This window comes from Deinococcus maricopensis DSM 21211 (assembly GCF_000186385.1).
GTDB lineage: Bacteria > Deinococcota > Deinococci > Deinococcales > Deinococcaceae > Deinococcus_B > Deinococcus_B maricopensis.
Map to the genome: position 1 here is coordinate 3,061,093 of NC_014958.1, position 52,445 is coordinate 3,113,537.

Genomic DNA, 52,445 nt, shown 5'->3' on the forward strand with positions numbered 1-52,445 from the left:
TTCGGCAGGCCGTTCACGAGGTCGCGGCCACGCACTTCCGCGCTGAGGTTGTCCGCTTCGGTGAGGATCATGGCCGCGCCGATCTTCACCTTGATTTCCTCGGCGGTGCGCTCCCCGATCATGACGTTGTGCTTGCGGCGCACGTACCGGATGATGCTCTCGTCGAACTCGTTCCCGGCGACGCGCAGCGACTCGCTCACGACGATGCCGCCCAGTGAGATCACCGCGACGTCCGTGCTGCCGCCGCCGATGTCGACGATCATGCTGCCAACCGGTTCGGCGATTTTCAGGCCCGCGCCGATGGCCGCCGCGAGCGGCTCCTCGATCAGGAACGCGCGCTTGGCGTTCGCGTTCAGGGCGGCGCGCAGCACCGCGCGTTTCTCGACGTCGGTGACGTTGCTGGGGACGCCCACCATCAGTTGCGGTTTGAAGCCGAACAGGCGCCCGGCGCCGCCCTGCACCTTGCGCAGGAACATGGTGATCATCTTCTCGGTGAGGGCGTCGTCCGCGATGACGCCGTCCTTGATGGGTCGCACCGCGACAATGTTGCCGGGCGTGCGGCCCAGCATCCGGTACGCTTCCTCACCGACCGCCATGACTTCCTTGCTGTCGCGGGTCATGGCGATCACGGACGGCTCCTGGAGCACCAGGCCGCGCGTCTTGCTGTAGATCAGGAACGTTGCCGTTCCCAGGTCAATTCCGATGTCTTCCGATAGCCTCAACGTCGCCACTCCCCACTCAATGTCCCCCCAGGGGGGCAAACCAAATCATCCTAACACGCGCCCTGTGTGAGAAATGCACGTTGCGCGTCGTGTCAGCGCGGCTTGATGTACGCCGCCATCCACATGCAGACGCCCGCCAGCACGACCTCGGCGGCGCCCCGCCAGAACGCCTCGAGCGGCAGGTGCGCCCCCGAGGCGAGCGTGCCCTCGACGGCACTGAGCAGCCGCAACGCGCTCGGCGACGCCGGGTTCAGGCCCGCGAACGCGCCGAGGGACAATGCCGCACACCCGAACGCCAGCACTGCCAGGATCACCGTCAACGTGCCCAGCAGCACCCTCAAGATTCACTCACCCCACGCGACTTCACGGAGCGCATTGTAGAGCGCCGGTTGATGGGCACCATGAAGGTGCCGGGCGAGACAGCGGCACAGCGCCGCAGGCGTGCGGTGAATCCCCGGTGACGCCAGGCCGTTCAGCGCCCTTCGGGCAGTTCCCGGAGCCGTCCGACTTCGGGACGAACGCTCCACCGTCGGCTCCGAACACCGCGGCGTCATCTGGCCGGCGGTGACCGCGCGCAGCATGCTCCGCTCCCGCAGACAGGGCGGCCAACGAAGACGCTGGCCTCAGGCGTTCTTGAAGGGCACCTCTCGGGACTCCGGCGGCGCCTTAGGCTTCTGGGGATGGAGCCGCACACGACTGCCATCGGCCCGGTTCACGCCTTGATCTTCCTCGGGCTGCTGGCCTTCAGCGTGTTCCTGAGCCGAATGATGGGCGTCTGGCGTCAGCGTGACGGCGTGAACGCTCGGGGGCAGCTCAGCCTCCCCTTCCAGGATGCGCGCCTGATGTCCTTCTGGATGATTCTGCTGTTCGCGGGTGCGGTGTTCCTCCTGGTGGATCTGGGGAGCGGGGCGCCGTCCATCTCGGTGCTGGCGCTTTCCTTGCTCGCTTTTCAGGCGTCCAGCTGGCTGTCTTCCCGTCAGCGCACCCTGGGGTCTCCGCCTGAAGGGCCGCCTGGGCGGGCGATCTCCAATCCGCCTCGGCGCCCGAGCCCCAGGCCGTTGTTCGCGGAGAGAACCATCCTCCGCGAGGTGGTTTCGCAGGAGTACCGCCGCGTCAGGAAGGCCGGGGCGAACACGCCGAAAGACCAGGCGCGTCAGGCGGGCGGCGCGTTCATCGCTGCGCTGGTCAGCGAGCCAAGTCAGCCCTGTTTGAGGCGCTGGAAGAGGAGCTCCAGGCCCTGAACTGAACAACGGCGCCACCGCGGCGTCCATGGGTTCCGCCGCGCGCAGGGCGCCGGTCGACCGTTTCGTTGTGGAGGCCAGGGCCGTGTGGGCTCGTGACCGCTCAGGCCGTGCTGTTCCGCTCCGCCCATGGGTGGGCGGGCGGGTGCCGGGCTGGCCTCCCCCGCGCCTGCGCTTGACGTTCAGGCGATACATTGGGCGGCGTGTCTGCTCTGCCTGCCCGTGTCCGCGTGAGTCGCCTGCCCGCCCCGCCCAGCGCCGCCGTCAGTGGGGCGCTGCATCGCCTCGCGCCGGACGCGACCCTGCCGGGCCGGCTCGGGCAGCTCGGGCCGGACGTGGCCTGCTGGGTGGCCGTGGCGGGCGGCCGCGTGATCGGCTGCCTGCTCGCGGAGCGTGATGGGGGCGGCGCGTGGGCCCGCACCCTGGTGCTCGACGCTGGGTGGCGCGGCAAGGGGATCGAGGGGGCGTTCGCGCAGGCGGCCGACGAGGCGCTCGGCCCGTGACCGCTCCCGCCACGGACGGCCTGTTCAGCCCGGAGCGCCGCGCCCTGACGGGCGGGCTGCTGCTGGGGGTGTTGCTCATCGCGTTCGAGAGCATGGCGGTGGCGACGGTCCTGCCGAGCGTCGCGCGGGACCTGCAGGGGCTGCGCCTGTACGGGTGGTCGTTCAGCGCGTTCTTCATGGGGTTCATGCTGGGTACGCTCGCGCTGGGCGGGGCGGGGGACCGGTACGGCCCGAGGGCGCCGCTCCTCGCGGCGCTCACGCTGTTCGCCCTGGGACTGCTGGTGGCGGGGTGCGCGCCGAACATGCCGGCGTTCATTGCGGGACGCGCGCTGCAGGGCCTGGGTGGGGGTGGGGTGGTCGCCGTGGCGTACCTCGCCATCAACCGGGCGCTGCCGGACGCGCTGCGGGCGCGCATGCTCGCGATGCTGTCGAGCGCGTGGGTGCTGCCGGCCCTGATCGGGCCGTTCGTGGGCGCGGTGCTGGCGGAGCAGGTGTCGTGGCGGGCGGTGTTTCTCGGGTTGCTGCCGCTCGCGGCGCTCGTGGCGCTGCTGACGGCCCGCCCGATGGGGCAGGTGGGCGCGGCGGGCACGCCACTGGACCGCGCGCGGCTCGGCTGGGCACTGCTCGCGGCGCTGGGGGTGACGTTGACCCTGGCGGGCTTCACGGCGGGCGCGTGGGCTGCGCGGCTCGCGCTGGCGCTCCCGGGCGTGGCCCTGGCGGTGCCGGCGCTGCGGGCGTTGTTCCCGCCGGGGGTGCTGCGGACGCGGACGCCGCTGAGCGCGGGGTACGTCACGCGGTTCCTGCTGACGTTCGGGTTTTTCGGCGCGGAGGCGTTCGTGCCGCTCGCGCTGCAGAGCCTGAAGCTGCTGACGCCCACGGCGGCCGGGCTGGCGTTGACGGGGTCGGCGTTGTCGTGGAGCGCCTGCTCGATGCTGCAGGCGCGGTTCGATGAGCGGACCGCGGGCGTGCACCGGGCGCTCGTCGCGCGCGTGGGGGTGAGCGCGGTGCTGCTGAGCCTTACGCTGACGGCGCTGGCGCTCACGCTGACGGCGCCCGCGTGGGTGGCGGGCGCCGCGTGGGCGCTGGGGGGCGCCGGCATGGGCCTGGCGTTCCAGGCGCACACGCTGGTGGTGTTCCGGCACGCGCCGGACGGACAGGAGGGGCAGGTGAGCGGCACGCTGCAGACCGCGGACGTGCTGGGCAGCGCCATCGGCGCGGGGCTGGGCGGCGCGTTCGTCGCGGCGCTCGGCGTGCATGTGGGCGTGGCGGTGCTGTTCGCGGTGTGCGCGTGCGCGGCGGCGCTGGGCGTGGCGGTCACGGGTCGTCTGCGCGCGCCCGCCAGCACGGTGAGCGCATGAAGGTGGACGCGGCGGCCTCGGGTGGGGCCGCCGCGTCCTGGTGCGGGGTTACTCGTAGCGGAACAGGATGCTGGGCTGCCCGAACGCGCCCTTGAGGATCACGCCGTCCGCCTGGATGACGTACGCGGTGCGGTTGCTTTTGGCGTGGTAGTACACCTGCGTGTCGCCGGGTTGCCGGTAGGTGTCGGCCCGCATCCAGGTGTAGCCTCGCGCGAGCAGTTCGGTGCGCAGCGCGGCGGCGTCGCCGTTGAGGGCGCGGCGGGTGGGCTCGGGGGTGTCGAGGCCGCTGAGGAACGCGTTCACTTCGCTGACCGTGACGGGGCGCGGCGCGGATTCGGTGGCCTGGGCGTGGGCGGCAGGGAGGGCGAGCAGGGCGGCAAGGGTGAGGGTCAGGGCGGTGCGCATGTTGAACTCCTTTTCCGGCCCGCGCGGGTTCGCGCGGGACTCGACAGGAGCTTAGGCGGGCGCGCGTGGCGCCCAAACCGCCGAAAGTCGCTCATCCGAAGGGAGGACGGCCCGGCCGCTCGGGGTGTGGTTCGCTGGGCGGTTCCGGCGTCTGCGCGGCCTGACCAGGGGCCGGGCCGCGCAGGGCCGGTTACTGGAACTGCTGCTTGGGCGGTTCGGGCAGGCGGTGCGCGAGGTACGCGCTGGGCACCAGCAGGCTCAGGCTGGCGAGCGCGGCCGTGACGGGCGTGGTCGCGTCCGCGAGGAGCCCCACGAGGAACACCAGCAGGCCCGCGAAGCCCCACGAGAAGCCCATCATGATGCTGCTCGCCACGGCCACGTGGTTCGGCGCGTACTCCTGCGCGGCGACCACGCCGACCGGGATGCTGGCGTTGACGGTGGCGCCCACCAGGAACGTGAGCGGGTAGAACCACCAGTTCGCGGGCGTGGACAGGATCAGCAGCGCGAACAGCGGGATGGTGCCGAGGATCGCGCCGCGCAGGATGGGCGTGCGGCCGCGTTTGTCGCTGAGGCGCCCGCCGACGATGCCGCCCACTGCGGACGCGACGCTGAAGATCGCGAGGGTGATGGCGACTTCGGGCTTCCCGAAGCCGCGCGCGACCAGGATGAACGGCAGCATGGCGTTGTAGCCCATGCTGGCGAGGGACCGCAGGACCGCCATGGCCCACAGCGTGACCATCGGGCCGCGGAAGATCGCGGCGTACTCGCGGGCGCTGGGGCGTTTGCTGCTGGGCGGGTCGCTGGGCGCGATCATGTACGTGGCCACCGCGATGATGAGGCCGAGCGGCGCGAAGATCGGGAGGTGCGCGAGACCGACGCTGGCGAACACCGGCCCGAGGGCCATGCCGGCCGTGCCGCCCGCGCTGAACAGGCTGGCCCACAGCCCGCGTTTCTGCACGGGGCTGTAGCGGGCGATGTACGCGGCGCCGGCAGGGTGGAAGAAGCCGCTGCCGAACCCGGCGGCGCCGACGAGCAGGATCAGCAGCGCGAAGGCGGGCGCGTACCCGACGAGGGTGAGGCCGAGGCCGGTGAGGGCGGGTCCGGCGGCGGCCATGATGCGCCGGTCGAAGCGTTCGCCGATGATGCCGAGCAGCGGCTGGAGGACGCTGCTGGTCAGCGAGAAGACGCTGGCGAGCAGCGTGACGGACGCGATGGTCACGCCGTACTGCGCCTGCAGGTCCGGCCCGAGGGGGGTGAGCAGGGCGCCGTAGGCGTCGTTCATGAAGTGCCCGGCGGTGACGGTCAGGGCGATGGCGGCGGCGCTGTGCGCGGTTCGGGCGACCTGCATACCCGCGCACCGTAACACGCGTCTACCACCCATCATGGTGGTGCGCCGCACGCGCGGGTTTGTGGGTAAGCTGACGTATGGACCTGCATGCGTGGCTCGGCGAGGCGCTTCCTTCGGACGAAGCGATGCTCGACGCCCTGTACGCCGCGCCCGCCGTTGTGTGGGCGGATGCGGCGGACGAGGTGGCGGCGCGCGTGAGCGCGCACGATGTGGTGGTGGCGCTGCCGGACGCGCGGGCGTTCGCGCAGGCGCTCGCGGCGCGCTGGGGCGTGCCGGCGTTCGCGGCGGAAGTGGACGCGCGCGGGGAGTGGCGCCTGCCGGAAATCCGGGGGGTGCGTGCGGACGCGCGCGTGACCGTGGCGAGCGCGTACCTGACGGACGCGGCCGAGGAGTTCGCGTTGGCGGTGGCGCTGTTCCGGGCGGGGTTCACGTCGGTGCGGGTGGCGGCGGCGGTGGACGTCACCACGGCGGGCGGGCGGGCCCGGCTGGCGTTGCAGGGCGTGTCGGTGGTGGCGTTGGAGCAGCTGGCGGTGACGCCCGCCGGGTTGATTTTCGAACGGCGTTTCCCGCAGGACGGGCAGGCGTAACCCCGGCAGGAGCGCGCGCCGGTAACCCCGGGGCGCGCTCTACCGGCGCGGGTTCAGGGGGTGCGGTACGCCTGCAGGGCGCGCTCCTCGGCAGGCAGGCGCACGAGCAGCAGCAGCGCGGCGTTCAGGACGCTGAAGGCGAGGGCGGTGCGCCACGCGCCCACCGCGAGGGGCGCGCTGGCCATTTCGAGCGCGACGACGGTGTAGTTCGGGTGCTTCAGGTACCGGAATGGCCCGCTCGTCACGCGGTGCCCGCCGGGAATGATCAGGATGCGGGTGTTCCAGAAGCGCCCGAGCGTGCGGATCACCCAGTACCGCAGGGGCTGCGCGAGCAGCAGGAGCAGCAGCGGAAGGACCTGCACGGGCCCGCGGGCGCGGCGCCCTTCGAGCAGGAGACTGAGCAGCCACGCGGGGTGTAGCACGAAGAACAGGGGGTAGTGCTCGGCGCCGTGCTCGACGGCGCCGTTCGCGCGGGCCCACGCTTCGTTCGCGCGGGCGACGCGCAGTTCCGCGAGGCGCTGCAGGATGAGGGCGGCGACGAGCAGGGGAGCGAGGGTGCGGGCGCGCATGCCGCCCAGTGTACGGCCCGCCGCCGCGCCCTTCAGGGCAACTCGATCAGGACGTGTTCGGCGCTGAAGCCGGGCCCCATGGCGCTCAGGAGGCCGCGGCCGTGCGCGCCGCGCCGCAGCGTTTCCTGCAGGACGAACAGGACGGTGGCGCTGCTCATGTTGCCGTAGCCGCGCAGCGTCTCGCGGCTCGCGTCGAGCGCGCCCGGCGGGAGGCTCAGGGCGTCCTCGTACGCGGCGATGACTTTGGTGCCGCCGGGGTGCACGACGAACACGGCCGCGTCGTCGCGCGTCCAGCCGGCGGCGCGCAGGGCCTCGTCGGCGTTGTCGCGCATCATGCGGCGCACCAGCGTGGGAATGTCGCGGCTGAAGCGGACCTTGAGGCCGTCGCCGACGACGTCCCAGCCCATGATGTCCTCGCTGTCGGGAATCAGAGTGCTGCGCGCGCCGTGCAGGCGCGCGAGGCCGCCCGCGCCGTCGTCTGGCGTGAGCAGCAGCGCGGCGCCGCCGTCCGCGAACAGGCCGGTGCCGACGAAGTTGCTTTTGCTCTCGTCGTTGCGGACGAGCGTGAGGCTACACAGTTCCACGGCGAGCAGCAGGACGCGCTGGAAGCCGGCGCGGACGAGGTCGGCGGCGCGCGCGAGGCCGGCGGCGCCGCCGGCACACCCGAGGCCCCACAGGGGAAGCCGCACGGCGTGCGGGTTCAGGCCGAGGCGGTTCATGAGGGTCGCGTCGAGGCTGGGCGTGCTGATGCCGGTGCTGCTGACGAACACGACGGCGTCCACGTCGGCGGGGGCGACGTTCGCCTGTTGCAGCGCGCCGAGGGTGAGGCGCTCGCTGAGCGCGAGGGTTTCCTGCACGTACACGGCGTTCTTGTCCGCGAAGTCGTGCGGCTCCAGGTACCAATCGAGGGGCCGCGCGAGGAAGCGCGTGTCGATGTTCGCGTTCGTGAACACGTCTAGCATCTGCTGCCGCTGGCTCATGCGGGGGAACAGGGTGCGGGCGGCCTCGCGGATGGCCGTCTGGGGCGTGCGGTGCGGCGGGGTGCCGGTCACGAGCGCGCGAACGATGGGCGTGCGCCCGGCGGGGGTCGTCATGACGGGCATTCTATGGAGCGGGGCCGCGCGGAACCGTGCGGGAAGCAGCGGAGCGGCCGGTCAGGACACGCGCAGGTGCGGGTGGCGTTCCACTTCGGCGCGGTCGCGGCCGTTCTGTTTGGCGCGGTACAGGTGGGTGTCGGCGCGGCACGTCCAGGTGGTGGGGGTGTCGCCGGGCGCGGCGAGGGCCACGCCGATGCTGATGGTCAGGGGGGGAACGTCGTCGGCGCGGGCGTCGCGGACGGCGCGGCACAGGCGGTGCGCGGCGTCCGCGGCGTCTGCGGCGTTCATGCCGGGCAGCAGGATCAGGAATTCCTCGCCGCCCCAGCGAGCCACCACGTCCTGCGGGCGGACGTGGTCCGCGAGGACGCGCGCGACGTGCTGCAGCGCGAGGTCGCCGGTGTGGTGGCCGTACTCGTCGTTCACGCGTTTGAAGTGGTCGAGGTCGAGGAGCAGCAGCGCGCACGGGGCGCTGCCCGTCAGGTGCGCGTCGAGGTGCGGGTAGACGGCGCGGCGGTTGTGCAGGCCGGTGAGCGGGTCGGTGTGCGCGAGGTCCCACAGGGTGCGCGCCTCGGCGCGGGTGCGCGCGAGGCGTTCGCTGTACACGCCGAGTGTGGCGACGAGCGTGAGGATGCCGCCGGTCTGCATGGGGAGCGTGAGGTTGCCGGGCGGGTGCGCGGCGAGCGCCACGAGCACGGCGGTGTACAGCGCGGCGGCGTACAGCGCCGCGTGCCGGGCGCGGAGCGTCACGAACGCCGTGACGCTGAGGCTGATGACGGCGAAGTGCAGCGTGGCGTCGGGCGGGGCGGCGTGCCGCACGGCGTGCAGCACCTGCAGGGCGAACGCGGACGTCGCGATGACCAGCAGGGTCCGCTCAATCAGGCGCAGCGGCACGCGGTGGATGTTCACCAGCAGCAGCAGGGCGGCGCACGCCGCGAGCGAGAACGCGGGCGAGGACCCGCCGGGGGGCGTGGCGAGCCGCTCGGGGCCTTGCAGCACGGCGGGCAAGGCGGTGGCGATGAGGCCCGCGATGATCGCCACCGTGTACACGCGGCGCTTGAGCGCGTCCACGGGCACGGCGCGGTCGGGGGGTACCGCGAGGTTCATGCTTCACGGTACCCGATTCGGTCGGGGGGGCGCGTACCCCCGGAAGGGTGGGTGGGACGTGGTGCGCGCGCAGCCGTTACACTGTGGAGGTTGCGCTCTGGAGCTGCGGCTCGGGCGGAAGGAGAAGGCACATGGGGAACTTGCAGATTGGGATTGTCGGCCTCCCGAACGTCGGGAAGTCCACGCTCTTTAACGCCATCACGCGCGCGGGCGCGCTCGCGGCGAACTACCCGTTCGCGACCATCGAACCGAACACCGGGCGCGTGACCGTCCCGGACGAGCGCCTCGAAGCGCTAAGCCGCGTGTTCACGAAGGGGGAGCGCGTGCCGCCCATCATCCCGACGTACGTGGAGTTCGTGGACATCGCGGGCCTGGTGCGCGGCGCGAGCAAGGGTGAAGGCCTCGGCAACCAGTTCCTCGCGAACATCCGCGAGGTGGACGCCATCGCGCACGTGGTGCGCGCGTTCCAGGACCCGAACGTCGTGCACGTGGCCGGCAAGGTCGACCCGGTGAGCGACATCGAGACGATCAACACGGAGCTGATCCTGTCGGACCTCGCGACGGTGGAGCGCCGAGCGGACCGCCTCAAGAAGAGCGCGAAGGGCAACAAGGACGACGCGGAACTGCTGAAGCTCGCCGAGGAGCTCATCGCGATTCTCGGTGAGGGCCGCCCTGCCCGCGAGTACCAGGGCGAGATGGCCATCCCGAAGGACTTCGGGCTGCTCACGAACAAGCCGGTGATCTACGTCGCGAACGTCGGTGAGGACGACCTGACCGACGACAACGACCTGGTGCAGGCCATTCGCGCGCACGCGGCGACGGAGGGCGCGCAGGTCGTGAAGATCAGCGCGCAGATCGAAGGGGAACTCGCGGAGATGCCCGAGGAGGACGCGGCGGCGTTCCTCGCGGACCTTGGCATCGAGGAGAGCGGCCTGAACAAGCTGGTGCGCGTCGGGTACGCAACGCTGGGCCTGATCACGTTCATCACGAGCGGCGAGAAGGAGGTGCGCGCGTGGACGGTCCGTCAGGGCGCGAAGGCGCCGCAGGCGGCCGGCGAGATTCACAGCGACCTGGAGCGTGGGTTCATCCGCGCGGAAGTGATCGACTGGGACAAGATGGTCGAGGCGGGCGGCTGGACCGGCGCGAAGGCGAAAGGCTGGGTGCGCACCGAAGGCAAGGAGTACGTGATGAAGGACGGCGACATCATGAACGTCCTGTTCAACGTCTAACGAAGGTCACGAGGAAGGCCGGAGCACGAGCGCTCCGGCCTTCCTGCTTGATCAGGTCACTCTGTCTGGCGCCGCGTGAACCGCGCGCCGGACGCGCCCGGTTCGGGTGGCTGGTGCGCACGGGCGGCGTGCACTTCGGCTGGGGGGAGCGCCTCGGCGCGCATGAGGGCGTCGGCGGCGTCGAGCAGGCCCGCGAGTTCACCCGCGAGGGCGCCGGGCTCGGCGCGCTGCACCTCACGCGCGGCCTGCACGAGCTTCTCGCGCAGGACCGCGCGGTCCGCGTCCTCACCGGAGGTTTCCGCGTTCGCCGGCACGCCCTGCGCGCCCCGCTCGGCGGCCGGGTGGTGCACGCGGCTGTTCAGGACGCCGCGGACGTTCGCGGGCGTCCAGCCTTCGGGTTTGAGCTGCTTGCCGTCCGCGCGTTTCGGGCCGGTGGTCTTGTGCATGTTCGCGCGGTGCACCTCCGCGAACACGGCGTCGGCGTTCACGCCGAGCGCGTCGAGGGCGCCGTACGTGACGTACAGCAGGTCCGCGAGTTCATGCGCGAGCGGCGCGAGGTCCGCGCTCTCCCCTGCCCGCACGTGGGCGTCCACGCGGTCGAGTTCCGCCTGCACTTCCGCGAATTCTTCCTGAATCAGGGTACGCCGCAGCGCGAGCCGCGCGGCGTCCGGCGTGGTCGGCTGCTGGGGGTGGTGCGCGTTCACGGCGACGTGGAAGGCGCGGACGCGTTCGAAGTTGCTCACGTCCTTCAAGCTACCGCGCCCCAAACCAGGAGTGGGGCACCCTGGTGGGCGCCCCGTGTAGTGGTGTGGTGCGGGCGACTGGGCTCGAACCAGCCTGCGGCCAACTGTCCCCGAAAGGGGTCCCGCTCGCGCGCCCGTTATTTCGGAGGTGGGCGTCTCCCTCCGGCAGCGGCAACGTTCGCTCGCCGAAAAAAAGTATGCCGCGCGAACGTCAGGACTTCATGCGCCAAACCCCAGGGTGTCTTTAGGTTCGTGGTACGCCAGATGGCCCACCTGCGCGCGTGGTATGCAGGGGCATGACGCTCTCCCCTTCTCGTGTGTTCTGCTGTCTGCGCGTGCGCGCCCGAGGCCGCGTGTGATTCCGCCTGTTGTGAACCTGGAGGCGGCGTTCGCGCGCATCACGCAGCCGTGGACGCCGGTGATCGCGGGGGAGCTGAACGGGCAGCACGTGAAACTGGCGGTGTTCCGCGGGGCGTTCGTGTGGCATGCGCACGCGGAGGAAGATGAGCTGTTCCTGGTGGTGCGCGGGATGCTGCGACTGCGATTGGAGGAAGGGGAGCGCGTGGTGCGCGCCGGGGAGTTCGTGGTGGTGCCGCGCGGGGTGCGCCACTGCCCGGTCGCGGAGGACGGGGACGCGTGGGTGATGCTGTTCGAGCCGGCCAGCACCGTGAACACGGGCGCGGACGTGAACGAGCGGACCCTGACGCAGCTGGAACGCCTGGACTCGCCCCCCACCTGAGCGGCTCAGGTGGGGGGCCGCACCGTGACGGCGCCGGAGCGGGCGTTCAGGACCATGTGCTGCACGGTGATGCCCATGCGGACGCCCGGATTCGTGAGGATGCGCAGGCAGGCGTCGGCCTCCTGGGGGTGGTGTTCGCGGGCCAGCGCGAGGGCGCAGGCGTACCGCCCGCCGGAGGAGGCGTGCAGCGCGTCCGGCGAGGCCGGCGGCGCGGCGTGGAGCTGCTGGTAGTCGTTCGCCACGACCAGCGGCCCTGTGGGCGCGGTGCGGGTGGCGTGCCGGGTGGGGGTGCATTCGATGACGAGCCGCTCGTCGTTGTTCACGCCGGTGATCAGCAGCAGGCAGTCCGCGAGGAGCGGCGTGGTTCGGCACAGGTGCACGGCTTCCCGGAACGTCGTGGCGTGTTCCAGAACGTCGCGCAGGAACAGCGTGACGGGCAGGCCCGCCCGCGGCGGCTCGTCGCTGAGCACGGCGTTCAGGGTGATGGCGAAACGTCCGGGTGCCACGCCGGACAGGACGCCGGTGAAGCCCGGCCAGCCGACGCTCGTGAAGTGCAGGCGGTCACCGTGGAAGTACCGCGTGAGGGTGGTGTGGCGGGCGAGCGCGCCGTGCTCGGTCCACCAGTCGAGGTTGCGGGCGTAGAGCGGGCCGTCGGGCGTGGGCACCGCGAACGCCGTGTAGCCCAGGGCGGCCTTGACGACGTCGTAGTACACGTTGGCGAACACTGCGTCCTCGACGGGCACGCCGAGGCGCGCCGCGAGCGCCTGCAGTTCCCGGAGGTGCGCAGGCGGGACGAGCAGAAGGGCCTGCGTGGCGAGGGCGCGGGTGGCGGTGGGCCCGCCGAAGTCCGCCTGGTAAAGGCGGATCAGGTCGTGGGCCTGCGCGGCCTGCGGGTCGGTGAGGGCCCAGCGGCGTTCGGGCGGGTCGTTCAGTTGTACGTGCAGTTCGGGCAGGGTGGGCATGGCTGGGCTCGGGTTCGGGCGGGGGCGCCGCAGGTGCCGGCCGCCGGACGCGTGAAGCCCGGTGGCCGGCACCTGTGGACTCAGATGTCTTCGTTGCCGGTGTCCATGCGCACGACTTTCGGGTCGAAGCGGCCCACGACGTCCACGAGGTCACGTTGCTCGCGGATGACGTCCTCAATGCGTTTGTACGCCTGGGGCGCTTCGTCGATGCCGCCGCCGATCAGGGTGACGCCACGGTCCTGCAGGTACGCCTGCACGTCGCGCTTCGGGACCTGCGCCTGCGCGGCTTTGCGGCCGAGCTGTCGACCCGCGCCGTGCGAAGCGCTTTCGAGCGCGGCGGCGTGACCCTTACCGCGCACGACGAAGCCCGGGTCGGCCATGCTGCCGGGAATCAGGCCGAGCTGTCCGGCGGCGGCGGGCGTAGCACCCTTGCGGTGCACGATGAGTTCCTGGCCGTTCACGTGCTGCTTCCAGGCGAGGTTGTGGCTGTTGCTGATCTGCGCGAGGGGTTTCACGCCGAGGGCTTCGCTGAGGCGCGCGTGAATCAGGTCGTGGTTCGCGAGGGCGTAGCGACCGGCGAGGTTCATGGCCTGCCAGTACCCCTGGCCGTCGTCGCTGTCGAGCGGTAGCCACGCGAGTTTCTTGGCGGGCCCTTCGAGGTGACGGTGCAGCTGCTCGGCCACGCGGGTGTAGTGCCCGGCGACCTGCGCGCCGAAGCCGCGCGAGCCGCTGTGCGACAGGACGGCGAGGTACGTGCCCGGTTCGAGGCCCAGGTCCGCCTGGTCGAGCGTGAACGTGCCGAACTCCACGAAGTGGTTGCCGCTGCCGCTGGTGCCGATCTGGTCACTGGCTTTGCCGTGCAGGTGGCGGAGCAGACCCTGTTCCTGCCAGGTGCGCTCGTCAAGGACGGGGTGGCCGCGCCACGCTTTGCGTTCAAAGCCGACGCCGGCGCCGAAGCGGGTGTGGCGTTTGAGCAGGCTGACGGCCTCGTCGGTCTTCACGGCGCCGTGCTGGATGGGCAGGACGCTGAGCATCATGCTGCAGCCGATGTCCACGCCGACGCCGTACGGGATGACGGCGTCTTCGGTGGCGAGCACCCCGCCGATGGGCAGGCCGTACCCGACGTGCGCGTCGGGCATCAGCGCGCCGGCGCGGCTGATGGGGAGGCGCATGGCGGTGTCCATCTGCATGCGCGCGGCCGTGTCGATCAGATGCGCGCCCCACACGTCGTACGGAAGCGGCTCGGTGCGCAGTGCGGTGCCGCGGCGGGCGTGCGCTTCGCGGGCCTGCGCACGGAGGTGCGAGGCGAGGGGGGCGTAGGTGGCGTCGTGCAGGTAGGCGTCCGGGTCGGCCTGCACGTCGCGGAGTTCCTGAAGGATGGCGCTGCGGCTGACACCGCGCGCTTCACGGTCGTGCGCGGCGCTGAGCGCGAGGCCGACCGCCTGCTTCTCGAACCCGAGTTTGGTGACGTGCTTGCCGTTCATGGGGGGCTCCTTTCGGGCGCGGTGGGCGCCAGGACGCGCGGGGCGCGGCCCTCGTCAGTGTGGCAGGTGAGGGGGGCGCGTGCAGGGGCACAATGGCGCAGGCGGCCTCCGCCGAGTGGCGGAGGCCCCGCGCTTCACGCAGGGCCTTCGGGTGGAGCGGGGAACGCGACGGTGAAGGTGGCGCCCGCACCGGGTTCGCTGTCCGCCCACACGCGCCCCTCGTGGCGTTCCACGATGCGTTTCACGTTCGCGAGGCCCATGCCGATGCCGGGGAAGTCGCGTTCGGCGTGCAGCCGCTGGAACGCCCCGAACAGCCGCGTCGCCTGTTCAGGCGGGAACCCCACGCCGTTGTCGCGGACGCTGACGTGCAGCTCGTCACCCTGACGTTCCGCAGCGACGCGGATGTGCGTGCGGGGGCGGCGGGCGGTGTACTTCAGCGCGTTCGAGAGCAGGTTCGTGAACGCGAGTTCCAGCAGGTGCGGGTCGCCGTGGATGACCGGCAGCGGGCCGATCTCCCAGTGCACGTCGCGGCCCTCGGCGTCGACATGCACGGCGGCGCGCGCAGCGTGGACGGTGTCGTTGAGGTTCACGGGCGTGAAGTGCAGCGGGGTGCTGGCAACGCGCGCGAGTGCGAGGAGTTCGTCGATCATGCCGTCGAGGCGGTTCGTGGCGTGGTCAAGGATGCCGAGCAGGCGGGCCTCTTCCGCACCGACCTCGCCGAGTCGGCGGCGCAGCTGCCCGAGGAAGCCGTGAATGTGCCGCACGGGCGTCTTGAGGTCGTGGGAGACGGCGCCGATGAAGGCGTTCAGGTCGCTGTTCTCCTCGCGGAGGTCGCTGGTGCGGTCGCGGACGGCGCGGCGGACCTCCTCGTCGATGGCCTGCTGGCGCGCGTCGGCGAGGTGCTGGCTGGTGGCGTCCTCCTGCACGACCAGCACGTAGGCCTCGTTCTGCACGTGAAACGTCCGGGCGTGCAGGGCGAGCCAGCGGTCGTCAGTGCAGGGGTATTCGAGGTCGACGGCGGGGTGGTCCCCGCGCAGGAGGGTCTGCAGAGCAGCAGCGAGGCGCGCGCCGTCCGCGCCGCACGGGCCGTCTCCGCGGGCGCTGACTTCCATGAGGTTCACGCCGACGTCGCAGGGGTGCTGGTGCGCGGCCATGAACGCCGTCCAGGCGGGGTTGGCGTGGACGATCACGCCGCGTTCATCCAGCACGGCGGCCTGCGCCGTGAGCGCGTCGAAGGCCGTGGCGGTGGCCGCGTGCATCAAGGCGCTCATCGTGGGGTGCGGGGGGTGGTCGTGTGCCGTCATGGTCGCTCTCCGACCTTCATGCTGCCGTGCGGGACACTCAGGCGCTTAAGACGAGCATAAATGACGTTGATAAACCAGCCTGCGTCACAAGGGCGCAGGGCGTAGACTGCGCGCATGAGCGATCAGGCGTCCACGCCGCCCGGGAAGGCGTACCCCGCGCCGGGCATCACGGTGTACTTCGATGGGCAGCGGTGCATCCATGCCGCGCGCTGCGTGGCGGCGCTGCCGCTGGTGTTCGACCCGGCGCGCCGCCCGTGGATTCGCGCGGACCTGGCGGGCGCGGCGGAACTCGCGGAGGTCGTGCGGTCCTGCCCGAGCGGCGCGCTGCAGTACGCGGCGGACGCGCCCGGCGTGCCCGCAGAGGTGCCGGACGCGATCACGACGGTCACGCCGTTCCCGGATGGGGCGCTGGTGGTGCGCGGGGACCTGCGCATCATGACGGCGCTCGGGGAGGTGCGGGACACGCGCGCGACGCTGTGCCGCTGCGGGCAGTCCGGGAACAAGCCGTTTTGCGACGGGACACACGCGAAGGTCGGCTGGCGCAGCGACAGCTGAACGCGGTGGCGTCAGGCTGCCATGCGCGCAGCAACGTGCGCCAGGAGGGGCAAAGCAGCGGCGGCCAGCAGCAGCCGGGCGCGGCGGTCGCCACTCCACTGCGCCAAAGCGGCCGCGGCGAGCAGCGCGCCCGTCATGGGCAGCCCCCAGCGGAGCAACCAGCCGGCCGGCCCCGGCGCCTCGGGAGTGCGCGCGGCGAACAGCAGCAGGACCAGCGTGCCGAGCGCCGCTACGCCCGCAGCGAGCAGCAGGCGCGGGTGGCCGGGCGTCACGCGCCGGTCCGCGCGCGCCACCGCGTGACGTGCGCGGTATGGTGCCGCCCGTGCCACACGTACGTGGCCAGGGCCGCGCCGAGCGGCACGGGTGCGGGCGCGTCGGGGTGCACGAACGCCCGCGTCCACTGCGCGTCCGTCAGGCCGTCCAGCAGGGTCGCCCAGCGAGCGTGCAGAGCGTCCAGCAGCGCCAGGGACACCCGAATGTCGCCGTGGCTGTCGGGCAGCGCCGCCCACGCGCCCTCGTCGTAGGGTTTGATGACCGGCGCGTCCTCGGTGAGGGCGAGCTTCATGCGGATGTAGGCATTCAGGTGGCTGTCGGGCACGTGGTGCGCGAGTTGCCGCAGCGTCCAGCCGCCGTCACGGTACGGGGTGTTCAGCTGCGCGTCCGTGAGGCCGTTGAGGGCCGCGCGGAACTCGCCAGGCAGGGCGCGCAGCGCGGCGATCAGTACGGCGCGCTCGGCGGGCGTGGGGGGCGACCCGTGCGGGGCCGGGCCGATGGGGTAGCGCTCGTCCGTCATGCGTCCTGCCCTTCGGTGTCCTTGCGGGTCCAGCGGTCCGCGTCACGCCGCTCGATCTTGCTCATCATGCGCTCGAAGCCCCGTTCGAGGTTCAGGCCGCGTTCGTTCGCCATGCACAGCATCACGAACATCAGGTCCGCGAGTTCCATTTCGAGGTCACCGGCGTCCTCACCGGGTTTGGGCGTCTTGCCGTTCTCGTGTGCGATGACGCGGGCGATCTCGCCCACCTCCTCGGTGAGACGGGCGAGCATCAGCAGCGGCGGGAAGTAACCTTCCTTGAACTGGCTGATGTACGCGTCCACGCGGGCGCTGGCGTCCTGAAAGGTGAGGCTCATGCGCCCCAGCGTACGGCACGCAGGCATACTACGCGGCGCACGAGGCAGACGCACGCCACTGCAGACAGGGCGCAGTGGCGTGCTGTGTCACGGCACAGGAGAGCCACTGGGATCGTCCCCGACCATGCCGTCATTTAGAGCTTGAGGACAACACGCGCAGCGTTTTGGAGCGTCAGCGTCAACAACAGTCCATTTTGACGCCGCCGACCGTTTTATCCGCAGGCTCTTAGTGATGGGCCGCATGATGGCCGGCGTGAAGCCTGAGACCCACACCCTGATGTACTGGGGGGCCGCGCCCGGATACTGTCGCGTCACGGCGCTCGGGGGGCCGAACGGATGGGTGGTCCATGGACCATCAGGCGGAGGCGACCCTGCCGTGCGCAACGGGCGCGTTGGATGCGGTGCGCGCGGAGCGGGGGCTGGTGGATAACGCAGATGCGGCGGCGCTTGTGGAGCAGAGGGCGCGCGTATCCAAGGCTGAGAGGTCGGGTGCGCCTGGGCCAGTGTTGCGGGGTACGAAGGGGCAGCGGTTACGGCGCCCCTTCGCGCAGGTGCTGTCGGGGACGTGGCTCACGGCACCACGCGCGGCGCTCATGGCGCGCACAGCCGGGACGCTCACAGTGGGGCCTGCGGCGGGCCGCGTCACGCGTTGACGAGGGGGGCCGCGTGCGTGACGCGGCCCCCCTCTGAACTTGCGGGGGTCAGCGAATGTAGAAGAAGGTTTCCTGAATGTCGCGGTCCTGGGCGCTGTACGGCTCGACGTACGCCTGTGTGACGCTGTTCCAGCGGCCCTGGTCGTACGTGCCGTTGAAGACCAGTTGGGTGCTGGGGGCGCTGCGCGTAAAGATGGCGCGGACGCGTTGCAGGCCGCGCGGGGGCGCCACGTCGAACGTGAAGGCGTCGGTGGGTCGGGGGAAGGTGGTGGTGCCGGCGGGCACGTACGCGTTGCGGATCAGGACGTTGCCGTTGCCGTTCGGGTCGAGGCTGACGAGCGTGAGGTACCCGGCGGCGCGGGTTTGGACGCGCAGGCGCAGGCGCTCGCCGATGGCGTAGGTGCTGCCTTCGCCGCGGTCGGGGCGGATGTCCGTGATGAGGTTCGCGCTGGAGGTGGCCAGGCCGAGGTTCGGGCGGACGTTGATGGTGCACGCGCTGAGCCCGAGGGCGAGCGTGCCGAGCAGCAGGACCTGTTTCATGCTGGCAGCATACGGGCGCAACCCTGACGGGACTCTGAAGGGCAGCTGAGGAAACCGTCACGGTCCTGGTGGGGATTGTCACGCCCCGCGCGGATGGTCGGGCGCGTGCGGGGTACAGTCCGGGTATGAAGCGGAGCAGGGTGTGGGCTGCGGCGCGCGTGGCGCTGCTGGCCGGCGTGGTGGGCGGGGCCGTCGCGAGTGCGGGTGCGGCGCAGGCGGCGCCGGTGAGCGAGCCGGTCGCGTCGACGGCCGTAGCGGCGCTCCCGCAGGCGTACAGTGCGTCGGCGTTCCTGACGGACCTCGCGGACGGGCACGTCACGCAGGTGACGCTGGACGGGAACGGCAACGCGAACGTGACGTTGCGCGGCGAGGTCCGCACCCGGAACGTCGTGCTGCCGCCGTCGGCGGAGACGCTGCGGCGCCTGCGGGATGCGGGCGTGACGGTCCGCGTCGTGGGGGGCCCGGCGCCGCTGGGGTGGGTGGTGCAGGTGCTGCCGCTGGTACTGACGGTGCTGATTCTGGTGCTGGTGTGGCGCAGCGTGCGCGGCGGGAACAACGCGAACGGCGCGAACAGCTTCGGGCGGTCACGGGCGACGGTGGTGCGGGAAGGGCAGGTGAAGCTGACGTTCGCGGACGTGGCCGGCTGTGACGAAGCGAAAACCGACCTGACCGAAGTGGTGGACTTCCTGCGGCACCCGGAACGCTACCACCAGCTGGGCGCGCGCATCCCTCACGGGTTGCTGCTGGTCGGCCCGCCCGGCAGCGGCAAGACCCTGCTCGCCAAGGCCGTCGCCGGCGAAGCGGGCGTGCCGTACTTCAGCATCAGCGGCAGCGACTTCGTCGAGATGTTCGTCGGTGTCGGCGCCGCGCGCGTCCGTGACCTGTTCGAGCAGGCCAAGAAGCAGACCCCCTGCATCGTCTTCATCGACGAGATCGACGCGGTGGGCCGCAAGCGCGGCACCGGCCTCAACGGCGGCAACGACGAACGCGAGCAGACCCTCAACCAGCTGCTCGTCGAAATGGACGGCTTCGGCACCACCCATGACGTGATCGTGCTGGCCGCCACCAACCGCCCCGACGTGCTCGACGCGGCGCTGCTGCGCCCCGGCCGCTTCGACCGGCAGGTGGTGGTGGACGCCCCGGACGTGCGCGGCCGCGAGATGATCCTCAAGATCCACGCCCGCAAAAAACCCCTGGACCCCACCGTCGACCTCGCCCTCGTCGCCCGCCGCACCCCCGGCATGGTCGGCGCCGACCTCGAAAACCTCCTCAACGAAGCCGCCCTTCAGGCCGCCCGCAACGGCCGCGAAACCATCCTGATGGCGGACATCGATGAGGCCGCCGACCGCGTCCTGATGGGTCCGGAGCGGCGCAGCATGGTCATCCCGGAGGAGGACCGCCGCGTGACGGCGTACCACGAGGTGGGGCACGCGCTGGCCGCGCAGTTGCTGCCGCACGCGAACCGCGTGCACAAGTTGACGGTCGTGCCGCGCGGGCGCGCCGCGGGGTACATGCTGCCCCTGCCGGAGGACCGCGTGCATTACCCGCGCGAGGCGCTGGAGGACATGATCGCCGTGGCGCTCGCCGGGCGGGCCGCGGAGGAGGTCGTGTTCGGGGAGGTCACGACGGGCGCGCAAAACGACTTCCAGCAGGCCACGGGCGTCGCGCGGCGCATGATCACCGAATGGGGCATGAGTGCGCGCGTCGGGAAGGTGGCGCTCGCGCAGGAGCAGGAAGGGTACCTGGGGGGCGGTTCGGTGTCGTCGCAGGTGAGTCAGGACACGGCGCGCGTCGTGGACGAGGAGGTGTCGCACCTGCTGGAGGCGCAGTACGCGCGGGTGCTGGACCTGCTGCGCACGCACCTGGCGCGCGTGCACGGCGCGGTGGAGGTGCTGCTGCGCCGGGAGACGCTCAGCGGCGCGGAGTTCGCGACGCTGTTGGACGGCGGGCAGGTGGATGAGCCGCCCCCGCTCGGCGGGCAGATCGCGCCCGCATGAGCAGGAGGCCCGGGGCGATCCCGGACCTCCTGCGTGCTGGGCGGCGCGCCGTCAGGGTTGCGGCTCGTCGTCGTCTTCGGGGTCGCGTGACCCGCCGGGCTTCAGTGGTGCGGGCCGCTGGGGGTCCGCGGACGTCGCGCGCGTCTCGGGGTCGCGCGGGTGCTTCATGTGCACCTCGATGGGGTCGCCGCTGAACGTGATGGTCCGCTGCGGGAACGGAATCTCGATGCTGGCGGCGTCCATGGCGAGCTTGATGCGGCGGTTGAATTCCCGCCCGAGCGCCCACTGCGCTTTCGGCAGGACCTTGAACAGGGCGCGCAGTTCCACACCGTCCGGCGCGAGCCGCGTGACGCCGTGCAGTTCCGGCGCCTCCAGGAACACCTCGCAGTAGTCCGGGTCGGCGTACAGTTCGTTCGACACGCGCTCCATGACGCGGAGCGCGGCGTCCACGTCCGCCTGGTACGCGACTGTCACGAGGGCGACGACGCGGGACCAGTCCTTGCTGCTGACGCTGACCGTCTGAATCTGCCCGTTCGGGATGATGTGCACCGTGCCGTCCAGGGCGCGCAGGACCGTGACGCGCAGGTTCAGGCGTTCCACGCTGCCGCTGAGCGTGCCGGCGTTCACGGTGATGACGTCGCCCACGCCGTACTGGTCCTCAAGCAGGATGAAAAAGCCGTTGAAGACGTCCTTGATGAGGCTCTGCGCGCCGAAACCGACCGCGAGCCCGAGGACGCTCACGCCCGCGAGGAGCGTGCTGGCGTTCACGCCGACGTTCTGCAGGATCGTGATGCCCGCGATGATGATGATGCTGATGCGCAGCGAACTCTCAACGACCCCCTTGAGGGTCTGGATGCGGACGGTGCGGCGGTTGAATTCCTCGCTGGGGACGATGCGGTTCGTGGCGGCGCTCACGAGGTGCCAGGCGAGCACGGCGAGGATGACGACCGTGAGCATCTGTCCGACGGACGCGCGGAACCACGTGCCGAGCGCCTCGCCGTGCGTGTAGAGCGGCTCGATGTCGAGGCGGAGCAGGTGCGTGAGCACGGCGAGCAGTGCGTACGTCATAAAGACGGTCCACGTGACGCGCAGGACGCGCAGCAGCCGCGGGTGCAGGTGCCGGTCGAGGATGTGGGTGAGCCACACGCCGAAGCGCCACAAGCCGAGAATCAGTACGGTGTGCAGGGCCAGCAGCACCCATGTACCGGGCGTGGCGAGCGCTGCACGTATGGTGTCCATCATGGGGTCCTCCGAGGCGCGCGGGGGCGCATGCGCCCAAGGGTGTCATGCGCGAGTGAGCGCGGTATGGGAACGCGCCGCGCCCCTCACGGCGCGGCGCGCGGGTGGGGTTCAGGTGCTGGGGGCGGCGCGCAGTTCCGCGTCGAGGCGCTGCAGTAGCTGCGCCTGATGGGCGCGGTGGGCGCGCAGCAGGGCGTTCTTCACGGCGCGGGCGTCGCCGCTGCCGTGCCCGATGAACGCGAGGCCGCGCACGCCCAGCAGGATGCTCGCGCCGTACGTGCTGGGGTCGAGGCGGTCCGCGATGCCGCGCAGGGCGCCGCGCACCAGCAGCGCGCCCAGTTTCGCCTGCATGGTGCTGGTGAGCGCTTCGCGGATCCAGCCGAACAGCACTTTCGCTTCGCCCTCGGCGAGTTTCAGGACGATGTTGCCGGTGAATCCGTCGGTGACGACGATGTCGGTGGTGCCCTGCATGACGTCGCGCCCCTCGATGTTGCCGTGGAAGTTCAGGTCGGTGGCGGCGCGCAGCAGCGGGTGCGCTTCGAGAACCAGGGCGTTGCCCTTGTGGTCCTCCTCGCCGATGCTGAGCAGGCCGACGGTGGGGCTCTGGCGGTCTTCCACGACGCGCAGGTACGTGGTGGCGAGGCGCGCCCACTGCACGAGGTACGCGGCTTTCACGTCGGCGTTCGCGCCGACGTCGAGCATCGCGCCGAAGCCGCGCGCGGTGGGGATGTGCGTGAGGATGGCGGGGCGGTCCACGCCGGGCAGGCGCCCGAGCGTGAGCAGCGCGGACGCCATGGTGGCGCCGCTGTGCCCGAGGCTGACCGCCGCGGCCGCGCGGCCTTCCTTGACGAGGCGCGTGGCGACGTTGATGCTGGCGTCCTTGCGGCCGCGCACATCGCTGGCGTGTTCGTCCATGCCGATCAGGTCCGGGGCGTCCTCGACGGTGATCGGCAGGCCCGTGATGTCGTGGCTGGCAAGGGCGGCGTGCAGTTTCGTGCGGTCTCCGACGAGGGTGACGCTCACGCCGGCGCGGGCCGCCTGAATGGCGCCCTCGACGTTCGGGGCGGCGCCGACGTCACCGGCGAGGGCGTCGAGCGCGATGGGCAGCGGGGTGGCGGTCATCAGCGGTCGTCTTCGTCGAGGGCGGCGTTCACGTAGAACGGTCGGGTTTCCCCGCCGCGCCCTTCGCTGGGCAGGCGGTAGCCGGGGCGTTCCACGTCGCCGCGGATGTCCTTAAAGTCCACGTACGCGTCGGCGGCGTTGCGCAGTTCGTAACTGGTCATCTCGGGGATGCTCGCGACGATCACGCGTTTGCCTTTGGCGCGCAGCACCTCGACGGGCCGCTCGAAGTCGCCGTCGCCGGTGAGCAGGATGGCGGTGTCGTACAGGTCGGCGGTGGCGAGCAGGTCCGTGACGAGCAGGATGTCGAGGTTCGCGCGGCGGTGCGTGTCGCCGTGCTCGTCGGTGTTTTCGCGCAGCATCTTGGTGCGCACGGTGTAGCCCATGTACGTGAGCGCGTCGATGAAGCGCTTCTGCTTGTCGTCCACGGGGGTGGGCACGGCAGTGTAGTAGAAGGCGTTGTACAGCCGCCCGTAGCCGGCGAAGTGCTCGAGGATCTTGCGGTGGTCGAAGTTCCAGCCGAGGCGTTTCGCGGCGGCGTAGACGTTGGCGCCGTCAATAAACAGTCCGATGCGTTCCATGATGCAGTTCTCCTTTGTGCCGTTGTGAATGGGCGTTCGGGCCAGGTGGAGCAGTGACGTGTGAATGGGCCTGCCGGTCAGCATAACGCCCGCCCGGACCTCACTCAAGGCTCATGGGCCGCCTGGTGCGTGCAGGCGTGGGCGCAGCGCCGGGTCGTGCAGGGCCGCCCACACGTCCGCGCGGAGCCGCGCGAGGTCCACGCCGCCGTACGCGGCGGGCAGGTCATTCAGGTAGCGCTCGGCCTTGTGGTAGTTGCGGTGCGCGGTGCTGCCGTGATGCCAGCGTTTGTGGAGGGCCGCGGCGAGCAGGATCAGCGCGCTGAGGCACGCGCGGTCCGCGCCGGTCGCGGCGCGCCACTCGTCTTCCCAGGCTTCGTGCGCGTGCCACCACTGTCCCTGCGCGAAGAGGTCGGCCCCGGCCTGCCAGTGTGGGTTCATGCCTTCTTGGTATGGGGCAGCCGTGAGGTGTCCGTCAAGGGGGGGTGAGCGCGAAAGGAAAGGCGCGCTGCGATTGGGCGGGCAGGGCGCGCTTATCATGCGAAGCATGAAGCCTGTGGACCTGTCCGACAGCACGTTTAAAACTGAGATCGCCGAGGGCCTGACGCTCGTGGACTTCTGGGCGCCGTGGTGCGGCCCGTGCCGCATGATCGCGCCGGTCGTGGAGGAGCTTGCCGGGGAGTACGAAGGCAAGGTCAAGTTCGGGAAGCTGAACGTGGACGACAACCAGCAGACCGCCATGCAGTACCGCGTGATGAGCATCCCGACGCTGATCCTGTTCAAGGACGGCCAGCCGGTGGAAGGCATCGTGGGCGCGCAGCCCAAGCCGGCCTTCGAGCGCCTGCTGAGCAAGCACCTCGAAACCGTCGCGGCGAACTGAATCCAGCAACGAGGAACGCGCCCGCTGAATGCGGGCGCGTTCCTCGTTGCTGGGCCCTCACGAGCGGACGCGCAGGGTACCTTTCCTCTTCCCTACTCGCGCTTCCAGGCGTCCAGGCATTCGGCGAGCAGCACTTCCCCTTCCGGCCAGTCCCCATGGCCGCTGGCGATGTTGATGTGCCCGGCCTCGCCGGCCGTGACGAGCGTGGCGTCCCAGGCGTCCGCGAACGCCTCGGCACGGTCGAACGCGGCGTACGGGTCGTTCTCGCTCGCCACGACGAGCACTGGGAACGGCAGGGGCGTCATGGGCATGGGCCCCATGGCGAGCACCGCGGGCGCTTTGGCGTTCATGTCGAGCTGTTCCGGGTCCGTGGGGCCGACCAGCATCGCGCCGCGCACCCGGTCCGGGACGGGGTACAGCTTCGCCCAGTGCACGATGTTCAGCACGCCGCAGGAGTGCCCGACCAGCACCACGTCACCGGGGGTGGCGTCAACGACCTCCTGCAGGCGCGCGGACCAGGTGGCCGGCGTGGGGGTTTCGGGGTCGTCCTGGCGGACGCGAGCGGCGCCGTACTTCTCGGTCCACAGGGACTGCCAGTGTTCGGGGCCGCTGTCGCCCAGGCCGGGCACGATGATTACGCGGGGGGTCGTCATGCCGCTCAGCATAAGCCGGTGGCAGCTGGCCGGCGCCTTTCATGACAGCGGCGCGGCCCTCCGTGGGAGGGCCGCGCGCGCAGGGTGCCTCAGACCAGTTCGATCAGGGCGATGGGGGTGGCGTCGCCGCGGCGCACGCCGACGCGCAGGATGCGCGTGTACCCGCCGGGGCGTTCCGCGTACTTCGGCGCGATTTCGTCGAAGAGTTTCGTCACGACGGCTTTGTCGTGAATGTCGCGGAGCACGAGGCGGCGGCTGTGCAGGTCGCCGCCCTTGGCGGTGGTGATGAGTTTTTCGACGTAGGGGCGCAGTTCTTTCGCTTTGGCGACGGTCGTCTGGATGCGACCTTCGCGGAGCAGCGCGGTGGCCTGCGCGCGGGCGAGCGCAATGCGGCTGCTGCTGTTGCGGTTGAGTTTGCGACCGGAGCTCCGGTGACGCATGGTATGTCTCCTTGGTAGCGGGAACGCGTGGGCGTTCCAGGGTGCGGGTACGTGGGGACCAGGCGAGCGGGCGCTCGCCTGGCGGTGGCGTTCAGTCCTTGAGGCTCAGGCCGAACTGCGCGAGTTGCGCTTTGATCTCGTCGAGCGAGCGTTCGCCGATGCCGGGGACTTTCTTGAGGTCACGGTCGGAAAGGGCGCACAGGGCGTCCACGCTGTCGATGCCTTCCTCTTTGAGGGAGTGCAGCACGCGCGTGGTGAGGCCGAGGCCTTCCAGGGTGACTTTGGGGCTGTCCAGGTCCGCGGGGTAGGGTTGCGGGTTGATGGACAGCGCGCTGGGCTGCGGCAGGTCATACGCGGCGGGCGTGACGACCGTTTCCGCCTGGATGGTTTCGACGTTGCCGAACACGCTCAGTTCGTCGCGGAGCGTGTCCACGGCCATGTCGAGCGCGCTTTGCGGGTCGGCGCTGCCGTCCGTCCAGATGCGGATGATCAGGCGATCAAGGTCCGTCTGCTGACCGACGCGGGTGTTCTCCACGTGGTACGCGACGCGGCGCACCGGGGAGTACACGGCGTCCACCGGGATGCTGTTGATGCGGTCCTTGGTGGCGTGCTTGTCGGCGGGGACGTACCCTTCGCCTTCCTCGACGCGGACTTCCATGACGAGCTTGCCGTCTTCGGCGAGGTTCGCAATGACGAGGTCCGGGTTGACGATCTCAGCGTCGCTGGGCACCTCGAACGCGCCGGCAGTCACGACGCCCTGGCCCTGCGCACGCAGGGTGAGGGTCTTGGGACCGGGAGCGTGGAACTTCACGACGAGTTCCTTGAGGTTCAGGATGAGCTGGATGACGTCTTCCTTGACGCCGGGGATGGTGCTGAATTCGTGCAGCACGTCCTCGATGTACACGCTGGTCACGGCAGTGCCAGGAATCGAGGAAAGCAGGATCCGGCGCAGGGGGTTCCCGATGGTGACGCCGTAGCCGCGCTTCAGCGGTTCGAGCGTGAACTCGCCGTAGTTGCCGTCAACGCGAGCTTTGAGTTGGGGGCGCTTGCTGTCCACGCGAACCTCCGATTAGCGCGAGTAGAACTCGATGATGAAGTTCTCGTTGATGGGCAGCGCCAGGTCCTCGCGGGCGGGCAGGCGCACAAACGAGCCGGTGAAGGTCTCGGTGTTGAATTCGAGCCAGGGGCTGACGCGGCGGCGCTTGGCGGCTTCCATGTTCTCGAGGATGAAGCCGTTCTGGCGGCTGCGCTCGGCGACGGTGATGACGTCGCCGATCTTGACGCGGTAGCTGGGCACGTCGAGCAGTTTGCCGTTCACGAGGATGTGACCGTGTGCGACGAACTGACGGGCCTGGCGGCGCGTGCTGGCGATGCCGAGGCGGAAGATGACGTTGTCCAGGCGGCGCTCCAGGAACTGGAGGAACACGGTGCCGGTCACGCCGGGAATGTTCGCGGCTTCCTCGAAGAGGTTGCGGAACTGCTTCTCGCTCACGCCGTACAGGCGGGCGAGTTTCTGCTTCTCGCGCAGACGGACGCTGTAGTCACTGGGGCGGCCTTTGCGGCGCTGGCCGTGCTGACCGGGCGCGTAGGGGCGGCGGTCCAGGTACTTCTGGACTTTTTCCGTCTCGGCGAGGTTGATGCCTTCGCGACGGCTTTGTTTGGTAATGGAACCACGAAAACGACCCATGAGTCTCCTTGGGTGCGACCGGCCTCACGTGGGCGGTCGGAAATCTGTCCCTCTGGGGTGCCGTCCCTCCCGGAGGCCGGGAGCGTGCTGGGCGGGCCAGGTGGGAAGCAGGCGGCGCGCAGTCCGCTCAGGCGTGGGGCCTGAGCGGGCTTGATTAGGCGCGGTTCTTCTTGGCGGGGCGGCAGCCGTTGTGGGGCACGGGGGTGTCGTCCATGATGGACTTCACGTCGATGCCGCTGGCCTGGATGGCGCGGATGGCCTGTTCACGGCCGCTGCCGGTACCACGGACGATCACGTCGACGATGTTCATGCCGAAGGACTGGGCCTTCTTCACGGCGTCGGCGGCGGCGAGCTGGGCGGCGTAGGGCGTGCCCTTCTTGCTGCCTTTGTAGCCGATGGTGCCGCCGCTGCTCCACGCGACGCTGTTCCCGTCAGCGTCGGTGATCGTGACGATGGTGTTGTTGTAGGACGCGTGGATGTACGCGCGGCCGGCGCCGATGTTGCGGCGGACGCGGCGGGGGGTCTTGCCTTTTTGAGCTTTCGCCATGGTCCTTACTTCCTCGTGGCCTTCTTCTTCCCGGCGACGGTCTTACGCGGACCTTTGCGGGTGCGGGCGTTGGTCTTGGTGCGCTGACCGCGAACGGGCAGGCCACGGCGGTGACGCAGACCACGGTAGGCGCCGATGTCCATCAGGCGCTTGATGTTCTGGCCGATCTCGCTGCGGAGGTCACCTTCGACCTTGAAGGTCTTCTCGATGGCGTCACGCAGCTGGCCCTGTTCGGCTTCGCTGAGGTTCTTGACGCGCGTGTCAGGGTTCACGCCGGTCTGGGCGAGCACTTCCTTGGCGCGGGTCAGGCCAATGCCGTAGATGTACGTCAGCGCAATTTCGATGCGCTTTTCGCGGGGGAGGTCAACACCTGCAATACGAGCCATGCACTTACCCCTGACGCTGCTTGTGCTTCACGTTCTCGCAGATGACGAGAACGCGTCCGTGGCGACGAATGACCTTGCACTTGTCGCACATCTTCTTGACGCTGGTGCGGACTTTCATGTACTTCCTCCTCGCGCCGCCTTGACCCCATCTTGGGTCCCCAGCAGCGCTCGACCCCCCGCCTGGGCGGGGAATCTGTCACTTCAGGTCGGTGACGGCCGCTTACTTGCGGTAAACGATGCGGCCGCGCGACGTGTCGTAACGCGAGATTTCCAGGACCACGCGGTCGCCGGGCAGGATGCGGATGTAGTGAATGCGCATCTTGCCGCTGATGTACGCCAGGATGTCGTGCCCAGTGTCCAGCTTCACGCGGAAGGTGGTGTTGGGCAGGGCCTCCTCGACCACGCCTTCGGCGCGGACGGTGTCGGTGTCCTCAGTCTTGCGCTCGCGTTTCTCCGGAAATTTTCTTTTCGCCACGTACCCTCCAGGCCTGAAGGCCAAACATAAAACTAGCATGCTGAGCAGCGAGCGGCAAGGGGTGCGTAGTGATTCCCCTGCCGCCAGCGCCGTTCAGCGGTTCAGTTCAGCGCGTTGCGCAGACGCCCGTAGACGTCGTCCATGCTGCCCACGCCGTCGATCACCCGCAGGTGTCCACGCGCGCGGTAGTACTCGATCAGCGGCTGCGTCTGCTCGCGGTACACTGCCTGACGCTGCCGCGCCACCTCTGCCGTGTCGTCGCTGCGGCCGGACGTCTTGCCCCGCTCCACGATGCGCTCGATCAGCTCCTCATCGGGCACTTCGAGCAGCGGCACCGCGTGAATGGGCGCGCCAAGCTCCTCCAGCAGCACGTCGAGGTCATGGGCCTGCGCGACCGTGCGCGGGAACCCGTCGAAGATGACGCGCACCGCTTCGAGACTGGCAAGCTTGTCGCGAATCAGGGCGATCAGGATATCGTCGGAAACCAGTTGGCCCTTGTCCAGCACGTCTTTGACCTGCAGGCCCAGTTCGGTGCCGCGCGCGACGTGGTCGCGCAGGATGTCGCCGGTGCTGATCTTCACGAGGTCAAGGTCGCGCGCGAGGCGCTCGGCCTGCGTGCCTTTGCCGGCGCCGGGCGGGCCCAGGAAAATCACCACTCGGTTACGTTCAGCGTTCAATTCTTCCCTCCTCGCGCTGCCCAGCTGGGCGGCGGTGGCTTGATGTGGTTGCGCGGTGACCAGCGGGACGCTGGCACATTCGAGCGATTGTACCGCGTGCACGCCAAAACGCGCGCGGGCGGGCCAAGCCCGCCCGCGCGCGTTGTCTTTACAGGCGACCGCGAATGCGGCCTTTGCTGATGAACCCGTCGTACCGCCGGACCGTGAGTTGCGACTCGAGCTGCTTAAGCGTGTCGAGCGCGACCCCGACCACGATGAGCAGACCGGTGCCGCTCAACTGGAAGGTGGTGATGCCAGTGGCTTTCTGCACGATCTGCGGCAGGATGGTGAGCACCGCCAGGAAGATCGCGCCCCACAAGCTGATGCGGCTGCTGATGCGCCCGAGGTACTCGGCCGTGGCCGTGCCGGGGCGCACGCCGGGAATGAACCCGCCGCTCTCGCGCAGCTGCTCGCTGATGCGCTTCGGGTCGAACTGCACGCTGTTGTACAGGTACGTGAACCCGAAGATCAGCAGCACTTCCAGGGCGAGGTACAGCGGGCTGCCGAAGCTGAGGTACTTCCCGATGAAGTCGGCGACCTGCGGCGCGCGCGTCGTCGTGGCCTGCTGAATCAAGTTCGGGAGGATCAGCATGGCGCCCGCGAAGATCACGGGAATCACGCCGGCCTGGTTGACCTTGATCGGCAGGTACGTGGCCTGGCCGCCCACCTGGCGGTTGCCGACCTGCTTGCGCGCGTACTGCACGGGCACGCGGCGTTCGCCCTGCTGGACGAACACGATGCCCGCGAGCACCACCAGCAGAATCACGATGAACGCGACGATGCCGAGCAGCGACACCTGGTCCTTGGCGAGCAGCTGTCCGGTCAGGCTGATGTCCACCGGGTAGCGGGCGACGATGCCGGCCATGATGATCAGGCTGATGCCGTTGCCGATACCGACTTCGGTGATGCGCTCACCGAGCCACATCGTGAACGCGATGCCGGCCACCTGGGTGAGGACCATCACGACGACCGTGAAGGCGTCCTGGCCCCAGCCGGGCGAGAGCTTCGCGGGGTCGTTCACGATGCCGGCCAGCACGAAGAACAGCGCCTGCACCGTGCCGAGGCCGATGGCGGCGTAGCGGGTGTACTGCGTGATTTTCTTGCGGCCCTCCTCGCCTTCCTTGCTGAGCTTCTCAAGGAAGGGGATGGTGGAGGTCAGCAGCTGAATGACGATGCTCGCCGTGATGTACGGCAGCACGCCCAGCGCGAAAATCGAGAATTGCGAAAGATTCCCACCCGAGATCAGGCTGATCAAGCCAAACAGACCACCATTGGTGGTCTGTTCCAGGGCCGAGACGTTGACGCCCGGCGTCGGGATCGCGTTGCCAAGGCGGTAGACGCCCAGCAGCAACAGGGTGAAGAGGATCTTCCGCTGAAGGTCCGGGATGCGGAACGCGTCGCGGAAGGCCCGCAGCATGTTAGGCGTCCTTCTCGGCGCTAACTTGCGGGAGGACGACGCTGCCGCCGGCCGCTTCGATGGCCTTCACGGCCGCTTCGCTGGCGGCGTCCACGTGCACGGTGAGGGCCGTTTTGACTTCGCCGCGCGCGAGGAGCTTCACGGGGCGGTCTTTGCGGCGCACCAGGCCGGCGGCGGCCAGGGCTTCGCGGTCGACCGTGCCGGTCAGTTCGGCGATCTGGCTGAGGTTCACGACCTCGTAGACGGTGCCGACGTTGTTGAAGCCGCGCTTCGGCAGGCGGCTGATCAGCGTGCTGCGGCCACCTTCGAAGAACTGGCCTTTACCGGCGCCGCTGCGGGCCTTTTGGCCTTTGTGGCCACGGCCGGCGGTCTTGTCAGTGCCGCCGGGGCCACGGCCGACGCGTTTGCGGTTCTTGCGCGCGCCGGGATTGGCCTTGAGTTCGTTGAGCTTCACTCGGTCACCTCCAGGAGGTGTTTGACTTTCTCGACCATGCCGCGGACGGCGGGCGTGTCAGTCAGTTCACGCGTCTCGCCGATGCGCTTCAGGCCGAGCGCCTTGACGGTCTCGACTTGGTCTTTCTTGCGGCCGATGACGCTGCGCTTCAGCGTGATTTTCACTGGGCGCTCCCTTCCGCTTGCGCGGGCGCGGCGGGCGCCGGGGTGCCGCGCAGGGCTTTGACCTGCTTGGCGGTCCGGAGGCGCTTCAGGCCGTCGAACACCGCGTACGCGACGTTGATCTGGTTACGGCTGCCGAGCTCTTTGCTGAGCATGTTGGTGATGCCCGCGAGTTCGGCGATGCTGCGGGGCACGGTGCCCGCGATCACGCCGGTACCGGGCGCGGCGGGCTTGAGCAGCACGTGGCTGTTCGTGCCTTCCCCGACGATGTCGTGGGGGATCGTGCCGTTTTCGACGGGCACGGTGATCATGTTCTTGCGCGCGATGGCTTTGGCCTTCTCGATGGCCACCGGCACTTCTTTGGCTTTGCCGATGCCCATGCCCACGCGACCATTGCGGTCACCGATGATGACGAGCGCGGCGAAACGGAACCGACGGCCACCCTGGTAGGTCTTGGCGGTGCGGTTGATGCTGATCATCTTCTCTTCGAACTCGCTGCTTTCACGCTCGCGGTCCGGACGACGGTTAAAAGTCAAGGCCACCCTCCCGCGCCGCGTCCGCGAGCGCCTTCACGCGACCGTGGTAGCGGAACTGACCGCGGTCGAACGCGACTTGTTTGACTCCCTTGGCGACGGCGGCTTCCGCGAGGGCCTTGCCCACAGCGGCGGCGGCGTCGGTCTTGGTGCCTTCAGTGCTGAGCTTCTTGCTGCCGACCTGGGCGATGGTGGTGCCCGTGGTGTCGTCGATCAGCTGCGCGTAGATGTGCTTGCTGCTGCGGAAGATGCTGAGGCGCGGACGGACGCCGGCTGCCACGCGCACCTTGCGGCGGTTGCGGAGCTTGCGGCGGCCCGTCGTGACGTTGTTGGCGCTCATTTCTTGCCTTTCCCGCCCGTGGCGCCGGCTTTACCAGCCTTGAGGGCAATCTTCTCGCCGGCGAAGCGCACGCCCTTGCCGTGGTAGGCATCGGGTTTGCGGACGCGGCGGACGTTCGCGGCGACCTGACCGACGAGTTGCTTGTCGATGCCGGTCACGTCAATTTTGGTGGGTTCCGGCACGGTGAAGCTCACGCCGGCGGGCGGGTCGATAACGACCGGGTGGCTGTAGCCGATGGTGAGTTCCAGGGCCTTGCCGCTGAGCTTGGCGCGGTAACCGACGCCTTTGAGCTCGAGGTTGATGGTGTAGCCGTCGCTGACGCCCTTAACGGCGTTGGCGACGAGGGTGCGGGTCAGGCCGTGCAGGGCGCGGTGGTCCTGTCGGTCGCTGGGACGCTCGACGAACAGCGCGCCGTTTTCCTCGCGGATGCTGAGGGCGCTGTTGAAGGGCACCTGCAGTTCGCCTTTGGGGCCTTTGACCTTGAACAGGCCACTTTCGACCGTGGTGGTCACGCCGTTCGGGACGGCGATGGGTTGTTTACCGATGCGGGACATGCAGCCTCCTTACCAGAGCACGCAGATGACTTCGCCGCCGACGCCGGCTTTGCGGGCGTCACGGTCGGCCATCAGGCCTTTGCTGGTGGACACGACGGCGAGGCCCAGGCCCTTTTGGACGCGGGGCAGGTTTTCGACGCTCGCGTAGGCGCGGCGGCCGGGACGCGAGATGCGCTCGATGTGCTTGATGACTTGTTCGCGCTTGTGACCGTACTTGAGGGTCAAACGCAGCACGTCGAACTTGCCTTCTTCGCTCACGCGCTCGCTGGCGGCAATAAAGCCTTCCTTGACGAGCAGCTTGGCGAGTTCCTCCTTGAACTTGGAGGCCGGCACGTCCACGCTCTCTTTGTAGCTGCGCGTCGCGTTACGGATGCGCGTCAGCATGTCAGCAATGGGGTCGCTCAGCATGGTTCCTCCGCACGGGCATCGCTGCCCGGCGTTCTGGTCCGCCGTTCTCGGGCGGGCCGGGGTGCTCTATTGAGCAGTCTTTGTTATGGGTCCGACTCCGGACGATCACCGCATCAATGCGAGCGGTTCGTATCCAGGCGGCGTGGACGGGGCTGGTGGATTACCAGCTGGCTTTTTTCACGCCGGGCAGTTCGCCCGCGTGGGCCATTTCGCGCAGCACAATACGGCTGACGCCGAAGAACCGGATGTAGCCACGGGGGCGGCCGGTCAGGGCGCAGCGGTTGTGCAGGCGGGTGGGGCTCGCGTCGCGGGGCAGCTGCGCGAGACCGACGTAGTCGCCGGCGGCCTTCAGCTCCGCGCGCTTGGCCGCGTACTTGGCGACCATTTTTTCGCGGTGCTTCTGGCGTTGGATTTTCGCTTTCTTCGCCATTTCTCACTCCTGCTCGGGCGGGCGGGCGGTGCCGCTGGCGCCGTCGAGACATTTGCGCGGCTGTTCGTTGCGACCGTGAACCCTGCGGCTCGGCGGTCAGCAATGAGAGGCCGACACAAGAAAGCAGTATACGCGACACCTCGGCAAAAAGGAAACGCGCGTCGGTCACATTCTCACCAGCGGAGCGCGGCCCGGGATGACCCGGGCCGCGCTCCGCTGCTCCCTTACTTGCGGAAGGGGAAGCCGAGGGCCTGCAGCAGCGCGCGGGCTTCCTCGTCGTTCTTGGCGGTCGTGACGACCGTGATGTCCATCCCGCGCACCTGGTCGACCATGTCGTAGGTGATTTCGGGGAAGATCAGCTGCTCTTTGATGCCGAGGTTGTAGTTGCCGCGGCCGTCGAAGCTGTTGGGGTTGATCCCGCGGAAGTCGCGGATGCGGGGCAGGCCGATGTTGATCAGCTTGTCCAGGAAGTCGTACATGCGCTGGCCGCGCAGCGTCACCTTCACGCCGATGGGCATGCCCTGGCGGAGCTTGAAGTTGCTGATGCTCTTCTTCGCTTTGGTGACGACGGGCTTCTGCAGGGTGATCAGCGCGAGTTCACGGCTGGCCTTGTCGATGGCCTTGCTGTCCTCTTTGCTGCTGCCGAGGCCCTGGTTGACAACAACCTTCTCGATGCGGGGGACGGCCATGATGCTGCTGTATCCGAACTGCTGCTGCAGCTGGACGCGCACCTCACCGTTGTACTTGTCTTTGATGATGCTCATGTTGCCTTCCTTCGGGCGGTCAGGTCGCCCAGGACGCCCCGGGGGGCGCCCCCGGGATTAGTCGATGACCTTGCCGCTGGAAACCGCGACGCGCACCTTTTTGCCGTCGCGGGTTTCGCGGCGGACGCGGGTGGCTTTGCCGGTTTCGGGGTCCACGAGGCGGACCTTGCTGGCGTGCAGCGCCGCGGGGCGCTCTTCGATGCCGCCTTGCGGGTTGGTCGCGCTGGGCTTGACGTGCTTCTTGACGATGTTCACGCCGTCCACGACGACCTTCTGCTCGCCGGGGAGGGCCATGAGCACTTTGCCCGTCTGGCCTTTGTTCTTGCCGCGCGTGACGATGACGGTGTCGCCGGTCTTCACGTGCAGTTTGTTGTTGTGGTGGCTGCCGGCGCTAGGACGGGGCATTACAGCACCTCCGGGGCGAGCGACACGATCTTCATGAAGCGGCGGTCGCGGAGTTCACGGGCGACCGGCCCGAACACGCGGGTGCCGCGGGGCTCGCCGTTGTTGTTGATGATGACGGCGGCGTTCTTGTCGAAGCGGATCACCGAGCCGTCGGGGCGCTGGATGCTCTTGCTGGTGCGCACGACGACGGCTTTGACGACGTCGCCGCTCTTGACGGCACCGCGGGGGGCGCTTTCCTTGACGCTGGCGACGATGATGTCGCCGACGTGAGCGTAGCGCTTGTTACCGCCGCCGCCCTTGGTGAGGCCCTTGCCGCCGATGCCGCTGTTCAGCACGCGGATGCACATGATTTCGCGCGCGCCGCTGTTGTCCGCCACGTCGAGGCGGGTCTGGGGCATGATCATGCGTTACCGCCTTCCGTCTCCACGGCGGTCGTTTCGATGCCGCGGGGACGCTCGATCAGGCGCGTGACCTTCCAGGTCTTCGTCTTGCTGATGGGGCGCACCGCGAGGATCTCGACGCGGTCACCGATGCGGAATTCGTTGTTCTCGTCGTGGGCAGCGTACTTCTGGCTGCGGGTCACGACCTTGCCGTACAGCGGGTGCGCGTAGCGACGCTCGACCTTGACGCTGACGGTCTTGTCGGCCTTGTCGCTGACGACGACGCCCTGGAACGTCTTCTTCGCCATTACTTCTCACTCCCCTGGGCGAGTTCGCCCTGGATGGTCAGGAGCTGGGCGACTTCGCGGCGCAGTTGGCGGACGCGCGCGGGGTTCGCGAGCTGACCGACGGCGGCCTGGAACCGCAGCTCCATCAGTTCTTTCTTGCGGTTCGCGACTTCCTGCTCGAAGGCGCTCGCGTCGAGCTGGCGCATCTCACTGAGCTTCATCGTATACCTCGCGCTTCACCATCTTGGTCGCGATGGGCAGCTTGTGCCCGGCCAGACGGAAGGCTTCTTTGGCCTGCTCTTCGGTCACGCCGGCCACTTCGAACATCACACGGCCGGGCTTGACCACGGCCACCCAGTACTCCACGGCGCCCTTACCTTTACCCATTCGGGTTTCGGCGGGTTTCTTGGTGATGGGCTTGTCCGGGAAGATGCGGATGTAGATCTTACCGCCGCGGCGGAAGTGGCGGCTCATCACGATGCGGCACGCCTCGATCTGGTTGCTCTTGATCCACGCGGGCTCGGTAGCGATGAGGCCGTAGTCGCCGAACGCGACGTAGTCGCCGCCCTTGGCGTCGCCGGTCATGCGGCCGCGGAACATTTTGCGGTACTTGGTGCGCTTCGGAAGAAGCATCACTCACCTCCAGTGCGGCGGCGCGCGGCGGGGCGACGGCGGTTCGGGCGGTCGCCGTCTTCGCGGCGGCCACGGTCCTGACGGGGGGGACGCGCGAGCGTCTCGGTCTTCCCGCCGATGACTTCACCGTTGAACACCAGCACCTTGATGCCGATGATGCCGTACGTGGTGCGCGCGAGCGCGGTGCCGTAGTCGATGTCGGCGCGCAGGGTGTGCAGGGGCACGCGGCCTTCGAGGACTTTTTCGGTGCGGGCCTGCTCGGCGCCGCCGAGACGGCCACTCATAACGACCTTGACGCCACGGGCGCCGGATTCCATCACGCGCTGCGCCGCCTGCTTCATGGCGCGGCGGAAGGCGAAGCGGCGCTCGATCTGCTCCGCGACGCGCAGGGCCACCAGGGGCGCGCTGATGTTGGGGTTGGGAATCTCCGCGACGTTCACGGCGACGGTACCGGCGCTCACGAGCGCTTCGATCTGGCCGCGGAGGCGCTTGATGCTGTCGCCGCCCTTGCCGATCACGATGCCGGGTTTCGCGGCGCTGATGATCACGTTGACCTGCTGGCCGGCGCGTTCGATTTCGATGCGCGCGATGCCGGCGGCCTTGAGTTCCTTCTCGACGAGGTTGCGGATGCGCTCGTCTTCCTGGAGGAGTTTGCTGTAGGTCTTCTTGCCGGCGTACCAGCGGCTGTTCCAGCCTTTGGTGATGCCCAGGCGGAAGCCGTTGGGGTTGATCTTGTTACCCATTAGGCGCGCTCCTCGAGGATGATCGTGATGTGGCTCGTGCGCTTCTTGATGATGTTCGCCGCACCGCGGGCGCGGGGCAGGAGGCGCTTGAGGGTGGGGCCGGCGTCCACGAACACCTGGGCGACGTAGAGGCGGTCCTCGATCATGTCGTGGTTGTTCACGGCGTTGGCTTTGGCGCTCTTAAGCACCTTGCTGACCGGCTCGCTGGCGCCGCGGGGGATGAAGCGCAGCAGGTCCTCGGCGTCACGCACGTTCTTGCCGCGGATCACGTCGACCACAAGGCGGACCTTGCGGGGCGCGATGCGGATGTACTTGGCAATCGCTTTGGCGGCCATTACTTCTTCTTGCTCCCTTTGGCGTTCTTGTCCGCGCCGTGGCCGCGGTACGCGCGGGTGGGGCTGAACTCGCCGAGTTTGTGGCCGATCATCTGCTCGTTCACGAAGACGGGCACGTGCTGCTTACCGTTGTACACGGCGATGGTGTGACCGATCATTTCGGGCACGATGGTGCTGCGGCGGCTCCAGGTCTTGATGACGCGCTTGTCGTTTTTGTCGTTCTGGATGTCGACCCTCTTCAGGAGGGACTCTTCCACGAACGGCCCTTTTTTGAGGCTACGGGGCATAGTTCTCCTTATTTACCCTTGCGGCGGGAAATGATGAAGCGGTCGGACACCTTACGCTTGCGGCGCGTCTTCAGGCCCTTGGCCTGCTGGCCCCAGGGGCTGACGGGCGGGCGGCCCGCACCGGTGCGGCCTTCACCACCGCCGTGGGGGTGGTCGACCGGGTTCATGGCGCTGCCGCGCTGGTGCGGCTTGCGGCCGAGCCAGCGGCTGCGACCGGCTTTACCGATCACGATGTTCTTGTGCTCGGCGTTGCCGACGTTACCGATGGTGGCGTAGCACTCGGTGTGGACGCGGCGGAGTTCGCCGCTGGGGAGGCGCAGGACGACGTAGTCGCCTTCCTTGCCCTGGACCTGCGCGCTGGTGCCGGCGCTGCGGGCGAGCTGGGCGCCCTTGCCGGGGACCAGTTCGATCGCGTGTACGACGCTACCGACGGGGATGAAGCGCAGCGGGAGGGCATTGCCGACCTTGGGTTCCGCTTCGGGGCCGCTGACGACCTTGCTGCCGACCGTGAGGCCTTCGGGCGCGAGGACGTAGCGCTTCTCGCCGTCCGCGTACGCCAGGAGGGCGATGCGGGCACTGCGGTTCGGGTCGTACTCGAGCGCGGCGACGCTGGCGGTGACGCCGGCTTTGTCGCGGCGCTTGAAGTCGATGATGCGGTAGAGGCGCTTGTGGCCACCGCCGATGAATCGGCTGGTGATGCGACCGCGGTTGTTACGACCGCCGGTCTTGGGGAGCGCTTCGGTCAGGTGCTTCTCGGGACGCTTCTTGGTGAGGTCCGAGAAGTCCGCGGTCGTCATGGTGCGACGCGACGGGGTGTACGGACGGTACTTCTTGAGTGCCATGATTCAGATCTCCTTAGACCAGGCCCTCGAGGGCTTCGATCTTCTGGCCTTCGGCGAGCTTGACCATGGCCTTCTTGCGGCTGTTGCGCTGGCCCGTGAAGCGGCCCACGCGCTTGACCTTGCCAATGGCGTTGAAGGCGGTGACTTTCACGACCTTGACGCCGAACACCTGTTGAACGGCGTTCTTGATCTGGGTTTTGGTGGCGTCGGTGTCCACCCAGAAGGTGTACACGCCGCGTTCCATGCCGGCGAAGGCCTTTTCGGAGACGACCGGCGCCTTGATGACGTCGAACTGGCTCACTGGTTCTCCTCCTCTTTGGCGGGTTCCAGGGCGATCGCGTCGATGATCAGGCGCTCGTGGCGCAGGATGTCGTACACGTTCAGGCCGGCGACGGGCAGCGCGGTGACCCAGCTGAGGTTGCGCGCGGCGCGGCGGGTGGCTTCGTCGTCGGTGACGAGGAAGACGCGCTCGCTGCCGTCCATGCCGTTTTCCTTCGCCCAGGCGACGAAGCTCTTGGTCTTGCCGTCGAGGCCGAAGCCGTCCACGGCGAGCAGCTTGTCCTGCGCCTGACGGTCCGCGAGGGCCATCGCGAGGCCGAGCTGGCGGACTTTCTTGGGCAGGGTGTAGGCGTAGCTGCGGGGCTTGGGGCCGAACGCGACGCCGCCGCCCACGAAGGTGGGAACGCTGCGGTCGCCGTGACGGGCGTTACCAGTGCCCTTTTGGCTGTACATCTTCTTGCCGCCGCGGCTGACCTGCGCGCGCGTCTTGGTGCTCGCGCTGCCCTGGCGGCGCTTGGCGAGCTGCCAGCTGACGACTTCGTGCAGGACGTGGGTGTTGACTTCCGGCAGGTCCACGTCGATGTTGCGACCGCCGTTTTGGCCGATCACTTTAATCTGCGCCATTACTTGACTCCCTTGACGGCCTGGCGCAGCACCACGAGGCCACCGTTCGCGCCGGGGATGGCGCCCTTGACGAGAATCAGGTTCTCGCCGGCACGCACTTCCACGACTTCCAGGTTCTGGACGGTGACGCGCTCGTTGCCCATGCGGCCCGCCATGCGCTTGCCTTTGTACACGCGGCCGGGCGTTTTGCGCTGACCGATGGAACCGGGGCGGCGGTGCCACTTCTTGCTGCCGTGGCTCGCGGGACCACCCTTGAAGTTCCAGCGCTTCATGACGCCCTGCGTGCCTTTACCTTTGCTGGTGCCGGTCGCGTCGATCTTCTCGCCCGCGCCGAAGATGTCCACCGTGATGGTGTCGCCTTCGGGGGTAAAGTTGCGGAACTCGCGCAGGTAACGCACGCCGCTCACGCCAGCCTTCTTAAGATGACCCATGAGGGGGCGGTTGATGCGCTTCTCGTTTTTGGGCATGAAGCCCACCTGCACGGCCTCGTAACCGTCGGTCGCAGTGGTCTTGCGCTGCACGACGGGGCAGGGGCCGGCGAGCACGACGGTCACAGGGATGACCTTGTCGTCCTTCCAGACCTGCGTCATGCCGACTTTGGTGCCGAGGATGCCCTTCACGCGCGGCCCCCGACGGTCTTGATCTCAATGTCCACGCCCGTGGGGAGGTCGAGGGTCATGAGGCTGTCGATGGTCTTTTTGGTGGGGTTCTCGATGTCCACGAGGCGGTTGTGCGTACGGATCTCGAAGTGCTCGCGGCTGTCCTTGTACTTGAAGGGGCTGCGGAGCACGGTGAAGCGGCGGATGCGCGTGGGCAGGGGCACGGGGCCGCTCACGTTCGCGCCGGTGCGGCGGACGGTGTCCACGATCTTGCTCGCGGACTGGTCCAGGGCCTTGTGGTCAAAGCCACGCAGCTTGATACGGATCTTGGGGGCTACCATGTCATTCACTCCACAATCTTGGTGACGACGCCGGCGCCGACGGTACGGCCGCCTTCGCGGATGGCGAAGCGGAGGCCTTCTTCCATGGCGATGGGCTTGATCAGGTCCACGGTGAAGCTGATGTTGTCACCGGGCATGACCATTTCGACGCCTTCGGGCAGTTCCACGATGCCGGTCACGTCCGTGGTGCGGAAGTAGAACTGCGGGCGGTAGCCGCCGAAGAACGCGCTGTGACGGCCACCCTCGTCCTTGCTGAGGATGTACACGCTGGCTTCGAACTTGGTGTGGGGCTTGATGGTGCCGGGTTTGGCGAGCACCTGGCCGCGTTCCACGTCGTCACGCGCCACGCCGCGCAGCAGCAGGCCGACGTTGTCGCCCGCCATGCCCTGGTCGAGGAGCTTGCGGTGCATTTCGATGCCGGTGACGGTGGTCTTGCGGGTGTCGCGCAGGCCGACGATTTCGACTTCGTCCTGGACCTTGATGACGCCACGTTCGACGCGGCCGGTGGCGACGGTGCCACGACCGGTGATGGTGAAGACGTCTTCGACGGGCATCAGGAAGGTCTTGTCGGTGTCGCGCTCGGGGGTGGGGATGTAGCTGTCGACGGCGTCGAGCAGTTCCCAGATCTTGTCAACCCACTGGTTTTCGCCGCGGGCGGTCTTGGGGTTGCCCTGGAGCGCTTCGAGGGCCTGGAGGGCGCTGCCCTTGATGACGGGGAGGTCGTCGCCGGGGAATTCGTAGCGGCTGAGCAGCTCGCGGATTTCCATTTCGACGAGTTCCAGCAGTTCTTCGTCGTCGACCATGTCGACTTTGTTCATGAACACGACGATGTAGGGCACGCCGACCTGACGGGCGAGCAGGATGTGCTCGCGGGTCTGGGGCATGGGGCCGTCAGCGCTGCTCACGACCAGGATCGCGCCGTCCATCTGCGCGGCGCCGGTGATCATGTTCTTGACGTAGTCGGCGTGACCGGGGCAGTCCACGTGGCTGTAGTGGCGCGTGGGGGTGTTGTACTCGACGTGCGCGGTGTTGATGGTGATGCCGCGGGCCTTTTCTTCGGGGGCCTTGTCGATCTGGTCGTACGCGAGCTTCTCGACGGTGGGGTCGCTGGCGGCGGCCGTGAAGGTGATCGCGGCGGTCAGCGTGGTTTTCCCGTGGTCGACGTGCCCGATGGTGCCCACGTTCACGTGCGGCTTCGTGCGTTCGAACGTACCTTTAGCCATAAATCTCGTCTCCTCAAGCGGTGGACACAACAGTGTGCAGCCCTTTGATCAGGCGCCCGGACCGGGTCCACATTGGGTTGAAACCCGCCGCGCGCGTGTCCGCGTCGCGGCACAATGCACCAACACCTTTGTTCGGTGCACCGACTTCGCATGTTACTCAAAACTCTTCGTGAAGGCAACCCCAAGAGCAGAGGCCGACGTTCCCGTCGGCCTCCAGGCAAGGTGGGTGCTGGTCAGCGGCTGGCGTAACGCTGCACGTCCGGATCGAACGCGCCGATCAGCATGAAGATCCCGAGGATGGTGCCGATCGGGAAGTTCAGCAGGCTGATGATCCCAATAACGATCGCCGCGATCCGGCCCCAGCTTTTGCCTGCCTGCAGCGCTTTGAACGTGAAGAATTCGAAGACCAGCCACGCAATGCCGACAAGGCCGCTGACCCATAGGGACGCCCCGGTGAAGAGACGGGCAATTTGCAGTTCTTGCGCGTTCTCGCTGCTGGCACCCAGCACCATGTTGAGGAAGCCCCCCAGGAACGGCAGCAGCAGCAGTCCCAGCACGCCGAGCACCATCGTGATGATGAGAGAGGTTGTGACCCATGACAGTTTTTGAGGCACCATGCTCCGAGGGTAACACGTGAGAATTTCCTGTGAACGCAATTCTGGGATGGAAAGTAGACATCAGAAAGAGGGCGACCCCTTGCGGTGTCGCCCTCTCCCCTGTTGCTTTACTTCTTCATCAGTTGCTGCGCGATGTTGTTCGGCACCTGGCTGTAGTGGTCGAAGAACATGCTGTAGCTCGCGCGGCCCTGGGTCATGCTGCGCATGTCAGTCGCGTAGCCGAACATCTCGCTCAGCGGCACGAAGGCCTTGACGATCTGCGCGTTGCCGCGGGCTTCCATGCCCTGAATCTGGCCACGACGGCTGTTCAGGTCGCCGATGATGTCGCCCATGTAGTCCTCGGGGACGGTCACTTCGACGCGCATGATGGGTTCCAGCAGCGCCGGGGCGCCCTTCTGGACGGCTTCCTTGAGCGCCATGCTGCCGGCGATTTTGAAGGCCATTTCGCTGGAGTCGACTTCGTGGTAGCTGCCGTCGTACAGGCTGACCTTCATGTCCACGACGGGGAAGCCGAGCATCGGGCCACTCTGCATGGCTTCTTCGATGCCCTTCTGGGCGGGGCCGACGTACTCGCGGGGCACGGTGCCGCCGACGACGGCGTTTTCGAAGATGAAGCCGGAGCCGGGCTCGAGGGGTTCGGCCTTGATCTTGACGTGGCCGAACTGACCGCGACCGCCGGACTGACGCACGAACTTACCTTCGACGTCGACCGCCTTGGTGATGGTTTCGCGGAACGCCACCTGGGGCGCGCCGACGTTCGCTTCGACCTTGTACTCGCGCTTCAGGCGATCCACGAGGATCTCAAGGTGGAGTTCGCCCATGCCCGCGATGGTGGTCTGACCGCTTTCCTGGTCGGTTTCGACCTTGAAGGTGGGGTCTTCTTCCGCAAGGCGCTGCAGGCCGATGCCCATTTTTTCCTGGTCGGCTTTGGTCTTCGGCTCGATGGCGAGCTTGATGACGGGTTCCGGAACGTCGATGCTTTCCAGCAGGACGTGCTCGTCGCCGTCGCCGATCAGGGTGTTGCCGGTGCCGGCGTCCTTGAGGCCGATCACGGCGCCGAGTTCCCCGGCCTTCAGTTCGGTGACTTCTTCGCGGCTGTTGGCGTGCATCTTCAGCAGGCGGCCAACGCGTTCGCGCTTGTCCTTGCTGGCGTTGTACACGTAGCTGCCGCTCTGGAGCGTGCCCGAGTAGATGCGGACGAAGGTCAGGCGGCCGACGTAGGGGTCAGCCATGATCTTGAACGCGAGGCCGGCGAGTTTGCCGTTCGGGTCGGCGGGGAACTCGCGGGTTTCTTCGCTGTCCTCAAGGGTGCCCTTGATGGCGGGCACTTCGAGGGGGCTGGGCAGGTAGTCCACGACGGCGTCGAGGAGCAGCTGCACGCCCTTGTTCTTCAGCGCGCTGCCGCAGAGAACCGGGAAGATTTTCTTCTCGATGGTGCCTTTGCGGAGGGCGGCGACGAGCTCCTCGACGGTGGGCTCTTCGCCCTCGAGGTACTTCATCATCAGATCTTCGTCGACTTCGGCGGCGGCTTCGATCAGCGCGGCGCGCATTTCGGTGACCTTGTCAGCGTACTCGGCGGGCACGTCGTGCTCTTCGATGTCGGTGCCGAGGTCGTTGGTGTAGGTGTACGCGCGCTGGCGGACGATGTCGATGATGCCTTTGAAGTCGCTTTCCTGGCCCATCGGGTACTGCACGGGCGCGGGGATCGCGCCGAGGCGCTCGCGGATGTCGTTCAGCACCAGCTCGAAGCTCGCGCCGGTCTTGTCCATCTTGTTGCTGAACGCGATGCGGGGCACGCCGTAACGGTCGGCCTGGCGCCACACGGTTTCAGACTGCGGCTCCACGCCCTGGCTGCTGTCGAACACGGCGACGGCGCCGTCCAGCACGCGCATGCTGCGTTCCACTTCGATGGTGAAGTCCACGTGGCCGGGGGTGTCGATGATGTTGACGACGTACTCCTGGCCAGCACGGGTCCACTTCGCGGTGGTGGCGGCGGCGGTGATGGTGATGCCGCGCTCGCGCTCCTGCTCCATCCAGTCCATGGTGGCGGCGCCGTCGTGCACTTCACCGATGTTGTGGGTGCGGCCGGTGTAGTACAGGATGCGCTCGGTGGTGGTGGTCTTGCCGGCGTCGATGTGCGCGGCAATCCCGATGTTGCGGAAGTGGTTCAGGTAATTCCCGGTTTTGGTGGTCATAAGGTCTCCCTGACAATTCTGACGTGACGCGCGTCACGCGTTGGTGAAGGAAGGCGCGAACTGCCTGCGAAAGAGCGCCTTGCATGCGAAAGGGGACGGCAGACGGCTGCCGTCCCTACTCGCTCCGCTCGGACTCGCTGTGCGAGTCGGGACAGTCTTACCAGCGGTAGTGCGCGTAGGCGCGGTTGGCTTCCGCCATGCGCTCCACGTCGTCTTTTTTCTTGATGGCGCCACCGCGGCCCTGCGCGGCGTCCATCAGTTCGCCGGCAAGGCGCTCGATGGCGGTGCGCTCGGGGCGACCTTCAGCGGCGTTGGTGAGCCAGCGCAGCGTGAGGCTCTGGGTGCGGCGGGGGTTCACTTCGACGGGCACCTGGTAGGTGCTGCCGCCGACGCGGCGGCTGCGGACTTCCACGCGCGGCTTGATGTTGTCGTACGCCTGGCGGAACACCTTCAGGGGCTCCTGACCGGTGCGTTCCTGGATCAGGCGGCAGGCGCCGTAGAACACGCGGCTGGCGACGTTCTTCTTACCGTCGCGCATGAGGCGGTTGATGAGCGCGCTGACGACGACGTCCTGGTAGACGAGGTCAGGCGCGAGGGGGCGGATTTCAGCGTTGCGGCGACGAGCCATGGTTCTCTCCTCGTGGGTGCGGTTGCACAGGCACGTTCAGGCGCTGCGGAGCGGGGCGTGGTGCCCGCACGCTGCCGCAGCGTGAACGACTTATTTCTTCTTCGCGCCCGCGGCGGCAGCGCCAGCCTTGGGCTTCTTGGTGCCGTACTTGCTGCGGCTCTTGTTGCGGTCCTTGACGCCCTGGGTGTCGAGGCTGCCGCGAACGATGTGGTAGCGCACGCCGGGGAGGTCCTTCACACGGCCGCCGCGGATCAGCACGACGCTGTGCTCCTGCAGGTTGTGGCCTTCGCCGGGGATGTACGCGGTGACTTCGAAGCCGCTGGTGAGGCGCACACGGGCGATCTTGCGGAGCGCCGAGTTGGGCTTCTTGGGGGTCGTGGTCTTCACGACGGTGCAAACGCCGCGGCGGAAGGGGCTGCCCTTCAGCGCGGGAACTTTGCTCTTCTTGGCGAGCGTGGCGCGGCCCTTACGGAGCAGCTGTTGAACGGTAGGCAAGAGTCAATCACTCCCTTACTGGTGCTTGAGGTGGGCCTCTCCCCGTCAGCCAGCATGGCCGCGACGCACGGCGCACTGAGGGGGCTGGAGGCTGGTTCGCGAATTCGCTCGGGTGCAACCCAACCGGGCAGAATCCAACCCCGCTATCTTACTGCGCTTCCGTCCGTGCGTGCAAGGCGCGGCGCGGCTGTCTAGCGCCCGCCCTGCAGGTGTCTAGCGAAAAAGCTCGCGGCGGCGCGCACGCGGCGAGTACGGTGGGCGAACCCCGGACGGCCCGCCCCGGGGGGTGAGCGCCCCGGCGCTCTCGCGGCTCAGGAGGCGCCACCCCTCCCCGGCGCCCCCCGGGAGCCGCGCCCACCGGGCACGCTGCACGCCACCTTTCGTCCGCCCTGCCCTGGGGCCTGTTGGTTCCCACCGCGCTGACCGCGGGAGCCGTGTCCCCGCGCTGCATGCCGCACCGCCACCTTGGTTGCCCGTTTCGCCCGTGAAGGGTGGAAGGTGACGCCCCCATCCGCTCCGACCACTGTTCAGGAGGTTCCCGCGTGACGCATTCCGCTCCGACCCGCACGGCCCGCCGCATTCCCGAGGCCAGCACCTGGGCCGCCCTCTACGCCCGCGCTCAGGCCCTCGCGCCCGACGCGCTGGGCGCTGACGGCCATGTCCGCAACCTCACGCACGGCCGCTGGCAGGCGACCGGTGAACCGCGCCGCACCGTCAGCCCGGTAGACGGTGCGGCGCTCGCCAGCCTTCCCATGCTCAGCGCCGCCGACGCGCGCGCCGCCGTCGAAGCCGCCGCGCAAGAGCACGCCACCTGGAGCACCGTTCCCCTTGATGAACGCCGCGCGCGCGTCGCCGACGCCGTGAATCGCATCGAGGCGCAGCGTGACCTGCTCGCGCAACTGCTGATCTGGGAGATCGGCAAGCCGTACCGTCAGGCCCTCACGAGCGTCGACCGCACTGTCAGCGGCGTCCGCTGGTACCTGGAGCACATCGACGAGATGCTGACGGGCCGCGCGCCGCTCGGCCTGATCAGCAACATCGCGTCGTGGAACTACCCGCTGAGCGTTCTCGTGCACGCCATGCTGGTGCAGGCCCTCGCGGGGAACGCCGTGATCGCCAAGACGCCCACCGACGGCGGGCTGGTCGCGTTGACGCTCGCTGTGGCCCTCGCCCGCGAGGCGGGGCTGCCGTTCTCGCTGGTGAGCGGCAGCGGCGCGCAGCTCAGCGAGGCGCTCGTGCGTCACCCGGACGTCGCGGCACTCGCGTACGTCGGCGGCAAGAGCAACGGGCGCGACATTGCCGCAGCGCTCGTGGACCGCAGCAAACGCTACATGCTCGAAATGGAAGGCGTGAACGCGTACGGCGTGTGGGACTTCAGTGACTGGGCGCTCCTCGAACAGCACCTGAAAAAAGGCTACGAGTACGGCAAGCAGCGGTGCACGGCGTACGCGCGGTTCGTGGTGCAGCGGGCCCTCTTCCCGCAGTTTCTGGAGACGTACCTGCGCGTGGCGCCCACCCTCACGGTCGGGCACCCGCTGCTCGCCACCGAGGACGGTCAGCTCCCGGATGTGGACTTCGGCCCGCTCATCAACGCGCAGAAGGTCGAGGAGTTGCAGGCCCGGATCGAGGAGGCCACGACGCGCGGCGCCGTGCCCATCTACGCGGGCACGCTCGACCCGGCGAACTTCCTGCCGGGTCAGGACGTGCGGGCGTACATTGCCCCGACGGCGCTGCTCGCGCCTCCTCGGGGGACGGCGCTGTACCACGCCGAGCCGTTCGGGCCGGTGGACACGTTCGTGCTGGTGGACAGCGTGGACGACTTGATCACCGAGATGAACGTCAGCAACGGGAACCTCGTGGCAACCATCGCCACGGACGACGCGCGCGTGGCGGACGAGGTGTTCGCGCGTTCCCGCGCGTACAAGGTCGGGCATAACGTGTTGCGCTCACGCGGGGACCGCGAGGAGACGTTCGGCGGGCTCGGCGAGAGCTGGACCGGCGCGTTCGTGGGGGGCGCGCTGCTGGTGCAGGCCGTGACGGTCGGGCAGCCCGGCGAGCGCCTCGCGGGGAACTTCCCGGAATACAGCCTGCTGCCGGGCCGTGCACGTCGTCCCTGACGCGAAGGGGTGTTGACAGAACTCAGGCTCGCCTGTAACCTAAGCGAGCCTGAAACGCCCAGGTGGCGGAATTGGTAGACGCACTAGTTTCAGGGACTAGCGCCGCGAGGCGTAGGGGTTCAAGTCCCCTCCTGGGCACCACATCACACCCCCGCTTCGGCGGGGGTGTTTGCTTTGCGGCCTGAAGGGCGGCGTACGGGCCATGTACCTTGAAGGCGTGCCCCTGATCCGCACCCTCACCCCCGATGACGCCTACGCGTACGGGAACACCCGCCTGGAAGCGCTCGAACGTGACCCTCAGGCGTACGGGTCGTCCGCCGAGGAGCACCGTCAGCTGACGGTCGCGCACCTGCAGGCGCGCATTGCAGACGTGCCCGGCGGGAACTTCACGGTCGGCGCCTTCCAGGGCGACGCGCTGCGCGGCATGGCCACCTTCATCCGCCACACGGCGCGGAACACGCGGCATTCCGGCACGGTCGTCGGCGTGTACGTCGGCGCGGAACTGCGCGGGCAGGGCGTCGGCCGGCACCTGCTGACGCTCCTGCTGGACCGTCTGCGCACGTACGACGACCTGGAGCGGGTTACGCTGAGCGTCACGACCACGCAGACCGCCGCGCGCGCCCTGTACCGCACCCTCGGGTTCGTGCCGTACGGCCTGGAGCCCGGCGCGCTCAAGGTGAACGGCGTCCTGTTCGACGAGGAGCATCTGGTGCTGGCGCTGCGCTGAGCCGTCAGCGGCGCCGCGCGCGGTATCGCTCGATCATGCCCGCGTACAGGTCCGCGAGCGCCCGGGCGCGCGTGTGCACGTCGTACGGCGCGGCGCTGGCCCGCGCGCCGTCCCGCAGGGCCGGCAGGCGATCCGGGTGCAGGGTGTGCAGCAGGCCCTCCGCGAGCGCTGCGGGCGTCGCTTCCCGGACGGTGCCGTTCACGCCCTCCTGAATCAGGTCGAGGGCGGCGGGGCTGCGCGCGGCCACGAGCGGCGCGCCCGCGGCGAGCGCCTCGATCATGCTCATCGGCAGCACCTCGCTGGTGCTCGCCGTGACGAACGCGTCCGCGAGCGAGAGCGCCTCGGGCACGCGGGCGTACGGCACGGGCCCGGCGAAATGCACGCCGTCCGGCGCGTTCGCGGCGAGGTCCCGGCGGGACGGGCCGTCCCCGACCACCAGCAGGTGCAGGTCCGGCTGCGTGCGCCGCGCGCGCGTCACGGCGTCCAGCAGCACCTCCAGGTTCTTCTCCGGCGCGAGCCGCCCCAGGTACACCGCGAGCGGCACGCCCGCCGGGACGCCCCAGGCGGCACGGTCCACGCGGAGCGCCTGCCGGAACGCCTGCAGGTCCACCGGGTTCGGGAAGCGTGTAATGCGGCCGTCCACGCCGTACGAACGGAGCATGTCCTCCATGGCGCGCCCCGGCACCAGCACCTCATCGACGCGGCGCGCGAACGCACCCACGTGCGCGCGGACCAGGGCGCGGGACATGCGGCGCGGCATGCGCGCGTAGTGCGTGTACTCCTCGTACTGCGTGTGCGCCGTGAAGGCCAGCGGAACGCGTGCACGGTACGCCCAGCGCACCGCCAGCTGCCCGGCCAGGAACGGGTGCATGGTGTGCAGCACGTCCACGTCCCGCCACGGCAGTTTCGCCTCGATGGCGACGGACGGCACCAGCATCAGCGGGTAATCGGGCGGGGTGCCCCAGGTGGTGCTGGGCAGGCGGTACACGCCTGGCTCGGGCGCCCCGGCCACCTGCGCCGGGTGCGCGGGGGCGAACACGCGCACGTCATGGCCCGCGTCGCGCAGGCCGCGGGCGAGCAGCGCGGTGCTGGTGGCCACGCCATTCCGCGAGGGAAGGTACGTCGTGCTGACCAGGCCGATGCGCAGCGCCACAGTGGCGGCAGTCTACACCGACTGGCCCTGCGCGGTCGCGGCCCGCCGCGCTCGTCTGGCCTGCGCGCGCCGTGCGCGCGGGAAAGTCCGGTATGCTCCGCGCATGCCGCTCGTCATTCCTTGCGTGGACATTCAGGGGGGTCGCGCCGTTCGCCTGTACGAGGGCGACCCGGACCGCGAAACCGTGTACTTCGATCAGCCGGCGGACGCCGCGCGCCACTGGGTGAGCCTCGGCGCGGGCCTCGTGCACCTCGTGGACCTCGACGCCGCCACCGGCCGCGGCGAGAACCGCGCCGTGATCCGCGAGATCGCCGGGACGCTCGGCGTGCCCGTGGAGGTCGGCGGGGGCATCCGGGACCGCGCGGCCGCCGAGGAGCTGCTCGCGGCGGGCGTGGACCGCGTGGTCATAGGCACCGCGGCGGTCCGCCAACCGGAACTCGTGCGGGCACTGATCGAGGCGCACGGCGCGGAACGCGTCGTGGTGAGCGTGGACGCACGCGGCATGGACGTCGCCGTGAGCGGCTGGGCGGAAGGGAGCGGCGTGCACGTCGCGGACCTGACGGCGCGCCTTGCGGACGCCGGCCTGGAAACGCTGATTTTCACGGACGTGACGCGCGACGGAACACTGCGCGGCCTTGACCGCGACCTGATGACCGAGGTACGTCGTCTGTGGCTGAACACGCTGATCGTGGGCGGCGGCGTAGCGAACGTGGACGACGTGCGTCTGCTCGCGGACCTGAACATCGAGGGGGCCATCGTGGGCCGCGCCATCTACGAGGGGACCCTCCCCTACCCCGTGCCGGACCTGACGCCGCAGGCCTGAACGGCCCGCACTCCCCTTCCGGGGCGCTCCTGAGGTACACTGCAGGCAATTCGCGCCGCCTACGCGGCCGGCCACAGCGGCCATACGCTGACCGGGTGGAGTCTGTTCTAAACAGGCTCCACCCTTTTGCTTCAGGAGGTTTCATGGCAACCACTCCCTCTCCCTTCTCCCGGTTCGTGCGCAGCGAGGCGTTCGCGGGCCTGCTGCTGGTGTGCACCGCGGCGCTCGCGTTCGCGTGGGCGAACTCCCCCTGGCGGGAAGCGTACTTCACGCTGCAGCACACGCACCTGAGCGTCGCCCTGGGCGCCGCCACACTGGACTTTTCGCTGGAGCACTGGGTGAACGACGGCCTGATGGCGGTGTTCTTCCTGCTGGTCGGCCTGGAAATCAAACGGGAACTGCTGATCGGCGAGCTGGCGTCCCGGCGGCGCGCGGCCCTCGCGGTCGCGGCTGCGGTGGGCGGCATGCTGGTGCCCGCGGCGCTGTACGCCCTCCTGAACGGTGGCGGGCCCGGCCGGGCCGGCTGGGGCATTCCCATGGCAACCGACATTGCCTTCGCGCTGGGCGTGCTGGCGCTGCTCGGGCCACGGGTGCCGGTGGGCCTGAAAGTGTTCCTCACGGCGCTCGCCATCGTGGATGACCTGGGCGCGGTGCTGGTGATCGCGCTGTTCTACACCGAGCAGGTGCAGTGGGGCGCGCTGGGCCTCGCGGCGCTCACGTGGGGCGCCGCGCTGCTGGCAGGCTGGGGACGCCGCAAACCCAGCCTGAAGCTGTACGCCGTGCTGGGCCTGCTGCTGTGGCTGTTCGTGCTGCAGTCCGGGCTGCACGCGACCATCGCCGGGGTGCTGCTGGCGTTCGCCGTGCCCATCCGCCAACCGGACCTGTCCCTCTGCACACCCTCGCTGCTGACGGCCGCGCAGCCCGGCGAGGAAGAGGAGGTGGGCGCGCGCCTGCAGGACCTGGAGGACCTGCTGGAGCGCGCACAGAGCCCGCTGCACCGGCTGGAGCACGCACTGCATCCGGTCGTGACGTACGCGGTCCTGCCGCTGTTCGCGCTGATGAACGCCGGCGTGAGCGTCGGGAGCGGCGGGCTGGGGGTCGTGTCGTTCGGGGTGCTGCTGGGGCTGGTGCTCGGCAAGCCCCTCGGCGTGGTGGGCGGCGCGTGGCTGGCGACGCGCGCGGGCGTGGCGGCCCTGCCGCGGCACGTCACGTGGACGCACATGGTCGGTGCAGGCCTGCTGGCCGGCGTGGGCTTCACCATGAGTCTGTTCGTGGCGAACCTGGCGTTCGATGACGCGGCGCTGCTGACGCAGGCGAAACTGGGCGTGCTCGGCGCCTCCGTGGCGGCCGCGCTGCTGGGCGCCGTCTGGCTGCTGCGCACCACCCGCGCCCAGGCTGCCCACGCGGACTGACCACCAGCGAATGATGCCGAACAAAGGGCCCCGAGCAGATCGGGGCCCTTTGTTCGGGGTGGTCAGCGGAGCCGGAATCGGCGGGCCACGCGCAACGCCAGCACCGCCGGGACCGCCAACACCGCCAGCACGGCGTTCGTGAGCGCCGCCGTAATGCTGGGCACGGCCTCACGCGGGCGGGGCGGCGCCTTGGGGCGCTGGCGGCGCGGCAGGCGCGGGAAGCCGCGGCGTTTCGGGGCAGCCTGGCCGGCCTGCCCGCCCGCTTCGGGGGTGCGCGCCGCTTCCTGCTGCTCGCGCGGGCTGGCGTTCGGGTTGAGGTCGCTGCCCTTGTTGGCCAGGGCGGCCTTCTTGTCCGGGTTCTGCGCGCCGCCCGGCTGCGACCCGAACCGCTGCGCGTACGCCCACGTGACCTCCGCGCCGAAGAACACGATCATGCCGCTGTAGTAGATCCACAGCAGCAGCACCACCAGCGATCCGGCCGCGCCGAACACGCTGCCGGGGCTGACGCGCGCGAAGTACACGCTGATCAGCGTCTGCCCGACCGCGAACAGCACCGCGGTGACAGCCGCGCCCACCCACACGTCCCGCCACGACAGGCGGATGCTGGGCAGGAACCGGTACATGGCCGCGAACGCGAGCGTGAACATCCCGGCGGAGAGCAGCAGCGTCGCGAGGCGTACGAAGAACGCGCCCGCGCCGATCACGTCGCCGAGGCGTCCGGCAATGGCGGACAGGTAGGTGTTCACGCCGAGGAACGCGATGATGAGCGCGCCGAACAGCACCACCATCGCGAACGACACGAGGCGCGTGCGGATGACCTGCAGGATGCCGCCGCGCGGGGCGGGGTCGGCGCCCCACAGGCTGTTCAGGGCGTCCTGGAGTTGCACGAACAGGCCGGTGGCGCCCATGAACAGTGTCACGAAGCCGACGAGCGTAGCGATGCCGCTGCCTTTGCTGAGCTGGTTGTTGTCGCTGGCGAGCAGCCCCTTAACGAAGTCGGCCGTTTTGGCATCGAAGTACTGCGCGAGGAGGCCGGAGTGGCCGTTCGCGCCGAACAGCTGCTCCTGGAAAGCCGACTGCCCCAGGAAGTACCCGGCGATGGCCAGCAGAAAGAACAGCAGCGGCGCGAGGGAGAACATGGTGTAGTACGCGAACGCGGCCGCCAGCCTCGGCGCGCGGTCCTGCCCGAACGCCATGAAGGCGTCGCGCAGCACGGGCAACAGGTCCTTGGCTTTCACGCGGCCAGTGTAC

At 69.0% G+C, this 52,445-nt stretch carries 70 protein-coding genes and 1 tRNA gene (1 of these 71 running past the window's edge); 14 read left to right on the forward strand and 57 right to left on the reverse strand.

Going from position 1 to position 52,445, the window contains the following annotated elements:
* On the reverse strand, positions 1–731 hold the 5' portion of the coding sequence (gene mreB / locus DEIMA_RS14460; RefSeq protein WP_425358184.1) for a rod shape-determining protein. Its footprint begins 319 nt before the window's first position; 731 of the gene's 1,050 nt are visible here — the first part of the coding sequence; the start codon lies at positions 729–731; its stop codon lies off the left edge, out of view.
* A gap of 83 nt (positions 732–814) precedes the next feature.
* Positions 815–1,063, reverse strand: coding sequence for a hypothetical protein (locus tag DEIMA_RS14465; protein ID WP_052303324.1), 249 nt, complete (start codon positions 1,061–1,063; stop codon positions 815–817).
* 339 nt (positions 1,064–1,402) lie between these two features.
* On the opposite strand from DEIMA_RS14465, the gene DEIMA_RS14470 reads away from it, so the two are divergent.
* The 3 genes from DEIMA_RS14470 to DEIMA_RS14480 all read left to right on the forward strand — a co-directional run bounded on the left by DEIMA_RS14470 (position 1,403) and on the right by DEIMA_RS14480 (position 3,824).
* A complete protein-coding gene (locus DEIMA_RS14470) occupies positions 1,403–1,963 on the forward strand; it encodes a hypothetical protein (RefSeq protein ID WP_013558018.1) in 561 nt (186 codons plus the stop codon).
* A 203-nt stretch (positions 1,964–2,166) separates the two neighbouring features.
* Positions 2,167–2,466, forward strand: coding sequence for a GNAT family N-acetyltransferase (locus tag DEIMA_RS14475; RefSeq protein ID WP_043816804.1), 300 nt, complete (start codon positions 2,167–2,169; stop codon positions 2,464–2,466).
* Positions 2,463–3,824, forward strand: a complete 1,362-nt coding sequence (locus DEIMA_RS14480; protein WP_013558020.1) for an MFS transporter — start codon at positions 2,463–2,465, stop codon at positions 3,822–3,824. Before DEIMA_RS14475 ends, DEIMA_RS14480 begins: the two co-directional genes overlap by 4 nt.
* A gap of 48 nt (positions 3,825–3,872) precedes the next feature.
* Here DEIMA_RS14480 and DEIMA_RS14485 read toward each other — a convergent pair whose 3' ends face one another.
* Positions 3,873–4,229 carry a hypothetical protein gene (locus tag DEIMA_RS14485; protein WP_013558021.1) on the reverse strand — a complete coding sequence of 119 codons (357 nt, stop codon included), beginning with the start codon at positions 4,227–4,229 and terminating at the stop codon, positions 3,873–3,875.
* Positions 4,230–4,419: 190 nt separating this feature from the next.
* On the reverse strand, positions 4,420–5,577 hold the full coding sequence (locus tag DEIMA_RS14490; protein WP_013558022.1) for an MFS transporter: 1,158 nt from the start codon (positions 5,575–5,577) through the stop codon (positions 4,420–4,422).
* 77 nt (positions 5,578–5,654) lie between these two features.
* On the opposite strand from DEIMA_RS14490, the gene DEIMA_RS14495 reads away from it, so the two are divergent.
* Entirely contained in the window at positions 5,655–6,164 is a 510-nt protein-coding gene (locus tag DEIMA_RS14495; RefSeq protein WP_013558023.1) for a hypothetical protein, read from the forward strand.
* A 53-nt stretch (positions 6,165–6,217) separates the two neighbouring features.
* Here the strand turns inward: DEIMA_RS14495 and DEIMA_RS14500 are convergent, their stop codons facing one another.
* From DEIMA_RS14500 to DEIMA_RS17075, 3 genes are read right to left on the reverse strand one after another with little or no spacing between them, the layout of a single operon-like run.
* A complete protein-coding gene (locus tag DEIMA_RS14500) occupies positions 6,218–6,733 on the reverse strand; it encodes an isoprenylcysteine carboxyl methyltransferase family protein (RefSeq protein ID WP_013558024.1) in 516 nt (171 codons plus the stop codon).
* Positions 6,734–6,765: 32 nt separating this feature from the next.
* Positions 6,766–7,836, reverse strand: a complete 1,071-nt coding sequence (locus DEIMA_RS14505; RefSeq protein WP_013558025.1) for a type III polyketide synthase — start codon at positions 7,834–7,836, stop codon at positions 6,766–6,768.
* A 51-nt stretch (positions 7,837–7,887) separates the two neighbouring features.
* Positions 7,888–8,934, reverse strand: coding sequence for a GGDEF domain-containing protein (locus DEIMA_RS17075; protein WP_013558026.1), 1,047 nt, complete (start codon positions 8,932–8,934; stop codon positions 7,888–7,890).
* Positions 8,935–9,065: 131 nt separating this feature from the next.
* On the opposite strand from DEIMA_RS17075, the gene ychF reads away from it, so the two are divergent.
* Positions 9,066–10,163 (forward strand): redox-regulated ATPase YchF, encoded by a 1,098-nt coding sequence (gene ychF, locus DEIMA_RS14515; protein WP_013558027.1) that lies wholly within the window; start codon positions 9,066–9,068, stop codon positions 10,161–10,163.
* 56 nt (positions 10,164–10,219) lie between these two features.
* Here the strand turns inward: ychF and DEIMA_RS18885 are convergent, their stop codons facing one another.
* Complete coding sequence (locus DEIMA_RS18885; protein WP_013558028.1) at positions 10,220–10,906, reverse strand: pyrophosphohydrolase domain-containing protein; 687 nt, start codon at positions 10,904–10,906, stop codon at positions 10,220–10,222.
* A 355-nt stretch (positions 10,907–11,261) separates the two neighbouring features.
* On the opposite strand from DEIMA_RS18885, the gene DEIMA_RS14525 reads away from it, so the two are divergent.
* Positions 11,262–11,645, forward strand: coding sequence for a cupin domain-containing protein (locus DEIMA_RS14525; RefSeq protein ID WP_013558029.1), 384 nt, complete (start codon positions 11,262–11,264; stop codon positions 11,643–11,645).
* A 5-nt stretch (positions 11,646–11,650) separates the two neighbouring features.
* Here DEIMA_RS14525 and DEIMA_RS14530 read toward each other — a convergent pair whose 3' ends face one another.
* From DEIMA_RS14530 to DEIMA_RS14540, 3 genes are all read right to left on the reverse strand, one after another.
* Complete coding sequence (locus tag DEIMA_RS14530; protein ID WP_013558030.1) at positions 11,651–12,607, reverse strand: C45 family autoproteolytic acyltransferase/hydrolase; 957 nt, start codon at positions 12,605–12,607, stop codon at positions 11,651–11,653.
* Between the two features lie 80 nt (positions 12,608–12,687).
* Positions 12,688–14,091: an RtcB family protein gene (locus DEIMA_RS14535; RefSeq protein WP_013558031.1), complete on the reverse strand. Its 1,404-nt coding sequence runs from the start codon at positions 14,089–14,091 to the stop codon at positions 12,688–12,690.
* A 134-nt stretch (positions 14,092–14,225) separates the two neighbouring features.
* Entirely contained in the window at positions 14,226–15,395 is a 1,170-nt protein-coding gene (locus tag DEIMA_RS14540; protein ID WP_013558032.1) for a sensor histidine kinase, read from the reverse strand.
* Positions 15,396–15,509: 114 nt separating this feature from the next.
* On the opposite strand from DEIMA_RS14540, the gene DEIMA_RS14545 reads away from it, so the two are divergent.
* Positions 15,510–15,950, forward strand: a complete 441-nt coding sequence (locus DEIMA_RS14545; protein WP_013558033.1) for a (4Fe-4S)-binding protein — start codon at positions 15,510–15,512, stop codon at positions 15,948–15,950.
* Positions 15,951–15,961: 11 nt separating this feature from the next.
* Here DEIMA_RS14545 and DEIMA_RS14550 read toward each other — a convergent pair whose 3' ends face one another.
* The 4 genes from DEIMA_RS14550 to DEIMA_RS14565 all read right to left on the reverse strand — a co-directional run bounded on the left by DEIMA_RS14550 (position 15,962) and on the right by DEIMA_RS14565 (position 18,271).
* Positions 15,962–16,222, reverse strand: a complete 261-nt coding sequence (locus DEIMA_RS14550) for a hypothetical protein (protein ID WP_013558034.1) — start codon at positions 16,220–16,222, stop codon at positions 15,962–15,964.
* Positions 16,219–16,743 (reverse strand): YfiT family bacillithiol transferase, encoded by a 525-nt coding sequence (locus DEIMA_RS14555; RefSeq protein ID WP_013558035.1) that lies wholly within the window; start codon positions 16,741–16,743, stop codon positions 16,219–16,221. The genes DEIMA_RS14550 and DEIMA_RS14555 overlap by 4 nt, the downstream gene beginning before the upstream one ends.
* Positions 16,740–17,078, reverse strand: coding sequence for a nucleotide pyrophosphohydrolase (locus DEIMA_RS14560; RefSeq protein WP_013558036.1), 339 nt, complete (start codon positions 17,076–17,078; stop codon positions 16,740–16,742). The genes DEIMA_RS14555 and DEIMA_RS14560 overlap by 4 nt, the downstream gene beginning before the upstream one ends.
* 701 nt (positions 17,079–17,779) lie before the next feature.
* Complete coding sequence (locus DEIMA_RS14565) at positions 17,780–18,271, reverse strand: DUF4384 domain-containing protein (protein ID WP_013558037.1); 492 nt, start codon at positions 18,269–18,271, stop codon at positions 17,780–17,782.
* A gap of 125 nt (positions 18,272–18,396) precedes the next feature.
* On the opposite strand from DEIMA_RS14565, the gene ftsH reads away from it, so the two are divergent.
* Positions 18,397–20,268, forward strand: a complete 1,872-nt coding sequence (ftsH, locus tag DEIMA_RS14570; protein WP_013558038.1) for an ATP-dependent zinc metalloprotease FtsH — start codon at positions 18,397–18,399, stop codon at positions 20,266–20,268.
* A 51-nt stretch (positions 20,269–20,319) separates the two neighbouring features.
* Here the strand turns inward: ftsH and DEIMA_RS14575 are convergent, their stop codons facing one another.
* The 4 genes from DEIMA_RS14575 to DEIMA_RS14590 form a co-directional block, all read right to left on the reverse strand.
* Positions 20,320–21,510 carry a mechanosensitive ion channel family protein gene (locus tag DEIMA_RS14575; protein ID WP_013558039.1) on the reverse strand — a complete coding sequence of 397 codons (1,191 nt, stop codon included), beginning with the start codon at positions 21,508–21,510 and terminating at the stop codon, positions 20,320–20,322.
* A gap of 108 nt (positions 21,511–21,618) precedes the next feature.
* Positions 21,619–22,629: a phosphate acyltransferase PlsX gene (gene plsX / locus DEIMA_RS14580; RefSeq protein WP_013558040.1), complete on the reverse strand. Its 1,011-nt coding sequence runs from the start codon at positions 22,627–22,629 to the stop codon at positions 21,619–21,621.
* A complete protein-coding gene (locus DEIMA_RS14585; protein WP_013558041.1) occupies positions 22,629–23,207 on the reverse strand; it encodes a LabA-like NYN domain-containing protein in 579 nt (192 codons plus the stop codon). The genes plsX and DEIMA_RS14585 overlap by 1 nt, the downstream gene beginning before the upstream one ends.
* Before the next feature lie 111 nt (positions 23,208–23,318).
* Positions 23,319–23,645: a DUF309 domain-containing protein gene (locus DEIMA_RS14590; RefSeq protein ID WP_013558042.1), complete on the reverse strand. Its 327-nt coding sequence runs from the start codon at positions 23,643–23,645 to the stop codon at positions 23,319–23,321.
* Positions 23,646–23,751: 106 nt separating this feature from the next.
* On the opposite strand from DEIMA_RS14590, the gene trxA reads away from it, so the two are divergent.
* A complete protein-coding gene (gene trxA / locus DEIMA_RS14595; RefSeq protein ID WP_013558043.1) occupies positions 23,752–24,084 on the forward strand; it encodes a thioredoxin in 333 nt (110 codons plus the stop codon).
* 92 nt (positions 24,085–24,176) lie between these two features.
* Here trxA and DEIMA_RS14600 read toward each other — a convergent pair whose 3' ends face one another.
* The 36 genes from DEIMA_RS14600 to rpsL form a co-directional block, all read right to left on the reverse strand.
* Positions 24,177–24,737: an RBBP9/YdeN family alpha/beta hydrolase gene (locus DEIMA_RS14600; protein WP_148234978.1), complete on the reverse strand. Its 561-nt coding sequence runs from the start codon at positions 24,735–24,737 to the stop codon at positions 24,177–24,179.
* 89 nt (positions 24,738–24,826) lie between these two features.
* On the reverse strand, positions 24,827–25,177 hold the full coding sequence (gene rplQ / locus DEIMA_RS14605) for a 50S ribosomal protein L17 (protein ID WP_013558045.1): 351 nt from the start codon (positions 25,175–25,177) through the stop codon (positions 24,827–24,829).
* Between the two features lie 91 nt (positions 25,178–25,268).
* A complete protein-coding gene (locus DEIMA_RS14610; protein WP_013558046.1) occupies positions 25,269–26,234 on the reverse strand; it encodes a DNA-directed RNA polymerase subunit alpha in 966 nt (321 codons plus the stop codon).
* A 12-nt stretch (positions 26,235–26,246) separates the two neighbouring features.
* Positions 26,247–26,864: a 30S ribosomal protein S4 gene (rpsD, locus tag DEIMA_RS14615; protein WP_013558047.1), complete on the reverse strand. Its 618-nt coding sequence runs from the start codon at positions 26,862–26,864 to the stop codon at positions 26,247–26,249.
* Positions 26,865–27,018: 154 nt separating this feature from the next.
* Complete coding sequence (gene rpsK / locus DEIMA_RS14620) at positions 27,019–27,411, reverse strand: 30S ribosomal protein S11 (RefSeq protein ID WP_013558048.1); 393 nt, start codon at positions 27,409–27,411, stop codon at positions 27,019–27,021.
* 5 nt (positions 27,412–27,416) lie between these two features.
* Positions 27,417–27,797, reverse strand: coding sequence for a 30S ribosomal protein S13 (gene rpsM, locus DEIMA_RS14625; protein ID WP_013558049.1), 381 nt, complete (start codon positions 27,795–27,797; stop codon positions 27,417–27,419).
* Between the two features lie 4 nt (positions 27,798–27,801).
* Positions 27,802–27,915, reverse strand: coding sequence for a 50S ribosomal protein L36 (gene rpmJ / locus DEIMA_RS14630; protein WP_013558050.1), 114 nt, complete (start codon positions 27,913–27,915; stop codon positions 27,802–27,804).
* A 102-nt stretch (positions 27,916–28,017) separates the two neighbouring features.
* Complete coding sequence (infA, locus tag DEIMA_RS18745) at positions 28,018–28,311, reverse strand: translation initiation factor IF-1 (protein ID WP_083810873.1); 294 nt, start codon at positions 28,309–28,311, stop codon at positions 28,018–28,020.
* Positions 28,312–28,373: 62 nt separating this feature from the next.
* A complete protein-coding gene (locus DEIMA_RS14640) occupies positions 28,374–28,949 on the reverse strand; it encodes an adenylate kinase (protein WP_013558052.1) in 576 nt (191 codons plus the stop codon).
* A gap of 148 nt (positions 28,950–29,097) precedes the next feature.
* Positions 29,098–30,405, reverse strand: a complete 1,308-nt coding sequence (gene secY, locus DEIMA_RS14645) for a preprotein translocase subunit SecY (protein WP_013558053.1) — start codon at positions 30,403–30,405, stop codon at positions 29,098–29,100.
* 1 nt (position 30,406) lies between these two features.
* Positions 30,407–30,859: a 50S ribosomal protein L15 gene (gene rplO / locus DEIMA_RS14650; RefSeq protein WP_013558054.1), complete on the reverse strand. Its 453-nt coding sequence runs from the start codon at positions 30,857–30,859 to the stop codon at positions 30,407–30,409.
* Complete coding sequence (rpmD, locus tag DEIMA_RS14655) at positions 30,856–31,023, reverse strand: 50S ribosomal protein L30 (RefSeq protein WP_013558055.1); 168 nt, start codon at positions 31,021–31,023, stop codon at positions 30,856–30,858. Before rpmD ends, rplO begins: the two co-directional genes overlap by 4 nt.
* On the reverse strand, positions 31,020–31,556 hold the full coding sequence (rpsE, locus tag DEIMA_RS14660; protein ID WP_013558056.1) for a 30S ribosomal protein S5: 537 nt from the start codon (positions 31,554–31,556) through the stop codon (positions 31,020–31,022). Before rpsE ends, rpmD begins: the two co-directional genes overlap by 4 nt.
* Complete coding sequence (gene rplR / locus DEIMA_RS14665) at positions 31,546–31,893, reverse strand: 50S ribosomal protein L18 (RefSeq protein ID WP_013558057.1); 348 nt, start codon at positions 31,891–31,893, stop codon at positions 31,546–31,548. The genes rpsE and rplR overlap by 11 nt, the downstream gene beginning before the upstream one ends.
* Positions 31,890–32,447 (reverse strand): 50S ribosomal protein L6, encoded by a 558-nt coding sequence (rplF, locus tag DEIMA_RS14670; RefSeq protein WP_013558058.1) that lies wholly within the window; start codon positions 32,445–32,447, stop codon positions 31,890–31,892. Before rplF ends, rplR begins: the two co-directional genes overlap by 4 nt.
* A 9-nt stretch (positions 32,448–32,456) precedes the next feature.
* Positions 32,457–32,855 carry a 30S ribosomal protein S8 gene (gene rpsH, locus DEIMA_RS14675; protein WP_013558059.1) on the reverse strand — a complete coding sequence of 133 codons (399 nt, stop codon included), beginning with the start codon at positions 32,853–32,855 and terminating at the stop codon, positions 32,457–32,459.
* 160 nt (positions 32,856–33,015) lie between these two features.
* Positions 33,016–33,285, reverse strand: coding sequence for a 30S ribosomal protein S14 (gene rpsN, locus DEIMA_RS14680; RefSeq protein ID WP_013558060.1), 270 nt, complete (start codon positions 33,283–33,285; stop codon positions 33,016–33,018).
* 224 nt (positions 33,286–33,509) lie between these two features.
* The gene (gene rplE, locus DEIMA_RS14685; RefSeq protein WP_013558061.1) at positions 33,510–34,049 is read right to left on the reverse strand and encodes a 50S ribosomal protein L5; all 540 of its coding nucleotides are present in this window, start codon (positions 34,047–34,049) and stop codon (positions 33,510–33,512) included.
* 57 nt (positions 34,050–34,106) lie between these two features.
* The gene (gene rplX / locus DEIMA_RS14690; RefSeq protein WP_013558062.1) at positions 34,107–34,454 is read right to left on the reverse strand and encodes a 50S ribosomal protein L24; all 348 of its coding nucleotides are present in this window, start codon (positions 34,452–34,454) and stop codon (positions 34,107–34,109) included.
* The gene (gene rplN / locus DEIMA_RS14695; protein WP_013558063.1) at positions 34,454–34,858 is read right to left on the reverse strand and encodes a 50S ribosomal protein L14; all 405 of its coding nucleotides are present in this window, start codon (positions 34,856–34,858) and stop codon (positions 34,454–34,456) included. The genes rplX and rplN overlap by 1 nt, the downstream gene beginning before the upstream one ends.
* A complete protein-coding gene (rpsQ, locus tag DEIMA_RS14700) occupies positions 34,855–35,142 on the reverse strand; it encodes a 30S ribosomal protein S17 (RefSeq protein WP_013558064.1) in 288 nt (95 codons plus the stop codon). Before rpsQ ends, rplN begins: the two co-directional genes overlap by 4 nt.
* Entirely contained in the window at positions 35,142–35,342 is a 201-nt protein-coding gene (rpmC, locus tag DEIMA_RS14705; RefSeq protein ID WP_013558065.1) for a 50S ribosomal protein L29, read from the reverse strand. The genes rpsQ and rpmC overlap by 1 nt, the downstream gene beginning before the upstream one ends.
* Positions 35,329–35,754: a 50S ribosomal protein L16 gene (gene rplP / locus DEIMA_RS14710; protein ID WP_013558066.1), complete on the reverse strand. Its 426-nt coding sequence runs from the start codon at positions 35,752–35,754 to the stop codon at positions 35,329–35,331. Before rplP ends, rpmC begins: the two co-directional genes overlap by 14 nt.
* On the reverse strand, positions 35,754–36,497 hold the full coding sequence (gene rpsC / locus DEIMA_RS14715; RefSeq protein ID WP_013558067.1) for a 30S ribosomal protein S3: 744 nt from the start codon (positions 36,495–36,497) through the stop codon (positions 35,754–35,756). The genes rplP and rpsC overlap by 1 nt, the downstream gene beginning before the upstream one ends.
* A complete protein-coding gene (rplV, locus tag DEIMA_RS14720; RefSeq protein WP_013558068.1) occupies positions 36,497–36,832 on the reverse strand; it encodes a 50S ribosomal protein L22 in 336 nt (111 codons plus the stop codon). Before rplV ends, rpsC begins: the two co-directional genes overlap by 1 nt.
* Positions 36,832–37,119 carry a 30S ribosomal protein S19 gene (rpsS, locus tag DEIMA_RS14725; RefSeq protein ID WP_013558069.1) on the reverse strand — a complete coding sequence of 96 codons (288 nt, stop codon included), beginning with the start codon at positions 37,117–37,119 and terminating at the stop codon, positions 36,832–36,834. The genes rplV and rpsS overlap by 1 nt, the downstream gene beginning before the upstream one ends.
* A gap of 8 nt (positions 37,120–37,127) precedes the next feature.
* Positions 37,128–37,961 carry a 50S ribosomal protein L2 gene (gene rplB, locus DEIMA_RS14730; RefSeq protein WP_013558070.1) on the reverse strand — a complete coding sequence of 278 codons (834 nt, stop codon included), beginning with the start codon at positions 37,959–37,961 and terminating at the stop codon, positions 37,128–37,130.
* A gap of 13 nt (positions 37,962–37,974) precedes the next feature.
* Positions 37,975–38,262 (reverse strand): 50S ribosomal protein L23, encoded by a 288-nt coding sequence (locus DEIMA_RS14735; protein ID WP_013558071.1) that lies wholly within the window; start codon positions 38,260–38,262, stop codon positions 37,975–37,977.
* Positions 38,259–38,864: a 50S ribosomal protein L4 gene (gene rplD, locus DEIMA_RS14740; protein ID WP_013558072.1), complete on the reverse strand. Its 606-nt coding sequence runs from the start codon at positions 38,862–38,864 to the stop codon at positions 38,259–38,261. Before rplD ends, DEIMA_RS14735 begins: the two co-directional genes overlap by 4 nt.
* A complete protein-coding gene (gene rplC, locus DEIMA_RS14745) occupies positions 38,864–39,484 on the reverse strand; it encodes a 50S ribosomal protein L3 (RefSeq protein WP_013558073.1) in 621 nt (206 codons plus the stop codon). Before rplC ends, rplD begins: the two co-directional genes overlap by 1 nt.
* Positions 39,481–39,804: a 30S ribosomal protein S10 gene (gene rpsJ, locus DEIMA_RS14750; RefSeq protein WP_013558074.1), complete on the reverse strand. Its 324-nt coding sequence runs from the start codon at positions 39,802–39,804 to the stop codon at positions 39,481–39,483. The genes rplC and rpsJ overlap by 4 nt, the downstream gene beginning before the upstream one ends.
* Before the next feature lie 5 nt (positions 39,805–39,809).
* Positions 39,810–41,027, reverse strand: coding sequence for an elongation factor Tu (tuf, locus tag DEIMA_RS14755; RefSeq protein ID WP_013555989.1), 1,218 nt, complete (start codon positions 41,025–41,027; stop codon positions 39,810–39,812).
* A gap of 233 nt (positions 41,028–41,260) precedes the next feature.
* Positions 41,261–41,644: a hypothetical protein gene (locus DEIMA_RS14760; RefSeq protein WP_013558075.1), complete on the reverse strand. Its 384-nt coding sequence runs from the start codon at positions 41,642–41,644 to the stop codon at positions 41,261–41,263.
* A gap of 107 nt (positions 41,645–41,751) precedes the next feature.
* Positions 41,752–43,839 (reverse strand): elongation factor G, encoded by a 2,088-nt coding sequence (gene fusA, locus DEIMA_RS14765; RefSeq protein ID WP_013558076.1) that lies wholly within the window; start codon positions 43,837–43,839, stop codon positions 41,752–41,754.
* A 157-nt stretch (positions 43,840–43,996) separates the two neighbouring features.
* Positions 43,997–44,467, reverse strand: coding sequence for a 30S ribosomal protein S7 (gene rpsG / locus DEIMA_RS14770; RefSeq protein ID WP_013558077.1), 471 nt, complete (start codon positions 44,465–44,467; stop codon positions 43,997–43,999).
* A 90-nt stretch (positions 44,468–44,557) separates the two neighbouring features.
* Positions 44,558–44,962, reverse strand: coding sequence for a 30S ribosomal protein S12 (gene rpsL, locus DEIMA_RS14775; protein ID WP_013558078.1), 405 nt, complete (start codon positions 44,960–44,962; stop codon positions 44,558–44,560).
* Positions 44,963–45,504: 542 nt separating this feature from the next.
* Here rpsL and DEIMA_RS14780 point away from each other — a divergent pair.
* The 3 genes from DEIMA_RS14780 (at position 45,505) to DEIMA_RS14790 (ending at position 47,806) form a co-directional block, all read left to right on the forward strand.
* Complete coding sequence (locus DEIMA_RS14780; protein WP_013558079.1) at positions 45,505–47,079, forward strand: aldehyde dehydrogenase family protein; 1,575 nt, start codon at positions 45,505–45,507, stop codon at positions 47,077–47,079.
* Between the two features lie 56 nt (positions 47,080–47,135).
* Positions 47,136–47,220, forward strand: a tRNA-Leu gene (locus tag DEIMA_RS14785).
* Between the two features lie 76 nt (positions 47,221–47,296).
* Positions 47,297–47,806, forward strand: a complete 510-nt coding sequence (locus DEIMA_RS14790; protein WP_043817446.1) for a GNAT family N-acetyltransferase — start codon at positions 47,297–47,299, stop codon at positions 47,804–47,806.
* 4 nt (positions 47,807–47,810) lie between these two features.
* Here DEIMA_RS14790 and DEIMA_RS14795 read toward each other — a convergent pair whose 3' ends face one another.
* The gene (locus DEIMA_RS14795) at positions 47,811–48,953 is read right to left on the reverse strand and encodes a glycosyltransferase (protein ID WP_043817448.1); all 1,143 of its coding nucleotides are present in this window, start codon (positions 48,951–48,953) and stop codon (positions 47,811–47,813) included.
* A 109-nt stretch (positions 48,954–49,062) separates the two neighbouring features.
* Between DEIMA_RS14795 and hisA the strand changes: the two genes are divergently transcribed.
* Positions 49,063–49,782: a 1-(5-phosphoribosyl)-5-[(5-phosphoribosylamino)methylideneamino]imidazole-4-carboxamide isomerase gene (hisA, locus tag DEIMA_RS14800; protein ID WP_013558082.1), complete on the forward strand. Its 720-nt coding sequence runs from the start codon at positions 49,063–49,065 to the stop codon at positions 49,780–49,782.
* 143 nt (positions 49,783–49,925) lie between these two features.
* Positions 49,926–51,194: a Na+/H+ antiporter NhaA gene (gene nhaA, locus DEIMA_RS14805; protein ID WP_013558083.1), complete on the forward strand. Its 1,269-nt coding sequence runs from the start codon at positions 49,926–49,928 to the stop codon at positions 51,192–51,194.
* A gap of 62 nt (positions 51,195–51,256) precedes the next feature.
* Here nhaA and DEIMA_RS14810 read toward each other — a convergent pair whose 3' ends face one another.
* Entirely contained in the window at positions 51,257–52,432 is a 1,176-nt protein-coding gene (locus tag DEIMA_RS14810) for a YihY/virulence factor BrkB family protein (protein ID WP_043816810.1), read from the reverse strand.
* Positions 52,433–52,445: the final 13 nt, after the last annotated feature.

Bases quoted from the DNA above. Each gene is read 5' to 3' on its own strand.
- DEIMA_RS14470 (WP_013558018.1), top strand. From the start codon at position 1,403: ATGGAGCCGCACACGACTGCCATCGGCCCGGTTCACGCCTTGATCTTC.
- DEIMA_RS14485 (WP_013558021.1), bottom strand. From the start codon at position 4,229: ATGCGCACCGCCCTGACCCTCACCCTTGCCGCCCTGCTCGCCCTCCCT.
- DEIMA_RS14490 (WP_013558022.1), bottom strand. From the start codon at position 5,577: ATGCAGGTCGCCCGAACCGCGCACAGCGCCGCCGCCATCGCCCTGACC.
- DEIMA_RS14495 (WP_013558023.1), top strand. From the start codon at position 5,655: ATGGACCTGCATGCGTGGCTCGGCGAGGCGCTTCCTTCGGACGAAGCG.
- DEIMA_RS14500 (WP_013558024.1), bottom strand. From the start codon at position 6,733: ATGCGCGCCCGCACCCTCGCTCCCCTGCTCGTCGCCGCCCTCATCCTG.
- DEIMA_RS14505 (WP_013558025.1), bottom strand. From the start codon at position 7,836: ATGCCCGTCATGACGACCCCCGCCGGGCGCACGCCCATCGTTCGCGCG.
- DEIMA_RS17075 (WP_013558026.1), bottom strand. From the start codon at position 8,934: ATGAACCTCGCGGTACCCCCCGACCGCGCCGTGCCCGTGGACGCGCTC.
- ychF (WP_013558027.1), top strand. From the start codon at position 9,066: ATGGGGAACTTGCAGATTGGGATTGTCGGCCTCCCGAACGTCGGGAAG.
- DEIMA_RS14530 (WP_013558030.1), bottom strand. From the start codon at position 12,607: ATGCCCACCCTGCCCGAACTGCACGTACAACTGAACGACCCGCCCGAA.
- DEIMA_RS14535 (WP_013558031.1), bottom strand. From the start codon at position 14,091: ATGAACGGCAAGCACGTCACCAAACTCGGGTTCGAGAAGCAGGCGGTC.
- DEIMA_RS14540 (WP_013558032.1), bottom strand. From the start codon at position 15,395: ATGACGGCACACGACCACCCCCCGCACCCCACGATGAGCGCCTTGATG.
- DEIMA_RS14545 (WP_013558033.1), top strand. From the start codon at position 15,510: ATGAGCGATCAGGCGTCCACGCCGCCCGGGAAGGCGTACCCCGCGCCG.
- DEIMA_RS14555 (WP_013558035.1), bottom strand. From the start codon at position 16,743: ATGACGGACGAGCGCTACCCCATCGGCCCGGCCCCGCACGGGTCGCCC.
- DEIMA_RS14560 (WP_013558036.1), bottom strand. From the start codon at position 17,078: ATGAGCCTCACCTTTCAGGACGCCAGCGCCCGCGTGGACGCGTACATC.
- DEIMA_RS14565 (WP_013558037.1), bottom strand. From the start codon at position 18,271: ATGAAACAGGTCCTGCTGCTCGGCACGCTCGCCCTCGGGCTCAGCGCG.
- ftsH (WP_013558038.1), top strand. From the start codon at position 18,397: ATGAAGCGGAGCAGGGTGTGGGCTGCGGCGCGCGTGGCGCTGCTGGCC.
- DEIMA_RS14575 (WP_013558039.1), bottom strand. From the start codon at position 21,510: ATGATGGACACCATACGTGCAGCGCTCGCCACGCCCGGTACATGGGTG.
- plsX (WP_013558040.1), bottom strand. From the start codon at position 22,629: ATGACCGCCACCCCGCTGCCCATCGCGCTCGACGCCCTCGCCGGTGAC.
- DEIMA_RS14585 (WP_013558041.1), bottom strand. From the start codon at position 23,207: ATGGAACGCATCGGACTGTTTATTGACGGCGCCAACGTCTACGCCGCC.
- DEIMA_RS14590 (WP_013558042.1), bottom strand. From the start codon at position 23,645: ATGAACCCACACTGGCAGGCCGGGGCCGACCTCTTCGCGCAGGGACAG.
- trxA (WP_013558043.1), top strand. From the start codon at position 23,752: ATGAAGCCTGTGGACCTGTCCGACAGCACGTTTAAAACTGAGATCGCC.
- DEIMA_RS14600 (WP_148234978.1), bottom strand. From the start codon at position 24,737: ATGACGACCCCCCGCGTAATCATCGTGCCCGGCCTGGGCGACAGCGGC.
- rplQ (WP_013558045.1), bottom strand. From the start codon at position 25,177: ATGCGTCACCGGAGCTCCGGTCGCAAACTCAACCGCAACAGCAGCAGC.
- rpsD (WP_013558047.1), bottom strand. From the start codon at position 26,864: ATGGGTCGTTTTCGTGGTTCCATTACCAAACAAAGCCGTCGCGAAGGC.
- rpsK (WP_013558048.1), bottom strand. From the start codon at position 27,411: ATGGCGAAAGCTCAAAAAGGCAAGACCCCCCGCCGCGTCCGCCGCAAC.
- rpsM (WP_013558049.1), bottom strand. From the start codon at position 27,797: ATGGCTCGTATTGCAGGTGTTGACCTCCCCCGCGAAAAGCGCATCGAA.
- rpmJ (WP_013558050.1), bottom strand. From the start codon at position 27,915: ATGAAAGTCCGCACCAGCGTCAAGAAGATGTGCGACAAGTGCAAGGTC.
- infA (WP_083810873.1), bottom strand. From the start codon at position 28,311: ATGCTAGTTTTATGTTTGGCCTTCAGGCCTGGAGGGTACGTGGCGAAA.
- secY (WP_013558053.1), bottom strand. From the start codon at position 30,405: ATGCTGCGGGCCTTCCGCGACGCGTTCCGCATCCCGGACCTTCAGCGG.
- rplR (WP_013558057.1), bottom strand. From the start codon at position 31,893: ATGAGCGCCAACAACGTCACGACGGGCCGCCGCAAGCTCCGCAACCGC.
- rplF (WP_013558058.1), bottom strand. From the start codon at position 32,447: ATGTCCCGCATCGGTAAACAACCCATCGCCGTCCCGAACGGCGTGACC.
- rpsH (WP_013558059.1), bottom strand. From the start codon at position 32,855: ATGCTGAGCGACCCCATTGCTGACATGCTGACGCGCATCCGTAACGCG.
- rpsN (WP_013558060.1), bottom strand. From the start codon at position 33,285: ATGGCGAAGAAAGCGAAAATCCAACGCCAGAAGCACCGCGAAAAAATG.
- rplE (WP_013558061.1), bottom strand. From the start codon at position 34,049: ATGAGCATCATCAAAGACAAGTACAACGGTGAGGTGCGCGTCCAGCTG.
- rplX (WP_013558062.1), bottom strand. From the start codon at position 34,454: ATGCCCCGTCCTAGCGCCGGCAGCCACCACAACAACAAACTGCACGTG.
- rplN (WP_013558063.1), bottom strand. From the start codon at position 34,858: ATGATCATGCCCCAGACCCGCCTCGACGTGGCGGACAACAGCGGCGCG.
- rpsQ (WP_013558064.1), bottom strand. From the start codon at position 35,142: ATGGCGAAGAAGACGTTCCAGGGCGTCGTCGTCAGCGACAAGGCCGAC.
- rpmC (WP_013558065.1), bottom strand. From the start codon at position 35,342: ATGAAGCTCAGTGAGATGCGCCAGCTCGACGCGAGCGCCTTCGAGCAG.
- rplP (WP_013558066.1), bottom strand. From the start codon at position 35,754: ATGCTTCTTCCGAAGCGCACCAAGTACCGCAAAATGTTCCGCGGCCGC.
- rpsC (WP_013558067.1), bottom strand. From the start codon at position 36,497: ATGGGTAACAAGATCAACCCCAACGGCTTCCGCCTGGGCATCACCAAA.
- rplV (WP_013558068.1), bottom strand. From the start codon at position 36,832: ATGGCCGCCAAAGCGATTGCCAAGTACATCCGCATCGCGCCCCGCAAG.
- rpsS (WP_013558069.1), bottom strand. From the start codon at position 37,119: ATGCCCCGTAGCCTCAAAAAAGGGCCGTTCGTGGAAGAGTCCCTCCTG.
- rplB (WP_013558070.1), bottom strand. From the start codon at position 37,961: ATGGCACTCAAGAAGTACCGTCCGTACACCCCGTCGCGTCGCACCATG.
- rplD (WP_013558072.1), bottom strand. From the start codon at position 38,864: ATGGCGCAGATTAAAGTGATCGGCCAAAACGGCGGTCGCAACATCGAC.
- rpsJ (WP_013558074.1), bottom strand. From the start codon at position 39,804: ATGGTAGCCCCCAAGATCCGTATCAAGCTGCGTGGCTTTGACCACAAG.
- tuf (WP_013555989.1), bottom strand. From the start codon at position 41,027: ATGGCTAAAGGTACGTTCGAACGCACGAAGCCGCACGTGAACGTGGGC.
- DEIMA_RS14760 (WP_013558075.1), bottom strand. From the start codon at position 41,644: ATGGTGCCTCAAAAACTGTCATGGGTCACAACCTCTCTCATCATCACG.
- fusA (WP_013558076.1), bottom strand. From the start codon at position 43,839: ATGACCACCAAAACCGGGAATTACCTGAACCACTTCCGCAACATCGGG.
- rpsG (WP_013558077.1), bottom strand. From the start codon at position 44,467: ATGGCTCGTCGCCGCAACGCTGAAATCCGCCCCCTCGCGCCTGACCTC.
- hisA (WP_013558082.1), top strand. From the start codon at position 49,063: ATGCCGCTCGTCATTCCTTGCGTGGACATTCAGGGGGGTCGCGCCGTT.
- nhaA (WP_013558083.1), top strand. From the start codon at position 49,926: ATGGCAACCACTCCCTCTCCCTTCTCCCGGTTCGTGCGCAGCGAGGCG.